Origin of the sequence: Chryseobacterium sp. AG844, assembly GCF_003182335.1 — a bacterium.
Taxonomy (GTDB): Bacteria; Bacteroidota; Bacteroidia; order Flavobacteriales; family Weeksellaceae; genus Chryseobacterium; species Chryseobacterium cupriresistens.
This window is the reverse complement of sequence record NZ_QGTV01000002.1, coordinates 344,106-396,927: the sequence shown is the minus strand read 5'-3', so window position 1 is coordinate 396,927 and position 52,822 is coordinate 344,106. Positions and strand designations below refer to the sequence as shown.

General features: G+C 37.1%; 46 protein-coding genes and 1 riboswitch (1 of these 47 running past the window's edge). Of the genes, 12 read left to right on the top strand and 34 right to left on the bottom strand.

The genetic code is table 11. The annotated features are described in order from the left end of the window. Nucleotides 1-1,223: 1,223 nt before the first annotated feature. The 3 genes from cysS to folE form a co-directional block, all read right to left on the bottom strand. Nucleotides 1,224-2,690, bottom strand: a complete 1,467-nt coding sequence (gene cysS / locus DEU40_RS03905) for a cysteine--tRNA ligase (protein ID WP_110008604.1) — start codon at nucleotides 2,688-2,690, stop codon at nucleotides 1,224-1,226. A 123-nt stretch (nucleotides 2,691-2,813) separates the two neighbouring features. Continuing rightward, nucleotides 2,814-3,245 carry a DinB family protein gene (locus tag DEU40_RS03900; protein ID WP_110008603.1) on the bottom strand — a complete coding sequence of 144 codons (432 nt, stop codon included), beginning with the start codon at nucleotides 3,243-3,245 and terminating at the stop codon, nucleotides 2,814-2,816. A 6-nt stretch (nucleotides 3,246-3,251) separates the two neighbouring features. After that, nucleotides 3,252-3,917 (bottom strand): GTP cyclohydrolase I FolE, encoded by a 666-nt coding sequence (gene folE, locus DEU40_RS03895; RefSeq protein WP_002983392.1) that lies wholly within the window; start codon nucleotides 3,915-3,917, stop codon nucleotides 3,252-3,254. A 102-nt stretch (nucleotides 3,918-4,019) separates the two neighbouring features. On the opposite strand from folE, the gene DEU40_RS22210 reads away from it, so the two are divergent. Further along, nucleotides 4,020-5,171: a hypothetical protein gene (locus tag DEU40_RS22210; RefSeq protein WP_137905050.1), complete on the top strand. Its 1,152-nt coding sequence runs from the start codon at nucleotides 4,020-4,022 to the stop codon at nucleotides 5,169-5,171. Nucleotides 5,172-5,259: 88 nt separating this feature from the next. Further along, the gene (locus tag DEU40_RS03885) at nucleotides 5,260-5,967 is read left to right on the top strand and encodes a hypothetical protein (protein ID WP_110008602.1); all 708 of its coding nucleotides are present in this window, start codon (nucleotides 5,260-5,262) and stop codon (nucleotides 5,965-5,967) included. A gap of 52 nt (nucleotides 5,968-6,019) precedes the next feature. On the opposite strand, the gene metF is transcribed toward DEU40_RS03885, so the two are convergent. From metF to DEU40_RS03850, 7 genes are all read right to left on the bottom strand, one after another. Next, nucleotides 6,020-6,979 carry a methylenetetrahydrofolate reductase [NAD(P)H] gene (metF, locus tag DEU40_RS03880; protein ID WP_110008601.1) on the bottom strand — a complete coding sequence of 320 codons (960 nt, stop codon included), beginning with the start codon at nucleotides 6,977-6,979 and terminating at the stop codon, nucleotides 6,020-6,022. A 7-nt stretch (nucleotides 6,980-6,986) separates the two neighbouring features. Next, entirely contained in the window at nucleotides 6,987-9,647 is a 2,661-nt protein-coding gene (metH, locus tag DEU40_RS03875) for a methionine synthase (protein WP_110008600.1), read from the bottom strand. Nucleotide 9,648: 1 nt separating this feature from the next. Then, a complete protein-coding gene (locus tag DEU40_RS03870; RefSeq protein WP_110008599.1) occupies nucleotides 9,649-10,740 on the bottom strand; it encodes a fatty acid desaturase family protein in 1,092 nt (363 codons plus the stop codon). Nucleotides 10,741-10,823: 83 nt separating this feature from the next. Beyond that, nucleotides 10,824-11,834 carry a homocysteine S-methyltransferase family protein gene (locus DEU40_RS03865; RefSeq protein ID WP_110008598.1) on the bottom strand — a complete coding sequence of 337 codons (1,011 nt, stop codon included), beginning with the start codon at nucleotides 11,832-11,834 and terminating at the stop codon, nucleotides 10,824-10,826. A gap of 38 nt (nucleotides 11,835-11,872) precedes the next feature. Next, a complete protein-coding gene (locus DEU40_RS03860) occupies nucleotides 11,873-13,033 on the bottom strand; it encodes an O-succinylhomoserine sulfhydrylase (protein WP_110008597.1) in 1,161 nt (386 codons plus the stop codon). A gap of 80 nt (nucleotides 13,034-13,113) precedes the next feature. Beyond that, the gene (locus DEU40_RS03855; protein WP_110008596.1) at nucleotides 13,114-14,652 is read right to left on the bottom strand and encodes an ACT domain-containing protein; all 1,539 of its coding nucleotides are present in this window, start codon (nucleotides 14,650-14,652) and stop codon (nucleotides 13,114-13,116) included. A gap of 5 nt (nucleotides 14,653-14,657) precedes the next feature. Beyond that, a complete protein-coding gene (locus tag DEU40_RS03850; RefSeq protein WP_110008595.1) occupies nucleotides 14,658-15,596 on the bottom strand; it encodes an alpha/beta fold hydrolase in 939 nt (312 codons plus the stop codon). 61 nt (nucleotides 15,597-15,657) lie between these two features. Continuing rightward, nucleotides 15,658-15,764: riboswitch (SAM riboswitch) on the bottom strand. 188 nt (nucleotides 15,765-15,952) lie between these two features. On the opposite strand from DEU40_RS03850, the gene DEU40_RS03845 reads away from it, so the two are divergent. Next, a complete protein-coding gene (locus DEU40_RS03845) occupies nucleotides 15,953-18,568 on the top strand; it encodes an MGH1-like glycoside hydrolase domain-containing protein (RefSeq protein WP_110008594.1) in 2,616 nt (871 codons plus the stop codon). 76 nt (nucleotides 18,569-18,644) lie between these two features. Here the strand turns inward: DEU40_RS03845 and DEU40_RS03840 are convergent, their stop codons facing one another. The 9 genes from DEU40_RS03840 to DEU40_RS03800 form a co-directional block, all read right to left on the bottom strand. Continuing rightward, nucleotides 18,645-19,064, bottom strand: coding sequence for an OsmC family protein (locus DEU40_RS03840; protein WP_110008593.1), 420 nt, complete (start codon nucleotides 19,062-19,064; stop codon nucleotides 18,645-18,647). A gap of 75 nt (nucleotides 19,065-19,139) precedes the next feature. Beyond that, the gene (locus tag DEU40_RS03835; RefSeq protein WP_110008592.1) at nucleotides 19,140-20,078 is read right to left on the bottom strand and encodes a proline dehydrogenase family protein; all 939 of its coding nucleotides are present in this window, start codon (nucleotides 20,076-20,078) and stop codon (nucleotides 19,140-19,142) included. Between the two features lie 29 nt (nucleotides 20,079-20,107). Beyond that, nucleotides 20,108-21,430: a DUF58 domain-containing protein gene (locus tag DEU40_RS03830; protein ID WP_110008591.1), complete on the bottom strand. Its 1,323-nt coding sequence runs from the start codon at nucleotides 21,428-21,430 to the stop codon at nucleotides 20,108-20,110. Between the two features lie 84 nt (nucleotides 21,431-21,514). Then, entirely contained in the window at nucleotides 21,515-21,865 is a 351-nt protein-coding gene (locus DEU40_RS03825; RefSeq protein ID WP_110008590.1) for a four helix bundle protein, read from the bottom strand. A 79-nt stretch (nucleotides 21,866-21,944) separates the two neighbouring features. Then, nucleotides 21,945-22,976 (bottom strand): AAA family ATPase, encoded by a 1,032-nt coding sequence (locus DEU40_RS03820; protein WP_110008625.1) that lies wholly within the window; start codon nucleotides 22,974-22,976, stop codon nucleotides 21,945-21,947. Between the two features lie 94 nt (nucleotides 22,977-23,070). Continuing rightward, entirely contained in the window at nucleotides 23,071-24,228 is a 1,158-nt protein-coding gene (locus DEU40_RS03815; RefSeq protein WP_110008589.1) for a hypothetical protein, read from the bottom strand. Nucleotides 24,229-24,239: 11 nt separating this feature from the next. Continuing rightward, nucleotides 24,240-25,031, bottom strand: coding sequence for a DUF4129 domain-containing protein (locus tag DEU40_RS03810; protein WP_110008588.1), 792 nt, complete (start codon nucleotides 25,029-25,031; stop codon nucleotides 24,240-24,242). Then, the gene (locus tag DEU40_RS03805; protein WP_110008587.1) at nucleotides 25,024-25,986 is read right to left on the bottom strand and encodes a DUF4013 domain-containing protein; all 963 of its coding nucleotides are present in this window, start codon (nucleotides 25,984-25,986) and stop codon (nucleotides 25,024-25,026) included. The genes DEU40_RS03810 and DEU40_RS03805 overlap by 8 nt, the downstream gene beginning before the upstream one ends. After that, on the bottom strand, nucleotides 25,970-26,953 hold the full coding sequence (locus tag DEU40_RS03800) for a stage II sporulation protein M (protein ID WP_110008586.1): 984 nt from the start codon (nucleotides 26,951-26,953) through the stop codon (nucleotides 25,970-25,972). Before DEU40_RS03800 ends, DEU40_RS03805 begins: the two co-directional genes overlap by 17 nt. Before the next feature lie 28 nt (nucleotides 26,954-26,981). Between DEU40_RS03800 and DEU40_RS03795 the strand changes: the two genes are divergently transcribed. Then, complete coding sequence (locus DEU40_RS03795; protein ID WP_110008585.1) at nucleotides 26,982-27,731, top strand: RDD family protein; 750 nt, start codon at nucleotides 26,982-26,984, stop codon at nucleotides 27,729-27,731. Between the two features lie 161 nt (nucleotides 27,732-27,892). After that, on the top strand, nucleotides 27,893-28,183 hold the full coding sequence (locus tag DEU40_RS03790) for a GNAT family N-acetyltransferase (RefSeq protein WP_110008584.1): 291 nt from the start codon (nucleotides 27,893-27,895) through the stop codon (nucleotides 28,181-28,183). On the opposite strand, the gene DEU40_RS03785 is transcribed toward DEU40_RS03790, so the two are convergent. The 5 genes from DEU40_RS03785 to smpB all read right to left on the bottom strand — a co-directional run bounded on the left by DEU40_RS03785 (nucleotide 28,172) and on the right by smpB (nucleotide 32,910). Continuing rightward, nucleotides 28,172-29,143, bottom strand: coding sequence for a glycosyltransferase family protein (locus DEU40_RS03785; protein WP_110008583.1), 972 nt, complete (start codon nucleotides 29,141-29,143; stop codon nucleotides 28,172-28,174). The genes DEU40_RS03790 and DEU40_RS03785 overlap by 12 nt on opposite strands. Then, on the bottom strand, nucleotides 29,144-29,968 hold the full coding sequence (locus DEU40_RS03780; protein WP_110008582.1) for a UDP-2,3-diacylglucosamine diphosphatase: 825 nt from the start codon (nucleotides 29,966-29,968) through the stop codon (nucleotides 29,144-29,146). 57 nt (nucleotides 29,969-30,025) lie between these two features. Then, complete coding sequence (locus tag DEU40_RS03775) at nucleotides 30,026-30,766, bottom strand: YebC/PmpR family DNA-binding transcriptional regulator (protein WP_110008581.1); 741 nt, start codon at nucleotides 30,764-30,766, stop codon at nucleotides 30,026-30,028. A 96-nt stretch (nucleotides 30,767-30,862) separates the two neighbouring features. Continuing rightward, a complete protein-coding gene (locus tag DEU40_RS03770; RefSeq protein ID WP_110008580.1) occupies nucleotides 30,863-32,374 on the bottom strand; it encodes an OmpA family protein in 1,512 nt (503 codons plus the stop codon). A 77-nt stretch (nucleotides 32,375-32,451) separates the two neighbouring features. Further along, on the bottom strand, nucleotides 32,452-32,910 hold the full coding sequence (gene smpB / locus DEU40_RS03765) for an SsrA-binding protein SmpB (RefSeq protein ID WP_110008624.1): 459 nt from the start codon (nucleotides 32,908-32,910) through the stop codon (nucleotides 32,452-32,454). A gap of 121 nt (nucleotides 32,911-33,031) precedes the next feature. Here smpB and DEU40_RS03760 point away from each other — a divergent pair, with 121 nt between their 5' ends. Continuing rightward, the gene (locus DEU40_RS03760; RefSeq protein WP_110008579.1) at nucleotides 33,032-34,654 is read left to right on the top strand and encodes an ABC-F family ATP-binding cassette domain-containing protein; all 1,623 of its coding nucleotides are present in this window, start codon (nucleotides 33,032-33,034) and stop codon (nucleotides 34,652-34,654) included. A gap of 79 nt (nucleotides 34,655-34,733) precedes the next feature. Here the strand turns inward: DEU40_RS03760 and DEU40_RS03755 are convergent, their stop codons facing one another. Further along, nucleotides 34,734-35,546: a M48 family metallopeptidase gene (locus DEU40_RS03755; RefSeq protein ID WP_110008623.1), complete on the bottom strand. Its 813-nt coding sequence runs from the start codon at nucleotides 35,544-35,546 to the stop codon at nucleotides 34,734-34,736. Nucleotides 35,547-35,656: 110 nt separating this feature from the next. Here DEU40_RS03755 and recJ point away from each other — a divergent pair, with 110 nt between their 5' ends. The 6 genes from recJ (at nucleotide 35,657) to DEU40_RS03725 (ending at nucleotide 44,294) form a co-directional block, all read left to right on the top strand. Further along, a complete protein-coding gene (gene recJ / locus DEU40_RS03750; protein WP_110008578.1) occupies nucleotides 35,657-37,369 on the top strand; it encodes a single-stranded-DNA-specific exonuclease RecJ in 1,713 nt (570 codons plus the stop codon). Nucleotides 37,370-37,408: 39 nt separating this feature from the next. Beyond that, on the top strand, nucleotides 37,409-37,993 hold the full coding sequence (gene nadD / locus DEU40_RS03745) for a nicotinate (nicotinamide) nucleotide adenylyltransferase (protein WP_110008577.1): 585 nt from the start codon (nucleotides 37,409-37,411) through the stop codon (nucleotides 37,991-37,993). Between the two features lie 81 nt (nucleotides 37,994-38,074). Continuing rightward, complete coding sequence (locus tag DEU40_RS03740; protein ID WP_110008576.1) at nucleotides 38,075-38,413, top strand: DUF3817 domain-containing protein; 339 nt, start codon at nucleotides 38,075-38,077, stop codon at nucleotides 38,411-38,413. Nucleotides 38,414-38,787: 374 nt separating this feature from the next. Next, nucleotides 38,788-41,049, top strand: a complete 2,262-nt coding sequence (locus DEU40_RS03735) for an outer membrane beta-barrel family protein (RefSeq protein WP_110008575.1) — start codon at nucleotides 38,788-38,790, stop codon at nucleotides 41,047-41,049. A gap of 46 nt (nucleotides 41,050-41,095) precedes the next feature. Beyond that, nucleotides 41,096-43,354: a TonB-dependent receptor domain-containing protein gene (locus DEU40_RS03730; protein WP_110008574.1), complete on the top strand. Its 2,259-nt coding sequence runs from the start codon at nucleotides 41,096-41,098 to the stop codon at nucleotides 43,352-43,354. Between the two features lie 79 nt (nucleotides 43,355-43,433). Then, nucleotides 43,434-44,294 carry an alpha/beta hydrolase gene (locus DEU40_RS03725; RefSeq protein ID WP_110008573.1) on the top strand — a complete coding sequence of 287 codons (861 nt, stop codon included), beginning with the start codon at nucleotides 43,434-43,436 and terminating at the stop codon, nucleotides 44,292-44,294. Nucleotides 44,295-44,344: 50 nt separating this feature from the next. Here DEU40_RS03725 and DEU40_RS03720 read toward each other — a convergent pair whose 3' ends face one another. The 9 genes in view from DEU40_RS03720 to ctlX are tightly spaced (at most 37 nt apart) and all read right to left on the bottom strand, a layout consistent with a single transcriptional unit that may run on beyond the window. Then, on the bottom strand, nucleotides 44,345-46,099 hold the full coding sequence (locus DEU40_RS03720; protein WP_110008572.1) for a discoidin domain-containing protein: 1,755 nt from the start codon (nucleotides 46,097-46,099) through the stop codon (nucleotides 44,345-44,347). 28 nt (nucleotides 46,100-46,127) lie between these two features. Then, a complete protein-coding gene (locus DEU40_RS03715) occupies nucleotides 46,128-47,153 on the bottom strand; it encodes a hypothetical protein (RefSeq protein WP_110008571.1) in 1,026 nt (341 codons plus the stop codon). Nucleotides 47,154-47,162: 9 nt separating this feature from the next. Then, complete coding sequence (locus tag DEU40_RS03710) at nucleotides 47,163-48,689, bottom strand: NAD(P)/FAD-dependent oxidoreductase (protein ID WP_228406439.1); 1,527 nt, start codon at nucleotides 48,687-48,689, stop codon at nucleotides 47,163-47,165. Nucleotides 48,690-48,726: 37 nt separating this feature from the next. After that, nucleotides 48,727-50,241 (bottom strand): polyamine aminopropyltransferase, encoded by a 1,515-nt coding sequence (locus tag DEU40_RS03705; protein ID WP_110008569.1) that lies wholly within the window; start codon nucleotides 50,239-50,241, stop codon nucleotides 48,727-48,729. Continuing rightward, entirely contained in the window at nucleotides 50,234-50,449 is a 216-nt protein-coding gene (locus DEU40_RS03700) for a DUF350 domain-containing protein (protein ID WP_110008568.1), read from the bottom strand. The genes DEU40_RS03705 and DEU40_RS03700 overlap by 8 nt, the downstream gene beginning before the upstream one ends. 12 nt (nucleotides 50,450-50,461) lie before the next feature. Next, the gene (locus DEU40_RS03695) at nucleotides 50,462-50,656 is read right to left on the bottom strand and encodes a hypothetical protein (protein WP_171006289.1); all 195 of its coding nucleotides are present in this window, start codon (nucleotides 50,654-50,656) and stop codon (nucleotides 50,462-50,464) included. Further along, nucleotides 50,646-52,109: a DUF4178 domain-containing protein gene (locus DEU40_RS03690; RefSeq protein ID WP_110008567.1), complete on the bottom strand. Its 1,464-nt coding sequence runs from the start codon at nucleotides 52,107-52,109 to the stop codon at nucleotides 50,646-50,648. The genes DEU40_RS03695 and DEU40_RS03690 overlap by 11 nt, the downstream gene beginning before the upstream one ends. 2 nt (nucleotides 52,110-52,111) lie before the next feature. Further along, complete coding sequence (locus DEU40_RS03685; protein WP_110008566.1) at nucleotides 52,112-52,471, bottom strand: S-adenosylmethionine decarboxylase family protein; 360 nt, start codon at nucleotides 52,469-52,471, stop codon at nucleotides 52,112-52,114. Nucleotides 52,472-52,492: 21 nt separating this feature from the next. Continuing rightward, nucleotides 52,493-52,822: the final stretch of a citrulline utilization hydrolase CtlX gene (ctlX, locus tag DEU40_RS03680; RefSeq protein WP_110008565.1), read on the bottom strand. 594 nt of this gene lie beyond the right edge of the window; 330 of the gene's 924 nt are visible here — the last part of the coding sequence; the start codon falls outside the window, past its right edge — the gene reads right to left on this strand; the stop codon is at nucleotides 52,493-52,495.

The window sequence follows — 52,822 nt, the reverse complement described above, 5'->3', positions numbered from 1 at the left end:
TCCGTATTTGCGAGTGCAAAAGTAAAACTTTATTTTTTAATGACCAAATGTTTTTGAAGAAAATTTTAAAGTTTTTTAAGTAACCTTAACCCTTCCTAAAACCTCAATCTATACTCCTGCGCTCCCTCTAATTGGGACTGCAAAGATACAAACTCTTTTTTAACTGGCAACTTTTTTTAAAAAAGTTTTAAAGTTTTTTTCGTCCGTTTCTTTTTTGAAGTAATATCGTTTATGCCTAGCTTAAGGCGCTTCTGCGCTACTGTTCTACTCTCGTTTTCAGTGGGGCAAAGATAGTAACTTTCCACAACGCAAAACAAGTTTATTTAACATAAATTTTACATTACAGTGATATTTATTCCTAAAGAACTGGGTAGCAGGGGGAAAAATTTTAAACATTTGTTTGGAGAATCGGGGTGGGAGTGTGGGAGAGTTTGAGGGTTTGAGGGGAGAGAGGGATGATTCGGGATGCGGGATGCGGGGTTTGGGGTGGCTATGATCAAATAAAGTATATATTATATAATAGAGAGACTAGGCTAGAGAGCTGACTTCCTTCAACTAGACTAAAGAGTATAAGATTTAACTCCTATACCCGTAATTAATTACAATGCTTCGACTCAGCTCAGCATGACATGGCTAATACTAACGGCTAAAAGGCCTTAGACATTATACTGTCATTTTACTTCCTTTAAGGCTCTTGTAAAGAAGTCGGGATTCCTGCGGAATGATACAAGGGGAATAGGGATTGATACTCAATAACCAGTTTCCATAGAAATCAGCAATCTGAAAATTCAATACCAATGTTCCCTTTCTACCTAAAAACCCGAACCTCGAAACTCAATAACCAGAACCTCATCATTCATCATTCACCACTTATCATTAACGACCCCCTACCCTAGCCCTGATAGAAATGGTTACCCCGCAGCTTGCTTCGAAGGGTGGGTGGGTTTAGGTGTGGGGGACCCTTCGGCTTCGCTCAGGGTGACAGCGTGGGAAAGCCTCGGCGCGAGGAGTAGGAATGGATAGCAGGAAATAGCTCCTGAAAAAAGTTCGAGAGTTGGAAGGTTGGAGGGTGAGTGGGTAAGAGAGTTTAGAGAGGGGAAGTGAAGCACAAAGAGACATAAGCTGAAATAGGGATATATTCTCTAAAAGGGACAAAAAACATTCCGTAAGAATCCTAAATATGTGGGACTCCTACGGAATGGGGATAAAACGAAGTTATATTTCTAGTTCAGAACGTATGATGTTCCGTCTCTTCCGTCTTTTAATTCGATCCCTTCTGCAAGCAGTTTATCTCTGATCTGGTCTGAAAGTTCGAAGTTTTTGGATTTTCTTGCCTGGTTTCTCAATTCGATCAAAACTTTTAAGGTCTGATCAAGTTTTTCATTGTTATTTTCTTCTATGGTCTGTAATCCCAGAACGTCGAAGATGAATGCATTCAGTGTTGATTTTAAGTCTTCAAGATCTTCTGTTGCAATTGTTTCTTTGCCATCTTTCAGCGCAAAGATATATTTCACCGCTTCAAACAGGTGGGCAATCAGTATTGGCGAATTAAAGTCATCTGTTAATGCTTCATAGGCTTTATTTTTCCATTCTTTCAGGCTGAAACCGGATTGTTTTGAATCATCAGGGGTAATAGAAGCCAATACTTTCACAGCTTCCATTAATCTGATAAATCCTTTTTCGCTCGCTATCATGGCATCGTTTGAAATATCCAGAACGCTTCGGTAGTGCGCCTGCAGGAAACAGAAGCGTACAATTGAAGGGTGGAACGGCTTTTCAAAGAAGTCGTTATCTCCTGTCACCAGCTGCATGGGCAGGATATAGTTTCCTGTAGATTTGCTCATACGCTGAGAATTCATCGTCAGCATATTGGCGTGCATCCAGTAATTCACCGGTGCGGCATCGTTGCAGGCTTTGCCTTGTGCAATTTCGCATTCGTGGTGGGGAAATTTAAGATCCATTCCTCCTCCATGGATATCGAATGTTTCGCCAAGATATTTTGTACTCATTGCAGTACATTCAAGGTGCCATCCCGGAAAACCTTCTCCCCAAGGGGAGTTCCATCTCATGATGTGGGCTGGGGATGCTTTTTTCCACAATGCAAAATCCTGTGGGTTTTTCTTTTCTCCCTGGCCGTCCAGGTCTCTGGTATTGGCAAAAAGTTCTTCTATATTTCGTTTTGAAAGTTCACCGTAATTCAATCCTCTTTTATTGTATTCCAAAACGTCAAAGTATACTGAACCGTTGCTTTCGTAGGCAAAACCTCTTTCAATCAGCTTTTGAGTTAATTCGATCTGTTCTACAATATGTCCTGTAGCGGTAGGTTCGATATTGGGTGGCAGCAGATTGAACATATCCAGTACTTTGTGGAAATCTACGGTATATTTCTGTACAATTTCCATAGGCTCCAGTTTTTCAAGTCTGGTTTGTTTTACGAATCTGTCGTTATCTACATTTCCATCATCGGTAAGGTGTCCTGCGTCGGTAATATTTCTTACATATCTTACTTTGTATCCCAAATGCATCAGGGTACGGTAGATAAAATCGAAAGAAAGGAAAGTTCTTACATTTCCCAAATGTACATTGCTGTACACGGTAGGTCCGCAGACATACATTCCGACATTTCCTTCCAAGATAGGTTTGAATATTTCTTTTTCCGCTGTAAGGGAGTTATATAATTTTAATTGCATCTATTTTTAAGTTAAAGATTTAATGATTTTAAGATTCAAAATTGAGTTAAAAAATATTTTTGTCACAACAAATAATTGTCGTGATAAAAATCTTATCTGAAACTTTTTTAAATTTTATCATAATTAAATCGCTTTTAAATGATGCTGCAGATGATCTACATAATCATCGATAATAAACTCCAATGTATAGACCCGTGGTTCTGTTTTGGTCGTATCACAGGTTCTCTGTAATGCTTCGTCCGGGATATTTTCTACGATATGAACAATCTGATAGTTCAAAGATTTCCACAGGTCAATAAGATCTGAAGTAGGAACATTCTGATAGTTCTGAGCTTTTACCCAAAAATTCTGATCATATACAATATTTTCGTTCTCTTTATATTGTGTCACAACAAATCTACGGATATTTGTAAAAGCGCTGTCACAAAGATGGCCAATAATTTCTTTTTTGGACCATTTTTCCGAGGAATTTTTATATATCCATTCTTCTTCAGTGATATTTTGGAATCTCTGAAGCTGTGTATCAATAATATTTTTAAGGATCTGGTAGTTCATTGTTTATTAATCCAGTTTTGCATGACTTCCTACGTAATGTAAGAATTCCTGTCTTGTGATAGGGTTTGTTCTGAAAATACCACTGAGTTCCGCAGTAATTGTGGAGCTTGCTGTATCTTTTATTCCTCTGCAGTTGACACAAAGGTGTTTTGCATCAATGATACACGCCACATCTTTAGTTCCCAAAGCTTCTTTCAAAGCATCTACAATCTGCATGGTAAGTCTTTCCTGAACCTGTGGTCTTTTCGCATAATAATCAACAATTCTGTTAATTTTTGAAAGACCGATTACTTCTCCATTGGAAATATAAGCAACATGTGCTCTACCTATAATTGGTAAAAAGTGATGCTCGCAGAAAGAGTATACCGTGATATCTTTTTCCACCAGCATCTGGCGGTATTTGTATTTGTTGGAGAAAGTGGAGATTCCTGGTTTATTTTCAGGAAGAAGTCCTCCGAAAATCTCGTTCACATACATTTTGGCAACACGTCTTGGAGAATCCTTCAGAGAATCATCTGTCATATCCAATCCCAACGTTTCCATAATCTCACCAAAAAGCTCAGTAATTTTTTCAATTTTTTCCTGTGGCGATTTATCAAAAGCATCTTCCCTTATAGGCGTATGTTCTTTTCCAGTGAAAATATCATCGTCGTTATCAGTAAAATCAACCATTTTTATTTAATTTGCAGCAAAAATACGGATAATATCTGTTCATCTATATTCAATTAGGGTGAAAAACATTATCTTTTATAACCAGCTCAGATTAAAATGCCTATGATTATTGTCGAAGAAGTACAAAACCAACTCCATAAAAAGGAATTTCTGGAATTCCCGGCCCGTCTTTATGAACACGACAAAAATTATATCCGCCCTTTAGATAAACATATTGAGGAGATTTTTGATCCTGCCAAGAATAAATTCTTCAAAAACGGAGAATGTAAAAGGTTTCTGTTTAAAAGAAATGGTAACACCGTTGGGAAAGTAGCTGTTTTTGTGAACGGCTGTTATGAACAGAAGCAGCCTACGGGAGGAATTGGCTTTTTCGACTGTATTAATGATCAGGAAACTGCCAATTTTATTTTTGACCATTGTAAAAACTGGCTTCAAAAAAAAGGAATGGAAGCAATGGACGGACCTATCAATTTTGGAGAACGGGATAAATTCTGGGGGCTTCTAATTGAAGGTTTTATTGAGCCTTTATTTGGAATGAACTACAATTTCCCTTATTACAAAGATCTTTTTGAAAATTATGGTTTTCAGATTTATTTTGAGCAGCTATGTTTTACCAGACCTGTTTTTGCGGAAGTGTCGAGGATCTTTACCATTGCGCATGAAAAGAACAGAAGAAACCCTGCGATCTCAGCACAACCTATGAAAAAGAATAATCTGCCGAAGTTTGCAAAGGATTTTACAGAGATTTATAATAAAGCATGGGCATCTCATGGAGAAGGAAAGCATCTTGAAGAAGCAAAAGTTCTGAAGATGTTCAATACCATGAAACCTATCATCAATGAGCATATTTCCTGGTTTGTATACGAAAACGAAAAACCGATTGCGATGTGGATCAATATTCCTGATCTCAACCAGTGGTTTAAATATTTGAACGGGAAATTCGGGATTTTTCAAAAGCTTAAATTTTTGTTTTTAAAACGTTTTAAAAAGAATGAAAAAATGGTGGGGCTTGTTTTTGGTGTTGTCCCCGAATGGCAGAAGAAAGGTATTGACGGATATATGATCTGGGAAGGAACTCAGCATTTAAGAAAACATACGGATTTTACCATTACGGAACTTCAGTGGATTGGTGATTTTAACCCTAAAATGATTAAGATTGCAGAAACTCTTGATACTACAGTAACACGTAGACTTGCTACTTACCGGTATTTGTTTGACAGAAATAAGGAGTTTGAGAGACACACAATACTATAGCTAAATACTTTAACAAAATTTCATCATTTTAAGAATAATAATCGTATTTTTGAAAATAACTTTTGAAAACTTTAATAAAACTAACAAAATGAGAAAAGTAATTATAAGCGCCTTACTGGTTACTTCATGCATTGTATTTGCACAGGATTTTACTCCTGATAACTACTCATCCGGCTACTCAAGTACAATATCTGTAAACAGCCTCGGAGGAGATCACGCAGTATTCGGAGTACGATCAGAAAACTATGGGAGAGCATTAAAGTATGATGAAATAGCAGGTTCTCCTTATTACAATTCAGAGTTTCATCTTGCTAAAGTAGGTGAAAACTTTGAAAAAGTACCTGTAAGATACAATAGCTACAAGGATGAAGTAGAATTTCAGAAAGAAGGTAAACCTTTGGTCCTGCCTAAAGAAGAACAGTTTTCCAAAATTGAAATTTCATCGCCAAAAAGCACAATGGTATTATTAAAAACTGATGATGATCTGAGTGGTTATTTTTTTGAATTAGTTAATGGTAAAATCCCGCTTTTCAAAAAAATAAAGGTTAAATTTCAAGATGCCATCCCTGCAGCCAATTCATATGCAACTGATAAAGCGGCTTTTTTTAAAACATTAGACCCTGTTTACTATATCAAAACAGAATCAGGATATATTAAAAAACCGAAGAAAATAAAAGATATCACAGAGGCCTTCCCTGCAAAAAAGGATGAGATTGAAAACTTTGTAAAATCTAATAATATTAAAATCAACAAAGAAGAAGACCTCATCAAACTGGTTAAGTTCTTAAATCAATAAAAAAATAAACCCCTGTGAAATTTACAGGGGTTCCTTCATTTTGGTACTTTTATTAGAATAGCTCACCGGCTACTTTTTTGATGTTATCACTTTTCCCCATTGAGTAAAAGTGGAGAACGGGAACTCCAAAGTCCAGAAGTTCTTTACACTGAGCAATAGACCATTCTATTCCGATCTGTTTTACCGCTTCATTATTTTTTGCATTTTCCACCTCATTGATCAGTTCTTCAGGAAGATCTATTTTGAATACCTGTGGCAGGATTTTCAAGTGTTTCTTTGTTGCAATAGGTTTGATTCCCGGAATAATTGGAACCGTTATTCCCATTTCTCTTGCTTTCTGAACGAATTCAATATACTTTTTATTGTCAAAAAACATTTGGGTAACGATGTAATCTGCTCCGGCATCTACTTTTTGTTTCAGCCACTTCAGATCATAATTCATGGAGGGCGCTTCCATATGTTTTTCGGGATATCCAGCAACACCGATGCAGAATTTGTTCAGTTCATCACAAACCTGTTCTTCGTTATGAAGATATTTTCCTCTTCCCAGATCATTAATCTGATTGACAAGATCCATTGCACTGGCGTGCCCTCCCTGAGTAGGTTCAAAATATTGATGCCCTTTCATGGCGTCACCTCTTAAGGCCATTACATTATCTATTCCAAGGTACATACAATCTACCAGCAGATATTCTGTTTCTTCTTTTGTAAAACCTCCGCAAAGAAGGTGTGGCACTGTATCAACATTATATTTATGCTGGATGGCTGCACAAATACCCAAGGTTCCGGGGCGCATCCTTGTAATACGGCGTTCCATCAGCCCGTTTCCTTTGTCCAGATAGATGTATTCTTCTCTGGATGTGGTAACATCAATGAAAGGAGGTTTGAACTCCATCAACGGATCTATGTTCGTATAAAGATCTTCAATACCTATTCCCTTTTGTGGTGGAACAACTTCTAAGGAGAATAAAGTTTTTCCATTTGCGTTTTTAATGTGTTCTGTTATCTTCATGTTAATGTTAATCTGCTAAATTGGGTGACAACCATTTTTTCGCTTCCTGGATGCTACAACCTCTTCTTGCTGCATAATCTTCAAGCTGGTCTTCTGTAATTTTACCTAATCCGAAATATTTGGCATGCGGGCTTCCGAAATAATATCCGGAAACAGATGCTGTTGGGAACATGGCAAGGCTTTCTGTAAGGAAAACCCCAGTATTCTCTTCTACTTTTAAAAGGTCCCAGATGGTTTTCTTTTCCAGATGGTCCGGGCAAGCCGGATATCCCGGAGCCGGACGGATTCCTTTATATTTTTCGGCAATAAGCTCTTCGTTGCTTAAGTTTTCCTGATTGGCGTATCCCCAGTATTCCGTTCTGACTTTTTTATGTAAGAATTCGGCATAAGCTTCTGCAAAACGGTCTGCCAAAGCTTTGACCATGATAGAATTGTAATCATCATTGGCTTTTTCGTATTCCGCAGACAGTTCATCGGTACCAAATCCGGTGGTTACGCAGAATGCTCCCACATAATCGGTTTTTCCTGAACTTTGTGGAGCAATGAAATCACTTAGCGCCAGATAATCTTTGCCTTTTGATCTCTGAGCCTGCTGTCTTAGAGTTAAAAATTTTGCCTGCTCATTATTATTTCCATCAAAAATCAAAATATCATCAGATTCATTGGAATTGGCTTTAAAGATTCCGAAGATGGCTTTTGCGGTTAACAGTTTCTCATCCAGAATTCTATTCAAAATAACCTGAGCATCTTTGAATAGTTCTTTTGCTTGAGCTCCTACCACCTCATCTTCCAGAATATTCGGGTATTTTCCGTGGAGATCCCAGCTTCTGAAAAACGGAGACCAGTCGATAAAAGGAAGAAGCTCTCTCAGATCCTGATTTTCAATTACTTTTATTCCGAGATTATTCGGTGTGAAAATTTCTTCATTTTCCCAGTCAATTTTAAAGTGATTTTCCCTTGCTTCTTTGATTGAAACATAATCTTTATCCACCTGTCTGTTCAGAAATTTTTTTCTGAAATCAGAGTAGTCATTCTTTAAATCCGAAACATATTCTTTATTTCTGTCACCCAGCAATGAGCTTACAACGTTTACCGCTCTTGAAGCATCATTCACATGAACGACAGCATTTTTATATTTCAAATCGATTTTCACGGCCGTATGTGCTTTTGACGTTGTAGCACCGCCGATTAATAGAGGGAAATCCAAATTTTGTCTTTCTAATTCTGAAGCGATGTACACCATTTCATCCAAACTTGGGGTAATCAGTCCGCTTAGCCCAATAACATCTACTTTTTCTTCAATGGCAGTCTGAATAATCTTTTCGGCGGGAACCATTACTCCAAGGTCAACAATTTCATAGTTGTTACAACCTAAAACAACACTCACAATGTTTTTGCCGATATCATGAACGTCCCCTTTTACGGTTGCCATTAATATTTTTCCGTTGGCAGGTTTTGTTCCGTCTTTTTCTGCTTCAATGAAAGGCTGTAAATAAGCTACTGCCTTTTTCATTACCCTTGCGGATTTTACTACCTGTGGAAGGAACATTTTTCCACTTCCGAATAAATCTCCAACCACTCCCATACCTGTCATCAGGTTCACTTCGATGACGTGAAGGGGTCTTTCGGCCAATAGCCTTGCTTCTTCTACATCTTCTTCAATAAAACGGTCGATTCCTTTTACCAAAGCATGGGTAATCCTTTCCTGTAGAGGATTATTTCTCCACTCTAAGTCTTCAGTCTTTTCCTTTTTTACCGATTTATGTTTCTCAGAGTAATCTAAAAGCCTTTCGGTAGCATCTTCTCTTTTATCCAGGATGACATCTTCTACCAGCTCCAGCAATTCTTTATTGATTTCATCATAAACCTCCAGCATAGCCGGATTTACAATACCAATGTTCATTCCTGCCTGAATCGCATGGTACAGGAATACAGAGTGCATGGCTTCTCTCACCGTATCATTTCCACGGAAGGAGAAAGAAACATTACTCACGCCTCCACTCACGGATGCGTAAGGAAGATTTTGTCTTACCCAGCGTGTCGCTTCAATAAAATCGATGGCATTTCTTCTGTGCTCATCCATTCCAGTTGCTACCGGAAAGATATTTAAGTCAAAAATGATATCTTCTGCGGGGAAGCCAATCTGGTTCACCAAAATATCATAGGAACGTTTTGAAATTTCAATTCTTCGTTCAAAACTGTCTGCCTGTCCTACCTCATCAAATGCCATTACAATGACAGCTGCACCATACCTTTTGATGGCCTTGGCATGTTTGATAAATTCTTCCTCGCCTTCTTTTAAGCTAATGGAATTCACGACACATTTTCCCTGAGCTACCTGAAGACCTGCTTCAAGGATCTCCCATTTGGAAGAATCTACCATAATCGGGATTCTTGCAATATCCGGTTCAGAGGCAATTAAGTTCAGGAATTTGATCATCGATGCTTTTCCATCAATCAAACCATCATCAAAGTTAACATCCAGAATCTGGGCACCTCCTTCTACCTGATGGCGGGCAATATCTAAGGCTTCTGAGAATTTCTCCTCTTTAATCAGTCTTAAAAACTTTTTGGATCCGGCAACATTTGTTCTTTCACCAACGTTGATGAAATTACTTTCCGGGGTTATGATAAGAGGCTCGAGGCCTGATAATCTTAAATACTTCATTTTATTCTTCTAAAATATAGTAGGCATTATTGGCATTCTGCTTCAATAAATCCCTATGCTTACTTAAAGCTGTAATCAGCGGAAATCTTTTGTATGCTAAACCATGTTCTTTAGCAAATTCTTCAATCTCCTCTGTAATTTCATTATAATACATATAACTGTAATTGGGAAACAGATGGTGAGCAACGTGAAAATTGAAATTTCCCAACACATTTCTTACAAACCAGTTATTTTCTTTGAGATCATTGGTTACTTCCAGCTGGTGGCGAAGCCAGCTAAACGGCAGACCATTCTCTTTATTTAATTTTGGAAAGGCATTATCAGGAAGCGGATGCAAAGGCAGTAACACAAACAATGCAAAAATACTTGCTGATATCACCTGTAAAAACCACGCTCCTAAAGCCAATCCTATTGATACTTTAAAGAACACTACAGGAACAACGATCTGATAAAAGAAATAGAACAGCTTATAGCTTATCATTTTTACTTTTTCAATGGTGGGTATCTTTCCCTGGGTTTTTAAAATCACCCTTTCTTTATCAAAAAAGTCTCTGAAGTCTCTTATAAACATCCAGTTGAACAAATACAACGGATAGACTAAAAAGAAAAACTTGTCCTGATACTTCTGTACTCCTTTCGCTTTAATCCACGGTACAATTAAAAGCAGTCCGCTCTGCTCGATATCCGTATCCCATCCATCTACGTTCGGATAGGCGTGATGGCTTGCGATATGTCTTTTTTTCCAGATATAGGAGTTGGCTCCTATAAAATCAAAAATGTGAAGAATCAGCCCATTGAGTCTTTTACTCTTATAAATGTTATTATGGGCCGCTTCGTGGATTAAGTTTAAATAAATCAAAACCAGAGAAATTCCCATTAAAACAAAACTCAGAATATAGATCCAATGCTTTTCGGCATTAAGAACAGCGAGAAAATATAAACCAATATAGACCAATGGCAGGATGACTGCTTTGATCTGAATGTAGATATCTCTGTTTTCAGAAATCCCTTCCACCCTTTGGTTTACTTTCTTCCTCAACTCATTAAAAAGCTTAACATCTTCTGAATCTTTTAAGTAAATCGGCTTTTCCATTACATTAAATTTTGTGGTTTATTTAAAGATAATATTTATAACCGAGCCTTCATTCTTGATTTTAATTAAAAAAATCTATCAAATCAGACAAATTCTTTCAATTCTCTAGGCGGATAATCTTTCACCAGATCTGCAATCGCCCTGATATGCTCAGGGGTAGTTCCGCAGCATCCTCCAATAATATTGATTAATCCTTTCTCTACATATTCTTTAATCTGTCTTGCCATGTCCTCAGGAGTTTCGTCATATTTTCCGAAAGCATTTGGTAAACCGGCATTCGGGTATGCTGAAACATAGAATTCTGAATTATGAGCCAGTGTTTCAAGATAAGGAGTCAGCTGATCTGCTCCCAATGCACAGTTGAAACCTACGCTTAGTAAATTCAGGTGGGAAACTGAGATCAGAAAAGCTTCTGCGGTCTGTCCGCTCAATGTTCTTCCTGAAGCATCTGTAATAGTTCCTGAAACCATAATCGGAATCTTAATTCCTCTTTCATCCTGCAGTTCATCAATCGCAAATAAAGCTGCTTTCGCATTCAAGGTATCAAAGATGGTTTCTACCAGAAAAATATCTGAACCTCCATCCAGCAAAGCTTCACATTGCTGTTTGTATGCTACTCTCAATTCTTCAAAGGTGATGGCTCTGTATCCCGGGTCATTCACATCAGGGCTTAAACTTGCTGTTCTGTTTGTAGGTCCGATAGATCCTGCTACAAATCTCGGTTTGTCCGGATTTTTTGCGGTGTACTCGTCACAGGCTTTTCTGGCAATTTTTGCTGACTCATAGTTCAGGTCGTATACCAGATCTTCCATATGATAATCTGCCATGGCAATCGTAGTTCCTGAGAACGTATTGGTTTCAATGATGTCTGCTCCGGCTTCCAGATATTTCTTGTGAACTTCTTCAATCGCCTGAGGCTGTGTCAGAGAAAGCAGGTCATTGTTTCCTTTTACCGGATGTTCCCAGTCTTTGAAGCGCTCCCCACGGTAATCTTCTTCTTCGAATTTGTATCTCTGAAGCATGGTACCCATCGCTCCGTCAAGAATTAAAATTCTTTCGGATAAAGCTTTATATAATTGTTCTGAATTTTTCATTTTTATCTTTTTTGGCTAAAAACCAGTTGCTATTTGGATTAATCCAAAGCTTGTTTTAAATCTGCAATGATATCATCCACATTTTCCAATCCTACTGAACAACGTACCAGTCCTGCAGTAATACCTACTTCATTTCTTTCTTCGTCTGACAGTTTGGAGTGCGTTGTAGAAGCCGGATGCGTAACGATCGTTCTTGTATCACCTAAGTTGGCGGACAATGAACACATTTGTATCTTATCTAAAAAGTTTCTTCCTCCTTCTATTCCTCCTTTTATTTCAAAGGCTACGATATTTCCCCCGAGCTTCATCTGCTTTCTGGCTACTTCATAGCTTGGATGGGATTTCAGGAATGGATATTTTACCAATTCTACATTAGGATGGCTTTCTAAAAACTCCGCTACCTTCAAGGCATTCTCACAATGCTTTTCTACACGGATAGCCAATGTTTCCAGACTTTTTGATAATACCCAGGCGTTGAAAGGAGACAATGCAGGCCCTGTATTTCTTGCGAAAAGATAAATTTCTCTGATCAGGTCTTCTTTTCCTACTGCGATTCCTCCTAAAACTCTTCCTTGTCCGTCAATCAGTTTCGTTGCTGAGTGTACCACAATATCTGCACCATATTTGATGGGCTGCTGAAGATAAGGTGTTGCAAAACAATTATCTACAATAAATATAAGATTATGCTTTTTGGCGATCTGACCGAAAAACTCTAGATCAAGAATTTCAATAGCGGGATTGGTAGGAGTTTCAAGGTATAAGATCTTTGTATTAGGTTTGATGTATTGCTCCACATTCGCTGCATCTTCTGCTTTGAAATAAGAGGTTTCAATATTCCATTTCGGGAAATATTTGGTAAACAAAGTGTGGGTAGACCCGAATACTGACTGGCAGCTTACAATATGATCCCCAGCATTTAACAAAGCTGCAAATGTTGAATAGATGGCTGCCATTCCTGTTGCAAAAGCATATCCTGCTTCTGCACCTTCCATTTTAGCGATCTTATCTGTAAATTCTGTTACATTAGGATTGGAAAAACGGCTGTATAAATTTTTAGGTTTTTCTTCTGCAAAGCTTGCTCTCATATCCTCCGCATCCTGAAATATAAAACTGGAGGTAAGATAGAGCGGCGTAGAATGCTCATCAAACTGAGTTCTTTCCGTCTGGGTTCTTATTGCTGATGTTTCAAAATTTTCCATATAGTTTTAATTTGTCAATTTAACAGTGTATCAATGAGATTCTTCACTATGTTCAGAATGACAAACTGTTATATTAAATATTATTTTGTTTCACTTACTCTTAAAATATCTCCGAATACTCCTCTTGCGGTTACCTTTGCTCCGGCTCCGGCTCCCATAATCACGATTGGATTTTCACCATAGCTTTCTGTATAAATTTCAAAGATGGAGTCTGAACCTTTCAGTTGTCCCAATGCTGAAGTTGCAGGAACAGAAACCAGTTTTACATCCAGTTCACCTTTATCTTTCTGTAAATCTCCGTGCAGATCACCTACATATCTCAATACATGTCCCGGTTCCTGATTTTCTTTTATTTTCTGATATTCTTCGTCCAGTTCTTCCAGTCTTGAAAGGAATTCTGATTTTGAAACTTCAAGCAGACTTTCCGGAACAAGATTTTGAATATTGATATCTCCGAACTCGTTGATTAAGTCTAATTCTCTCGCCAGGATCAATAGTTTTCTTGCAACATCATTTCCTGATAAGTCTTCTCTCGGATCCGGTTCGGTGTATCCTTTTTCCAAGGCTTCGTTGATGATGGTTGAAAATTTATCGTCTCTCAAAGAAAAATTATTGAACACATAGCTCAATGTTCCTGAGAATACGCCTTTGATTCTTGTGATATTTTCTCCTGAAAGGTGCAGTAATTTGATGGTATCAATTAAAGGTAATCCAGCCCCAACATTGGTTTCATACAAGTAACGTCTGTTATTTTTATTCAACGTATATCTTAGTTTTCTGTATTCTTCTATCGGAAGGGTATTGAAAATCTTGTTGGAAGAAACCAGATCGAAACCGTTTTCTGCCAGGGCATGATAGTTTTTAACAAAATCTTTGCTTGCTGTGTTATCCACAACGATCAGATTTTCCAGTTGATTTTCGTTGGAGAAATTAATCAGTTCTTCAACATTTGACGGTCTTTCAGCTGTTAAAACCTCATCTCCCCAATTGGCATCAAACCCTTTTTTGTTGAAGGCAATTTTCTTTGAATTGGCTACCGCAACTACTTTAAGGTCTATTTTTTTACGTTTTTTAATTTCTTCTGCAGATTCAAGTACCTGTTCTATCAAGGTTTTTCCTACGTTTCCGTGACCAATAATGGCCAGATGAACGGTCTTTGGCTTTTTGAAAATTTCAGATTCTATGATATTTCTTGTTTTTTCATCCTGCGAAGAGGTCACTACGATATTGACTCTGTTTTCTCCTGCCACCTGATTTAAAAGTAACGGGAAAACATTATTTCTTGCCAGCTCAGCAAAAACTTTATTGAAATCTTCTGCAACAAAACCAATCACAGAAACATTATTGATACTATAAATCTGAGAAACTTTTCCTGATTTTCTTTCTGCCTCAAATTCATCAATAAGACAGGCAACTGCTTTTTCTGCATCATTTTCATGAACCAGAATAGAAATTCCGTTTTCTATGGCCTGCTGAGAGATTACTCCTACACTGATACGCGCCAAAGTAAGCGCTTTAAAAATTCGTCCGTCAATCCCGATTTCTCCCAGGAAATCTTCTCCTTCAAATTTGACGATTGATCTGTTCTTCAAAAATTTTATTTCGTTAGCATTTTTCATTACTTCTATAAAATGTTTTTAATGATATTATTTAATTGTTGATATTCCATTAGGAAGGCATCATGCCCGTGTATAGATTGGATCTCGTGATAAGAAACATCCTTATTTTTCTCTTTTAAGTTTTCAAAACACATTCGGATTTCAGAAGCCGGGAAGAATAAGTCTGTATCTACGGAGATCATGTGCATTCGTGCCTGAATGTTCTCCAGTGCTGTATCAGCAGCATTTATATTCATTAAGAGATGATTCATCAGTTTGTACGCTTTCAAACTAAATCTTTCGTTTAGCGCATTACCATGATAAACCAGCCAGTCTTCTGATTCCAGGCGTTGTTTGTCCTGGTTATATTGGTTTTGAAATCTGTCATTGAGCGACTGCGGTGTTCTGTAGCACAACATGGCATGAATTCTTGCTTTCTGTAATGGTTCTTCCTTATCATTTAATAAAAATTTCTGAACCAGACACTGTGCATGAAGCCAGTCGTGCGTTCTGTAATCGCAGGCAATAGGAATAAAAATCTCAGCAAGATCCGGCTGCTGGGCAAGCATTTCCCAGGCAATACCTCCTCCCAGAGAGCCTCCTATAATGGCATATAAATTTTTGATCTGTAAAACTTCAAGCCCTTTCAGAAATATCGCAGCGATATCTGAAGGAGTAAAGTCTTCATAATCTTCAATTAAAAAATCGTCATATCCGTTTCCTGGTATATTGAAGCACAGAACGGTATACTGATCGGTATCAACAATCTGATTTTTCCCTACCAGCTGTTTCCACCAGCCTTTTTCTCCGGATACATTTGAGTTTCCGGTGAGAGCATGGTTGATTAAGATAACAGGGGCTGTAAACAGATCTTTCCCAAAGAGCTGATAGCTCAACGGGATATGGTATTCCTTTTGGGAATGAGTTTGATACGTAAGATTAATATAGTTTAGTTCTGTTTTCAATTCTATTAAATTTTAATACAATTGAAAATGCCACAGGAAATGGCTGAAAAAGAACTTCAGTGAGTTATCTGTCCAAAATTATTTGGTAGAACGTAGCACCTTCTTTGCTTGCGCAAAGGGTTGCTAAGGTTTCATAGGGTCTAATCCCTCAACCTTTCTTGATAACATTTTCAATATTTGAATGAACGAATGGTGCAAAGGTAGTTCTTTTCTTTTAATTTCAAAAAAAAATTATTTTAATATTTAAAAAAGCCCTTAAATACAAGTATTCCAAGACCATATTAATAATTGTTCAGATGAAAAAAATTGGAATTACTTCTCAAAAAAACTAACTTCGTATTGAAAAATGATGCCATATGACCGCCGAAAAAGATAGATTACAAGATACCAAATGGAAAAACTGGGGACCTTATGTAAGCAACCGGCAGTGGGGAAATGTACGTGAAGATTATAGCCCGAACGGGAATGCCTGGAATTTCACCAATCATAATAATGCCGAAAGCTATGCCTACCGCTGGGGTGAAGAAGGCATTGCCGGAATTTCCGATGTAAAGCAGCTTTTATGTTTTGCTTTTTCATTCTGGAACAAGAAAGATAAAATGGTAAAAGAACGGTTCTTTGGCCTGAGCAATCCTCAGGGAAACCATGGGGAAGACATCAAAGAAATCTTTTATTACCTGGATAATACGCCTACCCACAGCTATATGAAAATGCTGTACAAGTACCCGATCAATGAGTTTCCTTATGATGACATTCTTGCTGAAAATGGAAAACGCAGCAAAAAGGAACCTGAGTATGAGCTTTTCGACACCGGGATTTTTGATAATGATGAATATTTTGATATTTTCATAGAATATTGTAAAGCCGATCACAATGATATTCTGGCCAGGGTGACAGTCTGTAACCGAAGCCAGCATGAGGCACCTATCGTGGTGGCACCTACAGCATGGTTCAGAAATAACTGGAAATGGGGATACAACACCTATAAGGCAGAACTTAATGCTTCTCATGACGGAAGTATCAATATTGCCCACGACAGTATTTCGATAAAGAAGCTGTATTCCAGAAATTCAAATGCACAAAGTGTATTTTGTGATAATGAAACCAATACTTCTAAGCTTTACGGAGCTCCTGCAGTTGAAAACACCTATTTCAAAGACGGAATCAATAATTATATTATCCATCAAACGGATACGGTAAATCCCGAAAAAAGAGGAACAAAGGCTTCTTTTCTGATTGATGAGCTTATCGGAGCCGGAGAATCAAAGGTTTTTGAATTCAGATTGTGCCCGGATGAAGCCGATGAGCCTTTTGAAAACTTTGATGAAATTTTCAATACCCGGCAGGCTGAAGCTGAAGAGTTTTATCAGGAAATTCAGAGCGATACCGTTAACGAAGATGAGAGAAATGTACAGAGACAGGCTTTTGCAGGACTTCTCTGGAACAAACAGTTTTATCATTATAATATCGGAAAATGGCTGAAAGGTGATCCCAACTTTGAAGCCCCAAGAAATTTCAACGAATATGTAAGAAATACGGAATGGAATCATCTCCATAATAAGGATATTATTTCTATGCCCGATAAATGGGAGTATCCATGGTATGCCACATGGGATCTGGCGTTTCACTGTGTTCCGTTTTCCATCATCGATGCAGAGTTTGCCAAAGGGCAGCTTTTGCTGCTTACGAAAGAATGGTATATGCATCCTAACGGACAGCTTCCTGCCTATGAGTGGAATATGAGTGATGTGAATCCGCCGGTGCACGCATGGTCTTGTTTCCGTGTTTTTAAAATTGATGAAAAAAATAACGGAAAGCCGGATTTATTATTCTTAGAAAAAGTATTCCAGAAACTCCTGCTCAATTTCACGTGGTGGGTGAACCGAAAGGATAAAAACGGAAAAAATATTTTCGGTGGAGGTTTCCTGGGTCTCGATAATATCGGAGCTTTTGACCGTAACATGGTTTTAAAGGATGGCCAGCACCTCGAACAGGCAGACGGAACCAGCTGGATGGCCATGTATGCATTGAATATGATGCGTATTGCGATGGAACTTGCCCAATATTACCAGGTGTATGAAGATATGGCCATCAAGTTTTTTGAACATTATCTTTACATCGCTGAGGCTATGGAAAATCTTGGCGAAGGCACAAAAGGGCTTTGGAATGAAGAAGATGGATTTTTCTATGATGTATTGCAGCTTGGAAACGGAGACAGTGTTTCTTTGAGGTTAAGAAGTATTGTTGGTTTGATCCCAATGTTTGCTGTTGAAATTGTAGACCACCGCTTACTGGAAAAGATGCCGAACTTCAGAACCCGAATGGAGTGGATCTTAAAAAATAAACCGGAGCTTACCAAACTCGTTTCCCATTGGGACGAGGAAGGACACGGACGAAAACACCTGATGAGCATACTTCGTAAAAACAGACTGACAAAAGTTCTGACCAGAATGCTTGATGAAAACGAGTTCCTGAGTTCTTACGGAATCCGCGCCATGTCTAAGGTATATGAAGAAAATCCCTTTGTCTTTTCTGTGCACGGAACGGAAAATATGGTCTACTATACACCTGCCGAAAGTGACAGCCGGATGTTTGGCGGAAACAGCAACTGGCGCGGCCCCATCTGGTTTCCGATCAATTTCCTGATTGTGGAAAGCCTGCAGCGCTTCCATTATTATTATGGAAACAGTCTGAAAGTAGAACTTCCAACAGGCAGCGGCGATAAAAGAAACCTTGATGAAGTAGCCCAGAATATCAGCAAAAGACTCTGCTCAATATTTTTAAAGGATGAACATGGCCAAAGAGCGTTCAATGGAGGGAATCCAAAGTTCAATTATGATGAACATTTCAGAGATTACATTACCTTCTTTGAGTATTTCCATGGTGATAACGGCCGTGGTGTGGGTGCTTCTCACCAGACAGGATGGACAGCCACTGTAGCAAAACTGATAAAACCAAGGCTCACCTTTTAATAAGCAATGAGTAGTTGGTAATGAGTAATATAAAAGCCGGATGAAACATCCGGCTTTTCCTGTTTTATATAAGAGATTAAATTTTTTCTCCGTTCACAAATACTTCGTATCCGATTTCCACATTCGGTTCTAACGTTTTTGATACAGAGCAGTATTTTTCAAAAGAAAGTTCTGCAGCCTTTAATGCTTTTTTAGGATCAATTTCTCCTTCCAGAAGGAATTTAACTTTAATTGATTTAAAAGGTTTTGCATCTTCTACCTGTACTCTCTCTCCTTCTACCTCTGCCTGAAAGCTTTTAATTTCCTGACGTTGCTTCTTCAGAATAGACACCACATCAATTCCGCTGCAGCCTGCTACAGCCATCAGTACACTTTCCATTGGGGAAACTCCTTTGGCTCCCGGCTGGGAAGTATTATCTAAAAGAATAGAATTTCCCTGAGCATTGGTACATTCAAATAAAAAATCGTCGTTTATTCTGTTGAGTGTAATTTTCATTGTAAGAATTTATAATTCAGAATTCTTTTTATATTCTTGTTCAAATATAAAAAACTTTGTGGATTAAACCTGAGGCTAAGACATGATATCAACCATAGCCTGAAAAACATTATCGGGATTTTCTGCAATTCGGTTACACATGTACAGATACCATTCATCACCATACACAATATACTGCCTGCACGGGTAACCTTCTTTATGGATTTCATTCAACAGGTCTTCCTGTATTCCCAGTAACATTTCAAATTCATACTTAGATTTTGGAATATCATATTGTTCAATAAGTTCTTTAACTCTATTTTGAATGATATTATGATGGGTAGCTATTGAACATTTTCTGTTATTAGTGAAAAGAGTTTCAATATATTTAATATATAAATCGTCTAAATGTTTTCCTCTTTCTACAGCATGTCCCGGAGGAACAGCAAAAGCTCCTTTTACAATTCTTATTTTTCCTTGTGTTTCAGCCAATATCCGTTCAAGGTCTTTTGGAGTACGATTTAAATAAGCCTGAAGTGTAATCCCCACATTTGAAAAATCGTTTGATATTTTACAATAGGTATTAATAATATCATCAGTTCTTTCAACTCCTTCTGCACTAATCACTATTTCAATATCTTTTTTATAAGCTGATTCCGCTAACAATACTAAATTACTATAAGTGATATCTTTGTCAATTGCAAGTCCGATATGTGATAAATCCAAAGAAACAATAGAATTAATATTCTCTTCTTTCACATTATTAATCAAACGAAGGAAATGTTGAGTTACCGCTTCTGACTCTTTCACTGAACGGGTACTTTCTCCCATAAACTCTAATGAAGTGGGAATTCCTTTAGCATTAATTCTTTTAGCAGTAGCAATAGCTTCCTCCATTTTTTCGCCTCCTATATATCTTTTAGCTGCTTTAAGCAGGAGTTTAAAGAGCTCAGGATTGTTAAGAATATATTCTTTTGCCCCTTCATTTAATGCTGCTATTTTCAACAGAGCACCTGCTTTTTCTTTTAGTTCCATTTATTTTTTGTGATTTGTATTTACATATTTTATAAAATTCCTCTCGCTTTTATCTCCAGATATTTATTGATAACATCGATATTCAAATTTTCCGGAAGTGTATAAACGGTATAGATTCCATATTTCCGGAGTTCCTGGATGATCAGTTTCTTCTCAAACTCAAATTTTTCTGCAATGATCTCGTCATAAATTTCCTGCATACTTTCAGGATTTTTGTTGATCAGCGTCTGCAGTTCTGAATTTTTAAAGAATACCACGACCAGCAAATGATTTTTTGCAATTCCGCGAAGATATTTCAGCTGTCGGTTTAGTCCGTCTAACGTTTCAAAATTGGTAAAAAGCAGAATTAAACTTCTTTGGTTGATGGAATATTTTACATCCTGATATAATCTGTTGAAATCACTTTCGAAGAAATCTGTTTTAATATTATAAAGTGCCTCGGAAATTTTCTTCAGCTGTCCGGATTTATTGTCAGCAGCAATTTTATTTTCGGCTTTTTTGGAAAAGGTCATCATTCCGGCTCTGTCTCCTTTTCTCAAAATAATATGAGACAGCGCCATGGTTGCATTTATGGAATAATCCAGCAGGCTTAATCCATTGAAAGGCATTTTCATGGTTCGTCCTTTATCAATCAGCATAAAAATACGCTGTGATTTTTCATCCTGAAACTGATTAACCATTAAACGATTTGTTTTCGAAGTTGCTTTCCAGTTGATCGTTCTGATATCATCTCCGGGTACATATTCTTTGATCTGCTCAAATTCCATGGTGTGTCCAAGCTTTCTGACTTTCTTGATTCCACCTAATAAAAATTCACTCTGAATAGCCATCAGTTCATATTTTCGGAGATGAATAAAAGAGGGATAGGCAGGAAGCATCGCATCTTTCTGGAAAATAAATCTTTTTGAAATCAGTCCTATTGGTGATGATGCGTACACATTCAAACCTCCGAAATGATATTCTCCCCTTTCTTTAGGTTCTAATGAATATTGAAAAAATGTATTTCCTCCGGAAGCAATCTGCTTTTCGATCAGAAAATCTCTTTTCTGAAATTGGAACGGGATTTCATCAATAATTTTAGTGGCTATGGTAAAGTTGTAATTATTTTTGATATCAATTTTTACAAAATTCTCATCTCCATTAGACAATTTTTCCGGCAGAATCCTTTGAACCTGCAATGCATTCTTCTGATTAAAAATCAACAGAAAATCTACCATTGCTGCCAAAAAACAAATCAGGAGTGTGATATGGGCTACCCACATCAGCACCGGAAAGAAAAATGCAAGGACATACAGAATCCCCACTCCGATGAGTGCAAAAAAGAAACGTGTATTGATGTATAAGTTTTTCATTGGTAGGTGGCAGGTTGCAGATGATAGGTTGCAGGTTACAGGTTTTGAGGATTATGTGAACGCACCATAGGTCTTACAGTTGTATTATTGTAATGAGTTAATGAGTCCGTTCAACATTTTGGATATTTCTATAATCTTTTCATTTAATTTTAAATGCTCATTTTCATTTAAAAATTTGAGATTTTTTGAAATAATTAATTGTGTTTCTACTTCTGCACAACTGCCTCTTGATATTTTTAAAAATTGTACGTAATCAGGTTTGCTTCTCCTGGAGTTTCCCTCTGCAATATTGGAGGGTATAGAAACAGCAGCCCTTCTGATTTGTGATGGCAAGCCATAAATCTCATCCTTAGGAAAAACTTCTGTAGTTCTGTAGATTTCAGTAACAAAATCAATAGATCTCTGCCAGACTAAAAGTTCTTTAAAATTTGCCATACATAATAATTTTGTAAATATTTAAACATTCACTCACAATCAACTGCTACCGGCTACCTACCATCTACTACCTATTGTTCTATCTCGGTATTTCTATTCCTTCTAAAATCTGACGGATAATTTCATCTGCGGTAAGACCTTCCATTTCTCTTTCCGGAGATACGATGACTCTGTGTCTTAATACGGCGTAGCTTGCTTCTTTAATATCTTCAGGAGTCACAAAGTCTCTACCTCTTAAAGCGGCAAATGACTTTGATGCCGTAAGAAGTGCCAATGAAGCTCGTGGTGAAGCTCCAAGATATAAGAATTGGTTTTCTCTGGTATTGATGATAATTTTAGCAATATATTCCATCAGCTGGCTTTCAACAATAATTTCTTTTACCAGATGCTGGTAGTTTTTCAATTGTTCAGCTGTGATCACGCGGTTGATTCCTTCTGTTTTATCTTCTTTTTTGCTTTCGTGCTGATTTTTAATGATCGCAATTTCCTGCTCAAGATCAGGATATCCTACATTGATTTTGAATAAAAAACGGTCCAGCTGCGCTTCCGGAAGCCTGTACGTTCCTTCATGTTCAATAGGGTTTTGTGTAGCGATCACCAGGAAAGGTTCCTCAAGGGTATATCGTGTACCGTCCATCGTGATCTGCCTTTCTTCCATGACTTCAAATAATGCAGACTGCGTTTTTGCCGGCGATCTGTTGATTTCATCAATCAGGATGAAATTGGAGAAGATAGGTCCTTTTTTAAATTCAAATTCTGAGTTTTTCACATTGAAAACGGATGTTCCCAAAATATCGGAAGGCATAAGATCCGGTGTAAACTGAATTCTGCTGAAACCTACGTCAATGGTTTTGGCTAATAGTTTTGCAGTGATTGTTTTTGCCACTCCCGGAACACCTTCAATCAAAACATGTCCGTTTGAAAGCAAAGCTGCCAAAAGATGTTCAATCATTTTCTCCTGCCCTACGATCACTTTTCCGATCTCAGATTTTACTTTTTCCAAACTTGCACGAAGTTCAATCATATCAATTCTCGACTGAAACTGCTCTTCCTGCTTATTAAGATTAATAGAGCTTGGGGTTTCTATGTTGGGGTTATCCAGGTTTTCCATAATAAAATTTTTATTTATCATTCTAACAATGTATCTCTTTGAATGGTGACAGCATTGAGCAAATCTACATTGTTAGGTTATTTCTATTGTTATATTATTTAAGTATTTCACCAAGGACCTTATTGATCCTTGTAAGGTCTTCTTTCATTACGCTCGCGTAAGGATCCTGGGCTTTTTTGATAAGTACCATAGCTTCATTGATCATTTCCATGGTTTTCCCGGTTTTCAACTGTAATTTTTTCGCGAATTCTTCATCTAAATTCCGGGTGTCTATCAACAGATCCATTCTTACCTTGTTCAGGAAATATTGAGCTTTCTTGGCCATCATATCATGGAAATCGCCTTCCTGAAGATACAGATTTCCAATGCTTTTCACAAAATCCAGGGAAGTATTTCTCAATGGTTCTGTTACTGGGACTATCCTCTGTTTCCTTTTTGCATTAAAGAAGATAAAAAGAATAAGCCCTCCTAAAAATACCCACCATGCATATTTTAGAGCCGGATTTGACAATATAAATCTCATAAAAAAGCGTGATTCATAGCTTTTGTTTGAGACAAACCAAAGGGTTTCCCTATCCTGAAGATATGAAAATACGTCTTGAGCATATTTTACATTTCCGGGTTTCAGAAGATAATAATTCGTCAGGAAAAGAGGTTCGGTATGAGCATAAATATATCCTTTGCCAAACTTCACCTTAATAAAATTAGCCTGATCTGTATTCTTTTTCTCTACCGTTTTTCCCAGTACTTCCACTCCCGGTTTTATGAATGAGAATCCTCTGCCCGACGGGAATTTATCCAGCTTAATAAAATCATTCTGAAATTTTTTATCGGTAAGTTTCAGGACATTTTCTTCTTCAAAAGAAATTTCAGAATCGTAGTATCCAATACTGTCTGAAATTTCTTTAGGCATACGGGTTACCATCAGAAATGCGTCTGAACCTTCGGATATCTGAGTCAGAATTTTATGCCAGGACTCTCTGTCAAGATTATTTTCAATGACTACAATATTGTGAGCCTGTTTTTTGTGCTGGCTGTAATATTCGTAAGGAACCTGCTCAATCTTCTTCAGCTTATTTTTAAAAAGATTGTTGGCTTCTTTATTGAAAACAAACAACCCGAACGGAGATTTTTCGTTGATATCAAAATTCTTCCGCCAGTCTGTCGTTTCTTTTTTGTTAACTTCAAGCAATGCCAGAATAATCATCACAATGACGAAAATTACAGCATATGTTTTGAAAGTTTTATTCATGGTTATTATTGTTATGGTTTAAAGGCCTGATATTGATTTTTAAATTTCCGGTAGTTCTCTTCATCAATACTGAATTCTCCGTACCAGACATAATCAAAAATATAGGACAGATCAGAAAAGTCATTCTTCAGGTGGGCCGCTTTTAACTCTGCAGTATAATCTTTATTGGTTTTTTCCGGATTCCAGGTGATCAGTTTTTTATCACTCAGCTTTTTAAGAATAAACAGGAACTGATAACGGACTGCTGAACGGTAATCCCCTGCAAGTTCAAATTTCGCGATACTTTCAGGAAAATTAATTTCATGGATATTCTCATGAAGTTCCTGCACATTAAGATCCAGTTTTTTATTCTTTTTACCAAAAATAAAATTCCCGTCTTTTCCCATGATATATCTGATGATGAAATAAAGCAGAAATCCAACAAGAATAATAGCAAACAGCCTGATAAGAACAGTAGTAAGTTCTGCCGACTTCGTGAGTGCCGTATCTCCAAAGATCCCCTGTATAATCTGATTGATCTTACGCATCAGCTTTTGAAAGAAAGATTCTCTCGGCTTTGAAACGGAATAATCAAACTCATTTCCTTTGTATCTTGACGGAATATTCTCTTTAAATGTTTTCGGGTACACTTCATTTTCCGATACCGGATATTTCATCAGTACAGAATCTGCACGCAGCATATTTCTGTAATGCCCGGTTGTGTACAATGAATCTACCAGATCATCAGAAGCAGGAGGGTTATCCTGAGCATGAACCAGCCCGGGAGAAAAGAAAAGCAGTATGAAAAAAAGAGTTTTATTCATTGATTCCAATCGTGTCTATTTCTGCCAATTCAACTTTCTGGTGAAGATCTGTTCTGCTGTCATAATACATTAATCCCGCATTCACATACATAAGGTTGGAAAGAAAAAATGAAAGTAACATAGAAACTCCATAGAATACAAAAAAAATGATTCCGGCAGTTCCGGTAAAAGGATTCTGTTCAAAATTTCCGTCCGGTGTAGAGGTAAGCAGTGATCCGTAAAAAAACATCATCGGAATAAACGTAAAGATAGACGTTATAATGTACATGATAATAAACATCACAAATGCAGCTCCCCAATATTTCCAGAACGGTGATTTTTCACTTCCATTGGGATAAGAAAACTGAGAACGCAAAGCATAGCTCAAGCTTCCCCAGAACCCTCGGTCCGAATTAAAATAATCATACATCAGAAATGTAGTAAAATTAAATATCGTTGGATAAAGAAGCAGGATAAGGAAGAAACCGATAATGATAAGAACCAGGATATAAGAAAAACCTACTACAAATAAGATTGCCGGAGTAACGATAAAGATCATTCCCAGACATAGTTTTCCAATTCTTCCGGCATTGTTTTTAAAGTCGCCGAGAATTTCATCAGTCTTTATTTTTTCTGCTCCCTGTGCAATTCTTTTTAAATAAAAAACAGGATACAGATAATTGACAATCATCAGGACCATGAAAAGCAGGAAAGTCAGTAATCCTACTGTGATCAGCATTCCGGAATTTTCTGAAAAATACTGTTCAAAATAATAGGTTTCACCTCCAAGATTAGATCCGAATATCTGTGAAAACAGTTCCTTATATCCGAAAATAACAACAGTTACCATTAAGATCAAAAGCAAGCCGTTGATCAGAATATAGTTTTTAAAATAATTCTTCCCGTATAATTTGAAAAAATTGAAACTATCACTGATAAAAGTTCCGAAGTCTCTTTTTTTATAAAATTGTATCATTGATGTGTTTATTAGTTTTTTTGTAAACAACAGACGGATACACAAAATAGTAGTATCCAATAATTGCCAGTGAGCCAAAAATGATGATAAGGTTCAAAATTAAAGGCATCTTCAATGCATGTCTGGTGACATATCCTTCTATAATCCCTGCACAAATAGTGAAAGGAACCGTACTCAAAAATATTTTAAATGAATCTTTAAATCCTTTTTTAAATGAATTAAATCTTGAAAACGTTCTCGGAAATAAGATAGAAGCTCCCAGAATCAATCCGCACATTGCTTCCACAACCATGGCAAAAATTTCAAAGACTCCGTGAAGCCATATTCCCCTTGCACTGTCTTTCAATGCTCCATAATCATAGAAAAAATATTGAAAAGCTCCCAGCATCACACTGTTGGAGAGCAGTGCAAACAATGTTCCCACTCCTCCGGCAATACCGTAAATATACAACTTTGCTCCAACCTGAATATTATTAAAAATGATCCCGATTGTACTTCCCCAGGTGCTTCCGCTCTGATAAACGCCTACCGCATTATTATTTTTAATATTTTCGATCGTTTCATTCACATACTCTTCGCCCAGTATAATATTCACAAAGTTCTTATCATAAATGGCGGAAAGCACTCCTATTGATGTAAATAAAATGAAAAAGAGGAAGGCATACATCAGATATCTCCGATACTGATACATCAGCAGCGGAACTTCGGTTTTGAAAAAATAAACCAGCCTGTTCTCCTCTACCCTTTTTGTTTTATAAATCTTCTGAAAAATCTGGGCAGATAAATGGTTCAGATAAACGGTAGTATTGCTTTTGGGATAATAAGTCTGGGCAAAAGAAAGGTCATTGATCAGGTTTATATACAATGAAGACAGGTCATCAGGATTTTTTTTAATTTTCCCTTGAATAACCTGTTCGATTCCCAACCATTTTTCTTTATTTTGTTTAATGAAATAAACTTCTCTCATAATTATTAAGGCTAAAATAATAAAAAATATGTCTCAAATTGCGATAAATACCTCACAAAATGTAAATATTAATTTTACTGTTGCAGGTGTAGGAGAAAGGATGCTTGCCTTCATTATTGATCTTCTGATCAGGATTGCTTATGTAGTTGCTATCCTGTATCTGTTCTTCAATATTCTTGATTTGGGATATCTTCTGGATGGTCTTGACGGCTGGTCGATACGTGCGGTATATCTTGTCCTTACTTTTCCTGTTTACGTTTATCCTCTTGTATTGGAAAGTTTGATGGAAGGCCAGACTCCCGGTAAAAGACTCATGAAAATAAAAGTGGTGAAAATTGACGGCTACCAGGCCAGTTTCGCAGATTATATGATCCGGTGGGTTTTCAGAATTGTAGATATTTCATTTGCCGGAGTAGTAGGACTTATTTCTATGATTGTTTCTAAAAACAATCAGCGTTTGGGTGATATCGCTTCCGGAACAGCTGTTATTTCTTTAAAGAACAATATTAATATCTCCCATACCATTCTGGAGAATATCCATGAAAATTATATTCCCTCTTTCCCTCAGGTGATTGCTTTGAGTGATAATGATATGAGAATTATCAAAGACAATTATACCAAAGCATTGAAAGCAGATGACCGCCAGATCATCAGTAAACTATCCGAAAAAATCAAAAGCATTCTGAAACTGGAAATAGATCCCACTAAAATGACGGAGAGACAGTTCATTGGTGTAATTATCAAAGATTATAATTATTATACGGGGAAAGATAATTAGGTAGGTCAATGGTCAATTTTGCTTCGCAAGTGAATGGTCAACTTGAAAAATGTTGAGCCAGATTGACAGCAAGACTTATTGCTTATTGCTTATTGCTTATTGCTTATTGCTTATGCAAAGCTCGGTTCAATTTTTGTATCTATAAAATAAAGTCAAGAATCATGAAATTTGAAAACAATAAATCCGGGAACGGCGGAGTTATCACTTTAAATAACGAAATAAAAGAAGTCGGAAGGCTTACCTACACTATTTTCCCTGAAGATCATAAATTTATTATTTCTTTTGTATTGGTACATCCCGAATTTGAAGGCAGAGGAATGGGAAAATTTTTAGTCGAAGAAGCAATCAGATTTGCCAGAGAAAATAACTGGAAGGTATATCCGCACTGTTCGTATGCAAGGTCTGTGATGATGAAAATGAGTGATGTGGACGATATTTTTCTAAAGAATTAAAACCTCGTTTACCAGGATATCTTCAATATCATCCGGATAATCCACTTTCAGATGATGATCTGATGCTACCCATTCCATAATTTCCTGAAGATTTAATACCTTGGAATTGGGAATTCCCATTTTATCCAGAGCACATGCATTGCATTCCTGCTCATATTGATTGTGGATAGGAATCACAAATAGTTTCTTATCCATAAATAGTGCTTCTGCCGGGGTTTCAAAACCTGCATTGCACAAAATTCCGTCACAGCCTTCAAAATATTTCAGGTACTGGTTTTCATCAATGGGAAAGACTTCTACATTTTTTATTTTCACCTGTACTTTGCTGTATTTTGAAAAAACTTTCCACTCCACAGGAATTTTTCTTAAAACCTTGATGATATTCTCATCTGCAAAACTAGGCAGGTAAACAAGATAATATCCCTGTTTGTAAGGATTAAGGTTTCTGATCTTTCTCCTGATGACAGGTTTTTTGATCTGTGGATGGTAATTTTCAAAATGAAATCCTATTTTCCTTTCACTGGGAACGTAATATTTTAAAATCATTTCTCCCAGAAAATCTTTTTCCTTGGGTTTGGGTGTTTCAGGAAAACTCATGGAAGCCTGATGGCTGAGTTCTATCAACGGTAGCTTTTTAAGTTTGGAAGCCCAGCCTGTCAGAGGTTCATAATCATTAATAATTAAATCATACTGTGACAGTTCTAGTTCTCTGATTGTTTTAGCTGCTTCAAAGAATTTATTTTCGGTAAATGTTTTTCTGTAAGATAAGCCTCCTGTTTTATTATAAAGAAGGGAAATACCTCTGTATTGAAAGTTAATGTCAAAATCAGCCTTCAATTGCGATTGATGACCACTGATCAAGGTATCCACAGACGCATGCTTTTTGAGAAGAGGGATAATTTCCTGTGCCCTGGCAATATGCCCGTTTCCGGTACCCTGGAATGCATACAGAATCTTCATTTAGGAAAAATTAGTTACAATTTTTAAAAGATCAGAATTATCCATCTCCGGGATTTCTTCTGCTTCATCATCTTTCAGTAAATGTTTATGTTCATCATAATAAAAAATCTTCCATTGTTTATCATGATATTCCAAAGCAGAAAGATTTTCTATCCAGTCACCGGAATTCAGGTAAGTACAGGATCCTTTTTTATTAACAACCTCGCGGATCTGTGGCTGGTGAATATGCCCGCATACCACATAATCATATTGGTTATCAATGGCCAGCTCTGAAGCTGTCAATTCAAAATCCCCGATATATTTTACCGCTTTTTTCACATTGTTTTTGATCTTTTTGGAAAATGAGTATTTCTCTTTACCCATTTTTTCCAGGAACCAATTTACAACATTATTGATAATAATAAGGAGATCATAACCTTTTCCGCCGAGTTTGGCGATCCATTTGGAATGCTGGACGGATGCATCGAAAACATCCCCGTGAAAAATCCAGGTTTTTTTCTGATCGATATTCAGACAGATCTTGTTACAGACTTTAAGTTTTCCCAGTTCAAAATCTGTGAACTTACGGAACATTTCATCATGATTGCCTGTAATGTAATAGACATCTGTGTTTTTGGTAGCCAGTGAAAGAATCTTTCTGATTACCTTCAAATGAGGTTTAGGGAAGTAAGACTTTTTAAACTGCCAGATATCGATAATATCACCGTTTAAAACTAAAGTTTTAGGCTGGATAGAATTGAGATATCTTAGCAATTCTTTAGCCTTACATCCATAAGTTCCCAAATGAACATCCGATATAACAACTAATTCAACGTTTCTTTTCATAGTTTTGTACAAAGAAACTAATTGAAAATTAACTGTATATGAATGCTATATTATTTTTTATAGAGAGTTCATCTGCTCTTCTGTGATTTCCATGTTGTGGTAAACGTTTTGCACGTCATCATCTTCTTCGAAACGCTCAAGCATTTTCATATTCGCTTTGAACTGTTCTGCGTTCACTTCTTTCGTATTATTTGGAATTCTCTGAAGTTCTGCACTTTTTGCTTCAATTCCAAGCGCATCCAATTTGTGAGATAAAGAACCAAAATCTTCAAAAGCAGTGGTAATCATTACTTCTTCTTCATCTTTTTCTACATCTTCTGCTCCTCCGTCAATCATTTCCATTTCAAAATCATCCCAATCCATTTTGATCTGAGCCAAATCTATAGTGAAAATACCTTTTCTGTCGAAGATAAATGCCAATTCCCCGTTCTTACCAAGGTTACCATCAAACTTATTGAAGATAGCTCTTACATTGGCTACCGTTCTTGTAGTATTGTTTGTAGTACATTCTACAAAAAAAGCAACACCACCTTGTCCGTAACCTTCATAAGTGATCTCTTCATAGTTTTCTGCATCTGCACCGCTTGCCTTTTTAATTGCTCTTTCAACATTATCCTTAGGCATGTTAGCCCCTTTTGCGTTTTGGATACATCTTCTCAAGGCAGGATTAGATTCAGGATCTGTTCCTCCAGCTTTTACAGCCAGTGCGATATCTTTTCCTATTTTAGAGAATGTTTTGGCCATCTTGTCCCATCTGGCCATTTTAGAAGCTTTTCTATATTCAAATGCTCTTCCCATTTTAATTTTTAAATTTCCAACAAAATTACTCAAAAGTCAACAAAAAAAAAAATACCTCCAATCAAATTGGAGGTATTCATTATTTAGAAAAATTAATTATTTTTTCTTTTTAGCAGCAGCTTTTTTCTTAGCTGGAGCTTTTTTAGTAGCTTTTTTAGTAGCTTTTTTCGCTGGAGCTACAACATCAGATTTCTGATATTTGTTCCACTCACTGTCATCACCAATGTATCTAACAGTTACTTTTCTATCAGCTTGTCTTTCAGCATCAGAAGCAGATTCTGCAACTTTAGCATTTTGCTCACCAATACCAACTGATTTTAATGCGTTGATATCTACACCTCTTGCATCTAAAGCAGCAACTACAGAAGCAGCTCTTTCTTTAGATAATTTCAAGTTGTAAGCATCGCTTCCTTTTTTGTCAGTTTCACCAACTAATAGGAATCTACCTCCGTCTTTCTTAATGATTTCAGCAGCAGTATCTAAAGCTCCTTTAGATTCAGGCTTGATTGTAGCTTTGTTGAAATCGAAGTATACACTCTTAAGGTTTTTCTCAACATCAGTAGCTGTTACTTCTTTTGGTTTAGGACATCCGTTGTATTCTGGAAGACCTGGAACAGTAGGACAAGCATCATCTTTATCTAAGATACCGTCACCGTCTGTATCTGGCCAAGGACAACCGTTGTTTTCAGCAGGACCTGCTACTGTAGGACAAGCGTCATCTTTGTCGATTACACCATCACCGTCAGTATCTGGCCAAGGGCATCCGTTGTTTTCAACCGGACCAGCCACTTCTGGACATTGATCGTCTTTATCTGGAACTCCGTCACCGTCAGTATCAGGACATCCTTGGAATTCTGGTAAACCTGGAGTATCTGGACAAAGGTCATCTTTATCTAGGATACCATCCTTATCTCTGTCTCTGTTTCCGAATCTGAATAAGATGGAAGCAGAAGCTTGCCAGAAGTTAGCAACAGTAGATTTGTCACCTGGAGTTGATACATAATCTCCCTGAACACCAAGACCGAAGTTCTTAGTTACCCAGAAGTTAGCACCAGCACCTGTAGCTACAGTAAAGTGGTTAGCTTTACCGTTTTCGTTACCATCCTTACCATTTGTTACAGTTTCGATTGGGTTACCGTTATCATCAACAGATGTTCTAGGGAAAGTAAGAGCTGTATAGTCATGTCTTAAGTAGTTAGCACCAACTCTTAAATATGGATCAAACCAAGATTCTTCGTTCCATAAAAGACCTGCAGCGTGAGCCTGGAAACCAAGACCTGTCATTAGGAAAAATTCTTTCCCCATGTTGAATCTTTTGTTTTCAACATTTCCAACAGAAGTTTGCCAGTCAATTACTAAACCTTTACCAACGTTTCTAGCAACTGTTAACTTAGATAGTGGAGGTGTAATAGAAAAGTTGTTCACATTGAACATACTTTTTGTCAAATTGTTAGCAGAGAACGTATTACTGAAGTTACTTCTTGCTGCTACGTGGTTTTCAGCATGAGCACCAACTCCGATTAACCACGGATTGTTGGTAGTCTGTGCGAAAACAGTAGAGGCAACAGTAAGCGCCAATGCTGAAATTCCTAATTTTAGATTTTTCATAGAATTAAATGATTAAATAATTGATAATGCAAAATAAATATAATTTTTCTTTATATACAAAGTTTTTCAAATGATTTTTAACTTTTCTTTAATATTCTGTCGAGGTTCCGTTTATTTTCTCTATCTTTTATCGCCTCTCTTTTATCGAAAAGTTTTTTCCCTCTACCAAGCGCTATGAGCACCTTTGCTTTCCCTCTATCAGTGATATATAATTTTAAAGGTATTATGGTGTTCCCGGCATCCTTTAACTTTTTTTCAAGTTTTTGTAATTCTTTTTTGTGCAAGAGCAATTTCCGTTCCCTTTTTGTTTTGTGGTTGTAAAAAGTTCCCAATTTGTACTCATCAATCATCATGTTGATGATGTACAATTCCCCATCAATAAACTGACAGAACGATTCTGTGATAGATGCTTTGGATGAACGTAAAGATTTTATTTCGGTACCCGTTAAAACCATTCCGGCTTCATATTCTTCAAGAATTTCATATTCAAAACGGGCTCTTTTGTTTACTATGTTAACTGTTTTCTCAATCTTCATCATTTTAAAATTTCGTTAATGAAATATATAAAAAATACCGTACATTTAAAAACTTGACTATTATATTATTACAAAATACCCAAATTCTTTTCGTATTTTTGCGCCAAATTTACAAAACTATATGTTAACAGTATCTAACTTATCTTTACAATTCGGGAAAAGAGTTCTTTTTGACGAGGTAAATATTATGTTTACCAAAGGAAACTGCTACGGAATCATCGGAGCAAACGGTGCGGGAAAGTCTACATTCCTGAAAATACTAACAGGAAAGCAGGATCCTACAACAGGACATGTATCTCTGGAGCCAGGGAAAAGAATGTCAGTTTTGGAACAGGATCACTTTGCTTATGATCAGTTTACAGTTCTTGAAGCTGTTTTAAGAGGTAATAAGAAATTATTTGAGATAAAAGAGGAAATGGATGCGTTATACGCAAAAGAAGATTTCTCTGACGAAGACGGTATTAAAGCCGGTGAACTAGGTGTAATTTATGACGAAATGGGTGGCTGGACTGCAGAATCTGATGCTCAGACTATGCTCTCTAACGTAGGTATTTCTGATGATATGCACTGGCAGCTGATGAGTGAACTTGAGAACAAAGACAAAGTAAAAGTTCTTTTGGCTCAGGCCCTTTTCGGAAACCCTGATGTATTGATTCTGGATGAGCCTACCAATGACCTTGATATCGACACGATCTCATGGCTGGAAGACTTCCTTGCAGATTATGAAAACACGGTAATCGTTGTATCTCACGACCGTCACTTCCTTGATACTGTTTGTACGCACATCGGTGACCTTGATTATTCTAAACTTAACCTTTATACAGGTAACTACTCTTTCTGGTACCAGGCTTCTCAATTGGCAACAAGACAAAGAGCTCAGGCCAACAAGAAAGCTGAAGAGAAGAAAAAAGAACTTCAGGACTTTATTGCACGATTCAGTTCCAACGTTGCTAAAGCAAAACAGGCTACTGCAAGAAAGAAAATGATCGACAAATTAAATATTGACGATATCAAGCCTTCTTCAAGAAGATATCCTGCTATTATTTTCGAAATGGAAAGAGAAGCCGGAGATCAGATTTTAGATGTAAAAGGTCTTGAAAAAACCAAAGACGGGGAATTATTATTCTCTAATGTTGATCTGAACCTTAAGAAAGGAGATAAAGTAGCAGTACTTTCTAAAAACTCTTTAGCTATCACAGAATTCTTCGAAATTCTTGCTGGAAATGTAGAAGCAGACAAAGGAACTGTTGCATGGGGAGTAACAACCAACCAGTCTCACATGCCTTTGGATAACACCAACTTCTTCCAGGAAGACCTAAGCCTGGTTGACTGGTTGAGACAGTTTACAAAAAATGACGAAGAGCGCCACGAAGAATTCGTAAGAGGATTCTTAGGAAGAATGCTATTCTCAGGAGATGAAGCTTTGAAATCTTGTAAAGTACTTTCAGGAGGTGAAAAAATGAGATGTATGTTCAGTAGAATGATGCTTCAAAAAGCAAATGTTCTTTTATTGGATGAACCTACCAACCACTTAGACCTTGAAAGTATCACAACCTTGAACAACTCTTTATCCAACTTCAAAGGAAATCTTTTACTGGCATCTCATGACCACGAAATGCTTTCAACAGTCTGTAACAGAATCATCGAATTGACTCCTTCCGGAATTATCGACAGAGAAATGACTTACGACGAGTATCTTGCGGATAAAAAAGTAAAAGAATTAAGAGAGAAAATGTATTCTTAATCTGAACAACATTAAAATCTATATAAAAACACCTCAAAGCAGTGCTTTGAGGTGTTTTCGTTTAAACAATAAATAATATTTATTTCGTCAATTTTGCAGCAGGTAAAGTAACCGTTCCCGGATCTTTCCATAAGCCTTCTTTCTCTGCTTTCTTTTTGATAGATTCAGCTCTCTTGTTGCTATCGGGGTGAGAATTGAACATTTTTTCAAAATTAGTCTGTGTACTTCCCTGTGAAAGTAAGGCTAACTTTTTAAAAGCTGTATATGCTCCTACCACATCATACTTATTGGCTTTCATGAAATCATATGAATAAGTATCTGCTTCAGATTCCTGCTTTTTGCTGTGCGAAGCATCTAAAAATGCATTTGCCATCTTCCCTACCTGACTATCATTTAGCGCAGCTACATCTGACGAAGCTGAGGAAGCGGCATCTAATGCAGCTGCCTTCAGATAAGCTGATTTCATAGCATCTTTGGTATCCTGATTCTTTACGTGCCCGATCTCATGTCCGATTACGGCAAGCAGTTCATTATCAGTCATAATATCCATTAAAGAAGAGAACACACGTACACTCCCGTCTGCACAGGCAAACGCGTTGATATCTTTTACTTTATAAACTTTATAATTAAGGTTCAGACCATCCTGAGATTTGTGTTTTCCAAACAGCCTGTTCAGTCTCACAGTGTAAGGATCCTTCGGTCCTGCTACAGGATTATTTTTATCCATCCATTCTACTGATTCTTTGGATAATTTAATAGCATCTTCGTTGGTAAATGTTAAGGCTTTTGCACCATTTGAAACCATTCCGGCTGCTTTGCCAAGATTAATTTTCTGTGCGTTGATCGAACATGCTGTTCCCAGTAACAGGAAGCATAGAGTAATTTTTTTCATAGTCATTTAAAAATTTGGAGCACGAAGATAGTCTTTTTTTAACAATTATTAAGTCAAAACTTCGTTTCAGTTCTTCCCTGAATGCTATTTTTTTTCCTTATTTTTGTGAAATGAGTCAAAAATGGATTTACAAGCCTGAACCCGATGAGGAAGTTGTGGACAGACTAAGTTCGTCACTTGGTTTTGGTACTTTTGAATCTAAAATCCTCGTTCTTAGGGGAATTGACAATTATCAAAAGGCCAGAGAATTCTTCAAACCGAACCTTAACGATATCCACAACCCTTTTTTAATGGCAGATATGCAAAAAGCTGTAGAGCGTATTGCTACCGCCATTGAAAACGGTGAAAAAATATTGGTATATGGTGACTATGATGTGGACGGAACCACAGCGGTTGCTTTAATGTACCTGTATCTCAGCAAAATTGTTGAGAAAAAATATTTAGATTATTATATCCCGGACAGAAATTCTGAAGGATATGGAATTTCCACGGAAGGAATTGATTTCGCCAAAGAAAATGGTTTCTCATTAATCATTGCTCTAGACTGTGGAATCAAGGCACTTGATATGATCAACTATGCCAGCAATCTGGGTATAGATTTTATTATCTGCGATCATCACCTTCCGGGTGAAGAGATTCCAAACGCTGCAGCGGTGCTTGATCCTAAAAGAAGTGACTGCCGATATCCTTTCAAAGAACTTTCCGGATGCGGTGTTGGCTTTAAGCTTTGCCAGGGACTGAATACGATTTATAAATTACCGGAGGCAGAATTATTTGAACTTACAGATCTTCTCGCCATTTCCATTGCAGCAGATATTGTTTCGATGACGGGAGAAAACAGGGTCTTGGCTAAAATGGGATTAAAAACCCTGAGGAAAACCAGAAATCTTGGTTTAAGGTTATTGATTCCTGAGGACAAACTTTCTCATTTCGAAATTTCCAATATCGTTTTTGAAATAGCTCCCAAAATTAATGCTGCCGGAAGAATTTCTCATGGTAAAGCAGCTGTAGAGCTTATGGTTTCCGACAATCTGAAACATGCCAACCAGATTGTGAATGATATCATGAACCTCAACGATGAAAGGCGTGAACTGGATATGAATTCCACTCTTTCCGCTCTGAATCAGATTATAGAATCCCAGCAGGAAACCAAGCATACTACTATCGTTTATCACCCGGAATGGAATAAAGGAGTGATTGGTATTGTAGCCTCAAGACTTATCGAAACGTATTATAAACCTACACTTGTATTTACCGATGGTAATAACGGAGAAATGGTAGCTTCTGCAAGGTCTGTTTCTGATTTCGATGTACATGAAGCTCTTGATATGTGCTCTGAATATTTCCTTAAATTCGGAGGCCATCATGCTGCTGCCGGACTTTCGATGGAAAAAGATAAGTTTGATGCCTTCAAGGAAAAATTTGAAAGAATTGTTTCTGAAAAAATCCAGGAGCACCAAAAGGAACCTTCTATTACGATTGATACGGAAATAAGAATTGACGAAATCAACAGAGAGTTTATCAATTTCCACAGAAAACTGGCGCCATTCGGGCCTCATAATATGAAGCCTATTTTTACATTAACCAATCAGAAGCTTTCCGGATATGTAAAAACCATGGGAAAAGATAATAATCACCTGAAGTTTTATATCAAGCAGGAATCTACGGGACGAAATATTGAATGTGTCGGATTCAAACTGGGACAGTTTGTTGACGATTTTAAAAATAAAAACTTTGATCTTGCTTTTACCCTGGAAGAGAATCACTGGAAAGGCAATGTCACTCATTATCTTAATATCAAGGATGTAAAATTCAGGGATTAATTACTATTACCTATAATCTTCTACCTGCCACCTGAACAAATGAAAAAAATCGGTTTATTTTTCGGATCATTTAATCCTATTCATATCGGGCATCTTATTCTGGCCAATTATATTCTGGAAAATTCTGATATGGATGAGCTTTGGTTTGTGGTAAGCCCGCAAAACCCATTTAAGGACAAAAAGTCTTTACTGAATGACCATAACAGACTTGATATGGTACAACTGGCAGTAAAGAATTACCCCAATATGAGAGCTTCCAATGTGGAGTTTTCTCTTCCGAAACCAAGTTATACTATTGATACCTTAACGTATCTGCATGAGAAATACCCTGATTATTCTTTCAGTCTGATCATGGGAGAGGATAATCTAAAGAGCCTTCACAAATGGAAAAATGCTGATATCCTGATCAAAAATCATCATATTATTGTTTACCCAAGAGTATTTGAAGGCGAGAAAAAAGATCCTGAATATTTACAGCATGAAAATATCTCTCTGGTAAAAGCACCCATAATAGAGCTTTCAGCTACGGAAATCCGTAATATGATAAAGGATGGTAAAAATGTAAGACCTATGCTGCCACCAGAAGTTTTTGAATATTTGGATGGTAGTAGTTTTTATAAGTAATTTTGTAAATCAGAAATGAGAGGCTAAAACCAAGCCTGGAGAAAGACTCTTACCTTTTAACCCTCACCACAATCTTAAGAAATGAACTTCATCGAAAAAATATTCTCAAAATATTCTCAGGAAAAAATCATCAGATGGTTTAAGCAGATTTGTCTTGCGGAGGCCATTTCATGTCTTTTGTTGTATGGTGTTGCGATGATCTGGATACGATACGATGAAAATTTATATTCTATCATCTTCATCAGTGTTATTGGTAGTTTACATGGTTTATTTTTTACCCTTTACCTTTTACTCTGCCTTCCTGCCAGAAAAATTTATAATTGGGATGATGAAGATTTTGTTTTTGCCTTATTATCTGCATTCTTCCCCTTTGCAACGGTTTGGGTAGATAAAAAGCTGGCCCGATTCGACAGAGAATAAACAATATTATAAAAGGACCTTTTCGGTCCTTTTTTATTTTATGGATATTACAGCCCGTTTCGCAGATACCTTTGTGTGAAACATAATTCCTGGACCATGGGGATAAATTCCAGGTATTAATTATCCATTTTTTAAAAAAATCCTTCATAATTTCTTTCATCGATGTAACATTTAGCATCATTTATTTGTCTTATTATACAGAAAGGTTAAGCAATCAATATTTTAAACTAAATTTTTACCAACTGACAATCAATCAATTGCGATGATTCAAAAATATTTTTAAGTACTTTGTATTGCATAATACTAAATTTATTATATATCTTTGTAATGTTGAATAACAAACCATACAAGCTATTAATTAAAAAAGAATAATCATGAAGACTCAAATTCTTATTGCAGCACTATTTTTCGGTGGACTTATCACTGCCCAGCAGAAAAAAGACAGTTTGAAAGTCAATGCTATTGATGCAGTGACTCTCAAGAAGCAGGTTTTCAAAAAGCAAGGTGACCGTTTGGTATACGATGTAGCTTCTTCATCTATTGCTAAAGGGACCAACACCTTTACTCTTTTGAAACAAACACCGATGATTTCCAGCATTGACGGAAAGACGCTGAAGATTTTGGGAAAAAATGATGCAATCATTTACATCAACAACAAAAAAACCAATATGGATTCTGAGGCGTTGATTGAAATGCTGAAGTCTACTCCCTCTGAGGATATCCAGAAAATAGAAGTGATTACAGTTCCAGGAAGTGAATTCCAGGTTGAATCCAAAGAAGGGGTGATCAATATTGTGATGAAAAAAAGCAAAAACAACGGCTACAACGGAACGCTGAAAATGCAGAACGAGCAGGCTTATTACAATAACCCTAATGCAGGAGCTTCTTTTAATTTCAGACAAGGTAAATGGTCTGGTAATTCCAATTTCAGAACGGGAAGCTGGACAGACAGACAAAGATATACGCTGTCCAACGGTGATCCTACTTTCAAAAATGAATCCTTTGGCTTCAATGATGATCCTAACAAAAATTTTGGTGGAGGCTTCAATGTTGATTATGAAATCAATAAAAAACACAGTCTTGGATTTTCCTACAACATGAGATACAATAAAAGTTTCAATTCTGTACTGGATATTACCAACTGGCAAAACGGAGTCTTAAACAACAGAACAGTGAATAACGAGGATGCACAGACCAGAAATCATTCTTTCAATTTAAATTATGAGATGAAAACAGATTCTCTGGGAAGTAAACTTACATCAAACGTTTCTTATCTGTGGTTCAACAGAGATAAAGTAAGCTTCAATGAGAGTTTTCCTCTAACGAATGATACAATCAATAAATATTCTGCATTGCATCAGGCGGTACCCCAAATTATCAACAACTATGCAGCCAATATTGATTATCTGAAAAAGACAGCAAAAGGCGCAACATGGTTAATGGGGATCAGCTACAATCACACCAATACAGATAACGATACCAAACAGGATAAACTAATAAAGGGGGAATTTATCATCGATCCCAACCAAACTAATCACTTCATTTATAAAGAAAATATTCTTGGAATTTACCTGAACTATGAAAGAAAACTGACTGAGAAAATATCCGGAAAGATTGGTGCCCGCTACGAAATGACCAGAAGCACCGGGGATATTGTAGATAAAACAGGTTTTGAAAGAAATTACAACAACCTTCTGCCTTATCTGAATTTAAACTACGCCATCAATACCGATCATAATCTGAGCTATACTTTCTCCAGCAGAATCAGAAGACCCAGATTCTGGGAACTGAATCCTTCAAGAACCTACTTTACTCCAACCAATTATACGCAGAACAATCCATTTATACTGGCTTCCAAATATTATAATCAGGAGTTAAATTATATGTACAAAAATGCATTCTATGCCAATCTTAGTTTTAATATGGTGGAAGATGCTGCAGCTTCAGACCTGATTCCATTGCAGGGAACGGTTACAGCTCCTAAAAAAGATGCTGACGGGAAAATCATCAAGGATATCAAAGGAAATCCAATTATGGAAACTACCAGATTTCTGAGATACATCAGAACCAATTATGGTAAAAACAGGGAAATTGCTCTGACTCTAGGAATGAACAAGTCCTGGTTCAAAGACATCTGGACAACCAATTATTCTGTCAATCTGGGATATGTTACCTACAAAGGCGGAGTATTTGAAGATCCTACTTCCATGCAGGTTCCGGGAGAAACTGAAGTAGTGGATCCTTATATCATTGATGTTAAAAACTATAATATGTCTGCAACCATCAATAATGTAATCAGACTGTCTTCTAAAAAAGACTGGTTTCTGGGAGTGAATTACTTCTTTGCCAGCCAGACTGCCATGGAAGGAGGTATGATCCGAGCAAGACAAAGTTTCGATTTCAGTCTGAAAAAAATTGCAGGAGACTGGACTATTGTAGCGGAAGTGAGTGACTTATTCAATCAAAGTTTCTACAGCATTAGAGGCGTACAGCCCGATGGGAAATTTAACAATATCACCAACTTCAATTATCCAAGGTTGATGAGCCTAGGGGTTACTTATAATTTCGGAAATCAGAAACTGAAAAAGGCAAGGGAAATGAAATCGGCTAATGATGCAGTAAAATCAAGAACCTAATCTATAACCACTTATTTCACTAAATCCACTCTTAAATAAAAACAACATGAAACGTATAATTTTGTCAATGGCTATTGTATTCGGTACCTGTGCATTTGCACAAGAGAAGAAATCTGATACGGCAAAAACAAAAAACATAGAAGGTGTTACCATCACAAAGCAGGTTTTCAAAAAGCAAAGTGACCGTTTTGTATACGATGTGGCAGCATCACCAGTTGCCAAAGGAAACACCACCTTTGACCTTTTAAAACAAACTCCTTTATTATCTTCTACAGATGATAAAACATTAAAAATAGCAGGAAAAAACAATGCACTGGTCTATATCAACGGAAGAAAAAGCAATATGGACTCTGAGTCACTGGCTCAGTTTCTGAAAAATACTCCGGCTGAAAATATCCAGAAAATAGAAGTGATTACTGTTCCCGGCAGCGAGTATCAGGTAGAATCTTCTGATGGAATCATCAATATCGTTTTAAAGAAAAAAATGAGTGACGGTCTCAATGGAAACATGAGAATGTCTAACACAACCAATAAGTATAACGGAAGCCAGGCAAGTTTCTCAGCCAATTACAGAAAAGATAAACTGGGAGTAAGTGCCAGTCTTAGCGGCGGTGAAAATATCGAAGCACAAACCTATACCCTGAGAAACGGAACTTCAACAACTTCCAACGAATCTACCGGAGATATTGACGATCCGAATAAAAACATAGGAGGTTATCTGAATATTGATTACCAGCTGAACGACAAAAGCAACCTTGCCTTATCATGGAATACATGGGCCAATAAAAGTTATAATTCAACGGTAGATTTATTTAATACCATAAAAAAAACGAATACGGAATATACGTGGTCTAAAAACAGAGAGAATACACGATCTTATAACAATTCTGTGAATTTAAACTATGAATTAAAAACAGATTCTCTGGGCAGTAAACTGAATGTAAATGCGGCTTATCTCAACTACAGAAGATTTCAGTTCACGGATAACCAAACCTTTAATTCGGATATTGACAGAGTGGTAGGAGCAAGAACAAAACAAGTTATTCAGGACCTTCCGCAGATCATTAATAATTTCTCCGGAATGGTGGATTATAATCAAAAGTTTAAAAATGATCTTACCGTTTCCGTCGGTGGAAATTATAACAAGACTAAAACAGATAACGATTCTAAAAACATCACTTATTCATTTAATCCCGTAACAGCTCCGGATTCAAGACCCAACCATTTTATCTATGATGAAAACATCTACGGAATGTATCTTACCGTTGAGAAAAAAATTTCCGACAAGCTTTCAGGAAAAGTAGGTGCCAGATACGAGATCACCAACAGTCTTGGAACGTCTGACAACGCTCCCACAGAAGCCCTTAGAAGAATTGAGAGAAATTACAAAAACATTCTTCCTTATCTAAGTCTGAATTACGCGATTAATGACAAAAACAATATTTCCTATTCCTTTTCAAGCAGAATGAGAAGGCCAAGTTTCTGGGAACTTAATCCGGTCAAAAATATTCTGACCGATGACAATTATACTCAGAACGATCCGTTTGTAAAGGCCTCTTCCAACTACAATCAGGAACTTACCTATATGTACAGAAATTCGTATTTCCTGATTTTAAACCATTCTTACATTCAGGACGTCATTACACAGGTTCCGCTTCAGGGATATCCGGTATCGCCTGATGGTAAAATTGGTGATAATCCTGCATTACGATATATCAGAACCAACTTTGGAAATAAGCAGGAAATGTCGGCCATGGTAGGTATCCAGAAGTCGTTTTTCAAACAGTACTGGACAACCAATTTCAATATCGGAGTGCAGCATAATATCAACAACGGAAGTCTTGATACTGATCCTACAACCGGAGACCGCTTCAAAGATCAAAAAGGGCCTAATGGAAACTTTATTACCTACACCAATAAAACCAATTCTACCAGTCTTCTGATCCAGACCAATAATACCATCCGTCTTGATAAAAAGAAAACATGGTTCTTCGGACTTAATTATTTCTTTGTTGACAAACAGCAGATTGAGCTTGGTTCACTGAAAAACTTAATGAGTATGGATCTCAGTCTTAAAAAAATGTGGAACGACTGGACTTTTGCAGTGAATGTAAATGATGTACTGAATACTAATATTGTTAAAATTGAAGACTTTCAGGAGAACGGAAATTATAATTATATCCACCAAAACCGTTACAACAGAAGTTTAATCGTAAGCCTTACCTACAATTTCGGAAATCAGAAAGTGAAAAAGGTGAGAGACATCGAAGGGGCATCAGATGCCATCAAAAGCAGAACAAGATAGAGAATTATCTTTCTTCATATTTAATTATTCTTACGGTATCCGCTGATTCTTTTCAGCGGATTTTATATATTTAATCATTATGAAAAAAGATATAAAAATTATTTTGATATCCCTCAGCCTCTTTTTTCTATGGACAGCTTGCAAAGAAAAAAAGATAAAACTTGGCAAAGATATCCACTTTGATAAGGAGGAAAATATTCACTATGGAAACAATCCAGAGCAGGTTATGGATCTTTATATTCCATCTGCACGAACGAATAAAGAAAAGGATATTTTTATTATGATTCATGGTGGAGGCTGGAGGGCTGGAGATAAATCACAGCTCACCTTTTTCACACTCTCTATGATGCAGAAATTTCCTGATCATATTTTCGTTAATATGAACTACAGACTTGCTTCAGTTACGAACTTTGGACTTCCAAATCAAACTAATGATATTAAAAAGGTAACTGAATTATTAAAAAATAAACTGGGCTACAATCCCAATGTGATTTTATCAGGCAACAGCGCCGGAGGCCATTTATCGATGTTGTATGCCTACAAGTTTGATGCGGATAAAAAAGTAAAAGCTGTAATTAATATTGTGGGTCCTGCAGATCTGTCTGATCCGGGATTTAAAAACTATCAGGAGTATTCTTTTGTAGAAAGCAGACTTGTGGCCCCTGAAATAATTCAAACCGGAATATCAAAGATAGGTTTTGCCAGTCCTGTGAAATGGATAAAAAACGATTCCCCTCCTACTTTATCTTATTATGGAAGTTTGGACCGTGTAATTCCGTCTACACAGGAAAAAAGGCTGGATTCAGCATTGACTGCCAACCATGTTATCCATGAATCTTATCAATTTAATGGAGGACATCTGGACTGGGATAAACATCCAAATGATCAATTCCTTATCAATAAAATAGAAACATTTCTCCAAAAAACACACAAAAAATAACACGTCCTGACATTTCAAAACGTGTTATTCTTCTATATTTTATTTGAAATTTATTCAGATTTTGCAACAGCTGTTCTTTCAGAAACTCCATTGGCATTGAAAGCTTCAATCTGGAAATAGTAAGCGTCCGTTCTGTCTGCTCCGGTAAAGAAATATTCATTCTTTCCGTATACCATGATGCTTCCGTATAATTTATCCGGAGTCTTTCCAAAATAGATTACATAGCCGTCTGCATCAGGGTTCTGCTGCCACTTCATCCAGATACTTCTTCTTTCACCATATTTCTTTGGATCAGCTCTCAGAGAAACAAACCCTTCCACTTTAGCAGGCTGTTTTCCTGCTCCTTTTCCGAATACTCTGAAACCGCTTAATGCAAATTTTCCTGTTGGCATTTTAAGGTTTTCCATTTTAAGGAAACGGGCTTTTGCAGGCTCTTCAAGTTCTACATAGTCGTGAGGTACGTCTTTTGTGTTTTTGCTTTTATCCACAATCACATTCCATTTTTTCCCGTCATTGGAACCATAGATTTTATATTGATGCATTTTCCCCAATGTTTTTCCCATAAATTCTGCATCCTGATCCGCATAATTGATCTGAATGGCATTAATTGTCGAAACTTCACCCAGATCCGTCTCGAACCATTCCCCGGAATTTCCTGTCTTAGCACTCCAGTAGGTTTTGATATCTTCATCTACCGCATAGTTAGGCTGATATCCACCTAAAGTAGATGAAACCTGTACAGGTTTATTATAGTTCAGAAGCATCCATCCGGCAAAAAGACCTTTAGTAAAATCTTTTCCCTGTGCATATTGCGGAAGATAAGTCGGATAATCGCCATAAGCCGTGTTACAATACATTACATCATCTTTATCAAAGCCTGCAGGCCAGATCCCCAGTCTTCTTTCAAAATTATTTTTAGTTGAAATAAAGATGGTCGAAACATGCCACCAGTTTTTGTAATTGTCTTCAAATGTCGCTCCGTGCCCTGCACCTCTTGCAAAACCTCCCGGTTTATAAGAGAACGGATTATGCTGTTGATATTCGAAGCCTTCCAAAGGACTTTTGCTCACATATACTCCATCCGAGTATCCACTGAATTCTGTTGCCGGAGCACCATACTGCATATAATATTTCCCGTTATGCTTCGTCATCCACGCTCCTTCTACAAAAGGCTGCAGAAAAACATTATCATTGTATTCCCCAAACCTTTCCCAACCGTGGTCTTCAGGTTTTAGCTTAATAATCGGTTTTACGAAACCTTCGGACTGAAGGTTTTTTACTTTCACTTCTGTTCCCAGCAATGGCCATTCATTGCTTGAACCCCAGTAAAGATATAATTTATTCTTATCTTCATCATAATGGAACGCCGGATCCCAAGCTCCTACTTTTAAAGTATCCACTGCAATTTTCCAGTCGTCTTTGGTGGGATTAGTACTTTTCCAGACCGGGAAATCCTGTTCCCAGGTAGAGCCATACACGTATAAAGTATCTTTCATTGCCCAGACTGCCGGAGCATTAAGATCATGGATGTATTTGTTATCTCTGAGGAATTTTCTTTTTACAAACTTCCAGTCCAGCATATCATCACTGTACCAGTATCCTTCCTGGTTGGTAGAAAAAAGGAAAAGTTTATTTTTAAAATTGACAATTACCGGATCTGCTGTAGCGCGGTGCTTTCCCTGCTTGGAAAAGGCTTCAAAAGGGGTATATCCGTAGTCGATATTGATAGGATTGCAGAATGTTTTCTGCTGGGCTCCAACAATAATTCCCATAAAAATTGTTAATGATAAAAAATATTGTCTCATTTTCAGATTTTAAACGTTCCGGACAAAGTTAACTAACTTTTTTGGGTTTTCTCCAAATAAAGCCGTCCAGAAGATAATGAGTGAGCTGCGGAACAACCAATAAAGGAACCAGAAACTGAAAGAGATTTTCTGAAATCACTATATTAAGGGAAAAATGCTCATTCCAGACAAGTGTTTCCCACAAAAATTCTTCGAGAAAGGCAAACAATAAAATGACACCGACAAATAGGAGTATTCCTGAAAAGGATTTAAAAATCTGCATCCGGTTCAGCTGATGATTTCCTTTTTGCTTTATTTCCCGGATATAGATCAATGCGATATAGGGAATTCCATGAGAAACCACATTCAGAAAAGTAAACAGAAGATCATTATTGAAGTAAACAATCCCGAAATACCAGGAAAGAAAAGTTCCGGTGATCAGTGCTGTTTTCGGAATGTTAATTTTTTTTGTCTTAAAAGCTTCAACAACAGTTTTAATAATCCAAATTATCAGAATGGCAAAATAGATAACGGTAATTATAGGAACATAATCCGGAAGATTTTGAAGCCAGTCAAACTCATTGTTGACAAACCAGGTGAAGGCACGGGGCGTTTTAAACCAGTACAGCATCGGATAAATCGTTGCGGAATACACAGCCACCTCATCTATTTTTTTGCTCCAGTTATTCGGTTCAAAGCGCGCATAGATTCTCATAAATCCGTATTGCTGCCGTATAAAATGAAAAACGGCAATCAATGCCAGGACCGACCAGAAGGTCAGACTTCCAAACTGAAACAGGATTATTCCCAGTATCCAGCTCAGAACAGGAATCCCCAGATACAGCAGTTTATTTTTCTGTATTTCTCCCTTTACGAAATACGTTTTGAACAGCGTAGAATATACATGAGCCACATCCACAAAAACGATCAGGAAAAGCCATGTGTAAAAGGAATAATGATTTTCCAGCCCCTGAATCTGTTTCTGAAAGAGAAAGATAATCATCAATACCAGAAAAGGCGGCGATAAAATAAACCACCAGTCTGTTTTTGCGTTATGTATCCACGGCTGTTTCATTGTAGTATTTTACATCATTTGTTCTGCAGTCCGGAACCCTTGATAGAAAGCTTCTTCAAAAATAGATATTCCCGAAAGATCGGAATGGGCAAAGAAAATTTTGTCTCCTATGGGTTCTTTCGCTTTTTGAGTTTCTTCACCAAAAATCTGATTGGGAACCGGAGCAATCATTGCATGTCCTATTTTATGAAACTGTATTTCCAGAATGAAATCTTCTATCAACGGATGAGCTTTCTTCAGATCGTTTAAAACTAAATCTTTCAGTTCAGCATCTTTCATGGTGTAGAGCTTTTTCCTTGCTTTCTTGCAGTCTCCGGTTGAAAAACTTTTATAGTGAGTAATCACTTTTTCGCCTATAACCTGGTTCAGATTCTGGTGCTGGTCGAAGATATAACCTAATCCCGAAGAACCGTAGATCACATTATCCCAGGCCAGCTCTTCATCTCCTCCGAATTCATTCTTCAGGGTAATGGTGGTTAAAAGCCACGGAACATAATGAAATGATGATGCCCTTTTTTGATTAAAAATTCTTTCATTCACAAATTGTGGGGTTGCAAACAATACTTTATCTGCAATGATCTTCTTCGTTTTCTTTTGGGTATTATCAAAACTTAAGACCTCAACTTTATCATTGATTTTTATATCAAAAACCAGATTTCCCGGCCAATGTTTTCCCTCTGTATATTTTGAAAAATGGTTTGCCAGTCTTGCATTTCCTTCTGGCCATGTGAATACCTGATCTTTATATTTCGTGCTCCAGTTGTTTTTTCTTCCGGCAAAGTAATGGATGCCTGCCCATGCTGAAACATAGTCAATTCCTAAGCCGAAATCGTCTCTGCAGGAATAATCCAGCAGCCAGAGAAGTTCTTCCGAATAGAAGTTATTTTCTGTGAGCCAGTCTTTAAAAATGATTTTTTCAAGCTTTACCACCTCATCTTCTCTGCTGGAGTCATGTACCGGAATAGCAAACCAATATCTTCCTTGAATGTCTTTCTTTGCACGAAATTCATCCATCAGTTTAAAAAAGCGGGCAAGCTCTTGCTGGGTTTGCGCTGAAATTCCTCTTTGCGGAACAATATCGTTCTGCCAGGCATTTTTATAAAACAGTCTTTCCTGTTGTGGAAAAGTCATTTGATATTCATCAAGGATGGGTTCTCCGTTATCCTCAGTTCCTAAGCAGATTTCACACTCTTTCAGAAAGTCGATGATTTCTGTATTCTCTTTGTTCGGTAATGGTAAATAATGAGCGCCTAAAGGAAATTTTGAAAATGAATTCTGTCCGTTGGAAGAATTGCCGCCAAGATGGTTTTCCATTTCCAGAATAAGATAATTCTGTTCATGATGCTGGCTGAAGAACCTGCACGCTGAAAGTCCGGAAATTCCTCCCCCGACAATAAGATACTTGGTGTGGATAACTTCTGAAAACTGTGGAAAATCTTTTGCCCATAATTTATGCCCGAGAACATGATTGGTCCCTGTGATCTTTAACAGCAAAGCTTTTACTTTCTTTCCGCAATACTGCAAAAAAGGAAGCATAAGGCTACCTAAAAATATAGTTGTAAGAAAATCTTTTCTACTGTACTTTCCCCCACTCTTCATCGAAATAACGGACTAGTATCTGGTTATCCAGACGGTTAACTTCTACTTCTTTCACTTTCATATCTTTATTGAAATAAGACATCTGTGAAAAATTGTAATCATAATATTTTAATCCAGGCAGCTTTCTGTAGATCCTGTTGTTGATGGGTTCAAATGAAGCCATCGTGAATCCCCATTCTCCAAAAGAGGGAACATAGGTGTGATACGCTGCTGTGAATGGAAAGATCTGATTGATCGTTTTTTCAATACACCAGAAAGATTTTGGTGCAAAATAAGGAGAAGTGGTTTGTACCACAATCCTGGTATCAAGAGTTGTCAATCTCTCCAGTTCTTTATAAAACTGCAGGGAATAGAGTTTTCCTAAGCTGTAATTCGACGGATCAGGAAAGTCGATGATGATGACGTCAAATTTCTTTTTGCTGTCTTTTACCCAGATGTAAGCGTCTTTATTGATCACCTCCACTTTAGGATTGGAAAGTGAGCTTTGGTTCAGTCTTCGCATGGTTTCATTGGTCTTGAAAAACTGAGTCATTTCCCCGTCAAGATCTACAAGGGTTACTTTTTTAACATCTTTGTATTTTAAAACTTCTCTTGCTGCGAAGCCGTCACCTCCTCCCAAAATCAGGACATTATCAATGTTTTTCGCCATCGACATAGCAGGATGTACCAAAGCTTCATGATAACGGTATTCATCTGTGGAAGAAAACTGCAGGTTATTATTTAAATATAAACGAAACTCGTGCGTATTCCTCGTTAAAACGATTCTTTGATAGGGTGAACTTTTAGTATAAACCACATTTTCGCCATATAGTTTTTCTTCAGAATAAGATAGAATCGTATCTGAAAAAAAGAAAAGTCCCAGCAAGAAGGCAAATGCCGCGATAGATTTTATTTTCAGGGATAAGGGTTTTGATAATTCCTTTGTAAGATAATAGCAGAGGAATATTGCAATGGAAATATTGATTAATCCAAAAAATAAAGGGGTTTTGACAATTCCTAATTTTGGAATCAAAACCAATGGAAAAAGAATCGATGCCAATAAAGCCCCGATATAATCGAATGCAAAGACATTTGAAACTAAATCTTTAAATTGTACCCTGTCTTTTAAAATATTCATCAGAAGCGGGATTTCCACTCCTACAAGACATCCGGTGAAGAATACAAAGAGATAGAGAACGCTTTCAAAATGTGCGAGTGTATTAAAAAGAATAAACAGCACTACAGAACTGATTCCGCCTACAATTCCTACAAGGATTTCGATCTCAATGAATTTATCAATAAGATTTCCTTTGATGAATTTCGCAAGGTAGGAACCTACTCCCATTGAGAACAGGTATACTCCGATAATGAAAGAAAACTGCTTTACAGAGTCTCCTAAAAGATAGCTCGCCAAGGCTCCGGCCACCAGCTCATAAATCAATCCACATGTAGCAATGACGAATACTGAAAACAATAAAAGCAGCTCAAGAGGAATCCTCTTCTTATCCATGAATTGCTGCGCTTATGATCATTGAAATTCCGATAATAAATGCCCCGAAAACAATAGCAATGGCTATATTTTTGTTCTGGGCGATCTCGTGCCATGTTTTTTCAGGAGTCAGTTTTTCAATAATGAAATAACATACAAGTAAAATGGCGATTCCTAAAAATGAATAAAGAACCGAGTTTAGTATGGGTAAGAAATTGATGTTGTCCATAGTTTTATATTTTTATTTGTGATAGTATCTGTAGAATCCTACTCTGGAATGACTTCTTGTGGTTCCGTCGCGGTATGTTTCCGTTTTGGCACAGTCGCAGACCTGATTTCCCCGGTACGTAAGGTATACAAACCAGGTCAGGAAAAATCCTCCGATCAGGCAGAGTATCCAGTTTTGTCTTATGTAATTGGTAATATTAGTTATCATTGGCAGGATAAGGTGAGTTTGAACTATTTTTCCATTTGTTTACATTAAAGTAATGTTTTCCTATCCACATTGCCACAAACAGAGCAATCATTATGAACAAAATAATTCCGAAGTTCCAGAATGAAACGGGAAGCCAGGTTGCTTTAAGCTGTACATAGGTGTTGCTTGAAATGAGGTCTGTAGTAAGTCTAAGGGCTTCAGTATTAATCAGGGAGTCCAGTTTCTGAGTTCCGAACGATGCTTTGGCAAGTCTGATCACTTCCGAGGTATCTTTTTCGAGCATCTTTCCGTCTGTAAAAGTCTTGGTCTGCACCTTGAATATATCAGTAACCTCAATTGTTCCTGATTTATCCCGTGAAATCACGACCTTCGAATCAGGAGATGTAAGACCTGAAAATGAGGGTAAGCCTCCTTCTTTTTCGGCGGAAATAATGAAATGATATTTCCCGGAGCCCACTCCACACAGGTTAAAATCTTCGGATTGGCTTCCTTCTGTCCAGCTCTCTCCGCCTTCGTACCCATGATACTGTTCGATATCTTTGGAGGTATAGATAATTTCGTTGGTATTCTCGTTTACAAGACTTAGCTGAACATTCGCCCAGGAATTATCAACACCTGAAAATGCATTCACTTTTAATGGTGCAGAACCTCCTGAAAGGGTAAAACTTTTGCTGACCATTTCTTTGTCTTTTACATCTGCAAAATTGATGGTCTCTGCAAAAACGGTTTCGTTCGTTCTTGAAGTGTAGACGTACATCTGGAGCAGGCAAATCATTAATGCAGCCACACAAAAGATGTTCACGGCTTGCCTGATATCGAAATAATAGGGCTGAACAATCCCTATTCCTGTATAATTGGGCAGATTAGCTATTTTAAAAGCTTTCTTAACTTCATATTTTGAAATGTGAACTCCATAAAAATACTGGCTTTTCTTACCGGTCTTCTCCTGAGAGATCATACGCGTTCCATTGACATATTCTTTGTAGGTCGCAATGCTGAAATCCAGATGTTCATCAAAAAATCCGGCAGCCGCATCAATAGTGCATGGAGTATTTTCGTACCAACGGTAGGTTCGTCCGAGATAGGTTGGAAATTTTGAATCCTTGCCTTTAAAATCATCAGGATGCATAGAGATCAGGAAAACCCAATGTCCATCACTCTCACTCAGGAAAGCATCATTTCCTTTGCTGTCTTTTAAAGAATATTCCCGCCAGAAAATACTGTTTCCGTATTTTTTAACAGTAATCGCAACGACTGTATATTCCGTACCGTCAATTTTTCCTTTTTGTCCGATATCCAATACAACATTTTCCGTTGGGACTTTCAGATGTTTAATTTTTTTGTTCCAGGCTACATCAATGAGATAAGAACAGGTATCGCAAACATATTCTTCAACAGGAAAGGTGAGATCTAATGTATTTTCGGATTCGCATGCTGGGCAGACATAGTGCATTTTTATCTGTAAATTTTGTGTTTTTGAATGGTATTAGCTTTAAAATACTGAACCACCTCATCTGCAATCTGCTCTACTTTCTCCGTATTGTCCTGAGTATAATTACAAAGAAATACATCAAAGGTAAGCTGTTTAAATTCCGGCCACGTGTGGATACAAAGGTGAGATTCTTTAAGGATCACTGCGGAAGTAAAGCTGTCGTTCTCAAAAATATGATTGGTTACTCCTACAATTTCCACCTCCCTGGCTTTCAGAATTTCTTCTGTAAACAGCAGAAAACCTTTGCTGTCTAATAACAAATCTTCTGACTCTGTTTCCAAAGTCAGAAGAATATGTAAACCTTTACTTGATAATGGGTTCAATTAATTTTTTTGGTAAATATATTATTTTTTTGGAAGAAAAACCTCAGCAAGCATACATCTTGCGCTTCCTCCGCCATTTACTTCAATGGTATTCAGGTCTGAATAGATAATTTCGCAGTATTTTTCAATAGCAGCTACCTGTTCCGGAGTTAAAGAATGGTAAGCAGTCTGGCTCATGACCAGGAATTTTTTTCCTTCTTTATTCTGAACCTGAAGCATATTTCCGGCAAACTGCTGCATCTGTTCTTCAGAAATCTCAATGATTTCTTTTCCGGATCCTTTAATAACTTCCAATACTTTTCCTCTTTCAAGTTCATCATCAATACAGTCAAGGCAGATTACAACAAATTT

Coding starts and splice junctions, on each gene's coding strand:
- DEU40_RS03705 (WP_110008569.1), bottom strand. CDS start 50,241: ATGGATAAGAAGAGGATTCCTCTTGAGCTGCTTTTATTGTTTTCAGTA.
- metH (WP_110008600.1), bottom strand. CDS start 9,647: ATGAAGTATTTAAGATTATCAGGCCTCGAGCCTCTTATCATAACCCCG.
- DEU40_RS03835 (WP_110008592.1), bottom strand. CDS start 20,078: ATGGAACTAAAAGAAAAAGCAGGTGCTCTGTTGAAAATAGCAGCATTA.
- DEU40_RS03825 (WP_110008590.1), bottom strand. CDS start 21,865: ATGGCAAATTTTAAAGAACTTTTAGTCTGGCAGAGATCTATTGATTTT.
- DEU40_RS03845 (WP_110008594.1), top strand. CDS start 15,953: ATGACCGCCGAAAAAGATAGATTACAAGATACCAAATGGAAAAACTGG.
- DEU40_RS03760 (WP_110008579.1), top strand. CDS start 33,032: ATGTTAACAGTATCTAACTTATCTTTACAATTCGGGAAAAGAGTTCTT.
- DEU40_RS03800 (WP_110008586.1), bottom strand. CDS start 26,953: ATGAGAGAAGTTTATTTCATTAAACAAAATAAAGAAAAATGGTTGGGA.
- DEU40_RS03805 (WP_110008587.1), bottom strand. CDS start 25,986: ATGATACAATTTTATAAAAAAAGAGACTTCGGAACTTTTATCAGTGAT.
- DEU40_RS03740 (WP_110008576.1), top strand. CDS start 38,075: ATGAACTTCATCGAAAAAATATTCTCAAAATATTCTCAGGAAAAAATC.
- nadD (WP_110008577.1), top strand. CDS start 37,409: ATGAAAAAAATCGGTTTATTTTTCGGATCATTTAATCCTATTCATATC.
- DEU40_RS03715 (WP_110008571.1), bottom strand. CDS start 47,153: ATGAAACAGCCGTGGATACATAACGCAAAAACAGACTGGTGGTTTATT.
- DEU40_RS03710 (WP_228406439.1), bottom strand. CDS start 48,689: ATGCTTCCTTTTTTGCAGTATTGCGGAAAGAAAGTAAAAGCTTTGCTG.
- DEU40_RS03755 (WP_110008623.1), bottom strand. CDS start 35,546: ATGAAAAAAATTACTCTATGCTTCCTGTTACTGGGAACAGCATGTTCG.
- DEU40_RS03730 (WP_110008574.1), top strand. CDS start 41,096: ATGAAACGTATAATTTTGTCAATGGCTATTGTATTCGGTACCTGTGCA.
- DEU40_RS03885 (WP_110008602.1), top strand. CDS start 5,260: ATGAGAAAAGTAATTATAAGCGCCTTACTGGTTACTTCATGCATTGTA.
- DEU40_RS03775 (WP_110008581.1), bottom strand. CDS start 30,766: ATGGGAAGAGCATTTGAATATAGAAAAGCTTCTAAAATGGCCAGATGG.
- DEU40_RS22210 (WP_137905050.1), top strand. CDS start 4,020: ATGATTATTGTCGAAGAAGTACAAAACCAACTCCATAAAAAGGAATTT.
- smpB (WP_110008624.1), bottom strand. CDS start 32,910: ATGAAGATTGAGAAAACAGTTAACATAGTAAACAAAAGAGCCCGTTTT.
- DEU40_RS03725 (WP_110008573.1), top strand. CDS start 43,434: ATGAAAAAAGATATAAAAATTATTTTGATATCCCTCAGCCTCTTTTTT.
- DEU40_RS03860 (WP_110008597.1), bottom strand. CDS start 13,033: ATGGAAAATTTTGAAACATCAGCAATAAGAACCCAGACGGAAAGAACT.
- DEU40_RS03780 (WP_110008582.1), bottom strand. CDS start 29,968: ATGAAAAGAAACGTTGAATTAGTTGTTATATCGGATGTTCATTTGGGA.
- metF (WP_110008601.1), bottom strand. CDS start 6,979: ATGAAGATAACAGAACACATTAAAAACGCAAATGGAAAAACTTTATTC.
- DEU40_RS03855 (WP_110008596.1), bottom strand. CDS start 14,652: ATGAAAAATGCTAACGAAATAAAATTTTTGAAGAACAGATCAATCGTC.
- DEU40_RS03815 (WP_110008589.1), bottom strand. CDS start 24,228: ATGAATAAAACTTTCAAAACATATGCTGTAATTTTCGTCATTGTGATG.
- DEU40_RS03785 (WP_110008583.1), bottom strand. CDS start 29,143: ATGAAGATTCTGTATGCATTCCAGGGTACCGGAAACGGGCATATTGCC.
- DEU40_RS03700 (WP_110008568.1), bottom strand. CDS start 50,449: ATGGACAACATCAATTTCTTACCCATACTAAACTCGGTTCTTTATTCA.
- DEU40_RS03830 (WP_110008591.1), bottom strand. CDS start 21,430: ATGAAAAACTTATACATCAATACACGTTTCTTTTTTGCACTCATCGGA.
- DEU40_RS03695 (WP_171006289.1), bottom strand. CDS start 50,656: ATGATAACTAATATTACCAATTACATAAGACAAAACTGGATACTCTGC.
- DEU40_RS03810 (WP_110008588.1), bottom strand. CDS start 25,031: ATGAATAAAACTCTTTTTTTCATACTGCTTTTCTTTTCTCCCGGGCTG.
- cysS (WP_110008604.1), bottom strand. CDS start 2,690: ATGCAATTAAAATTATATAACTCCCTTACAGCGGAAAAAGAAATATTC.
- folE (WP_002983392.1), bottom strand. CDS start 3,917: ATGGTTGATTTTACTGATAACGACGATGATATTTTCACTGGAAAAGAA.
- DEU40_RS03900 (WP_110008603.1), bottom strand. CDS start 3,245: ATGAACTACCAGATCCTTAAAAATATTATTGATACACAGCTTCAGAGA.
- DEU40_RS03865 (WP_110008598.1), bottom strand. CDS start 11,834: ATGAAAAATTCAGAACAATTATATAAAGCTTTATCCGAAAGAATTTTA.
- DEU40_RS03735 (WP_110008575.1), top strand. CDS start 38,788: ATGAAGACTCAAATTCTTATTGCAGCACTATTTTTCGGTGGACTTATC.
- DEU40_RS03840 (WP_110008593.1), bottom strand. CDS start 19,064: ATGAAAATTACACTCAACAGAATAAACGACGATTTTTTATTTGAATGT.
- DEU40_RS03820 (WP_110008625.1), bottom strand. CDS start 22,976: ATGGAAAACCTGGATAACCCCAACATAGAAACCCCAAGCTCTATTAAT.
- recJ (WP_110008578.1), top strand. CDS start 35,657: ATGAGTCAAAAATGGATTTACAAGCCTGAACCCGATGAGGAAGTTGTG.
- DEU40_RS03795 (WP_110008585.1), top strand. CDS start 26,982: ATGTCTCAAATTGCGATAAATACCTCACAAAATGTAAATATTAATTTT.
- DEU40_RS03870 (WP_110008599.1), bottom strand. CDS start 10,740: ATGGAAAAGCCGATTTACTTAAAAGATTCAGAAGATGTTAAGCTTTTT.
- DEU40_RS03770 (WP_110008580.1), bottom strand. CDS start 32,374: ATGAAAAATCTAAAATTAGGAATTTCAGCATTGGCGCTTACTGTTGCC.
- DEU40_RS03720 (WP_110008572.1), bottom strand. CDS start 46,099: ATGAGACAATATTTTTTATCATTAACAATTTTTATGGGAATTATTGTT.
- DEU40_RS03790 (WP_110008584.1), top strand. CDS start 27,893: ATGAAATTTGAAAACAATAAATCCGGGAACGGCGGAGTTATCACTTTA.
- DEU40_RS03690 (WP_110008567.1), bottom strand. CDS start 52,109: ATGCACTATGTCTGCCCAGCATGCGAATCCGAAAATACATTAGATCTC.